Annotated in this window: 44 protein-coding genes (2 of these 44 cut by a window edge); 34 read left to right on the top strand and 10 right to left on the bottom strand. The window is 57.3% G+C overall.

All coding sequences use genetic code 11. The annotated features are described in order from the left end of the window. Positions 1-57, bottom strand: the start of a protein-coding gene (locus FHS18_RS03995) for a CBO0543 family protein (protein WP_183597178.1). It extends 561 nt beyond the left edge of the window; only the first 57 of its 618 coding nucleotides appear in the window; its start codon is at positions 55-57; its stop codon lies beyond the left edge, outside the window. Between the two features lie 640 nt (positions 58-697). Between FHS18_RS03995 and FHS18_RS35085 the strand changes: the two genes are divergently transcribed. Both FHS18_RS35085 and FHS18_RS03985 read left to right on the top strand, forming a co-directional pair. Then, positions 698-2,527 (top strand): histidine kinase, encoded by a 1,830-nt coding sequence (locus FHS18_RS35085; protein WP_183597176.1) that lies wholly within the window; start codon positions 698-700, stop codon positions 2,525-2,527. After that, positions 2,505-4,022 carry a response regulator gene (locus FHS18_RS03985; RefSeq protein WP_183597174.1) on the top strand — a complete coding sequence of 506 codons (1,518 nt, stop codon included), beginning with the start codon at positions 2,505-2,507 and terminating at the stop codon, positions 4,020-4,022. The genes FHS18_RS35085 and FHS18_RS03985 overlap by 23 nt, the downstream gene beginning before the upstream one ends. An 83-nt stretch (positions 4,023-4,105) precedes the next feature. Here FHS18_RS03985 and FHS18_RS03980 read toward each other — a convergent pair whose 3' ends face one another. Further along, positions 4,106-4,762, bottom strand: coding sequence for an SGNH/GDSL hydrolase family protein (locus tag FHS18_RS03980; protein ID WP_183597172.1), 657 nt, complete (start codon positions 4,760-4,762; stop codon positions 4,106-4,108). 238 nt (positions 4,763-5,000) lie between these two features. Here FHS18_RS03980 and FHS18_RS03975 point away from each other — a divergent pair, with 238 nt between their 5' ends. The 5 genes from FHS18_RS03975 (at position 5,001) to FHS18_RS03955 (ending at position 14,633) form a co-directional block, all read left to right on the top strand. After that, positions 5,001-5,936 carry an ABC transporter permease gene (locus FHS18_RS03975; protein ID WP_183597170.1) on the top strand — a complete coding sequence of 312 codons (936 nt, stop codon included), beginning with the start codon at positions 5,001-5,003 and terminating at the stop codon, positions 5,934-5,936. A gap of 24 nt (positions 5,937-5,960) precedes the next feature. Next, complete coding sequence (locus FHS18_RS03970) at positions 5,961-6,839, top strand: carbohydrate ABC transporter permease (protein WP_183597168.1); 879 nt, start codon at positions 5,961-5,963, stop codon at positions 6,837-6,839. 66 nt (positions 6,840-6,905) lie between these two features. Continuing rightward, on the top strand, positions 6,906-8,621 hold the full coding sequence (locus FHS18_RS03965; RefSeq protein ID WP_183597166.1) for an extracellular solute-binding protein: 1,716 nt from the start codon (positions 6,906-6,908) through the stop codon (positions 8,619-8,621). 123 nt (positions 8,622-8,744) lie between these two features. After that, on the top strand, positions 8,745-9,146 hold the full coding sequence (locus FHS18_RS03960) for a GNAT family N-acetyltransferase (protein WP_183597165.1): 402 nt from the start codon (positions 8,745-8,747) through the stop codon (positions 9,144-9,146). Between the two features lie 312 nt (positions 9,147-9,458). Then, complete coding sequence (locus FHS18_RS03955; RefSeq protein WP_183597162.1) at positions 9,459-14,633, top strand: phosphodiester glycosidase family protein; 5,175 nt, start codon at positions 9,459-9,461, stop codon at positions 14,631-14,633. Positions 14,634-14,739: 106 nt separating this feature from the next. On the opposite strand, the gene FHS18_RS03950 is transcribed toward FHS18_RS03955, so the two are convergent. Further along, a complete protein-coding gene (locus tag FHS18_RS03950) occupies positions 14,740-15,516 on the bottom strand; it encodes an NAD-dependent epimerase/dehydratase family protein (RefSeq protein ID WP_183597372.1) in 777 nt (258 codons plus the stop codon). A 244-nt stretch (positions 15,517-15,760) separates the two neighbouring features. Between FHS18_RS03950 and FHS18_RS03945 the strand changes: the two genes are divergently transcribed. The 8 genes from FHS18_RS03945 (at position 15,761) to FHS18_RS03910 (ending at position 26,876) form a co-directional block, all read left to right on the top strand. Next, positions 15,761-17,824, top strand: coding sequence for a methyl-accepting chemotaxis protein (locus FHS18_RS03945; RefSeq protein ID WP_343060384.1), 2,064 nt, complete (start codon positions 15,761-15,763; stop codon positions 17,822-17,824). Positions 17,825-17,975: 151 nt separating this feature from the next. Continuing rightward, positions 17,976-20,030, top strand: coding sequence for a methyl-accepting chemotaxis protein (locus FHS18_RS03940; RefSeq protein WP_183597160.1), 2,055 nt, complete (start codon positions 17,976-17,978; stop codon positions 20,028-20,030). Positions 20,031-20,184: 154 nt separating this feature from the next. Next, positions 20,185-21,219, top strand: coding sequence for a GDP-mannose 4,6-dehydratase (locus tag FHS18_RS03935; RefSeq protein WP_343060383.1), 1,035 nt, complete (start codon positions 20,185-20,187; stop codon positions 21,217-21,219). Next, the gene (locus FHS18_RS03930) at positions 21,216-21,923 is read left to right on the top strand and encodes a glycosyltransferase family 2 protein (protein ID WP_183597156.1); all 708 of its coding nucleotides are present in this window, start codon (positions 21,216-21,218) and stop codon (positions 21,921-21,923) included. The genes FHS18_RS03935 and FHS18_RS03930 overlap by 4 nt, the downstream gene beginning before the upstream one ends. Position 21,924: 1 nt before the next feature. Continuing rightward, positions 21,925-22,245, top strand: a complete 321-nt coding sequence (locus FHS18_RS03925) for a lipid-A-disaccharide synthase N-terminal domain-containing protein (RefSeq protein ID WP_183597154.1) — start codon at positions 21,925-21,927, stop codon at positions 22,243-22,245. 566 nt (positions 22,246-22,811) lie between these two features. Beyond that, positions 22,812-24,668, top strand: a complete 1,857-nt coding sequence (locus FHS18_RS03920; protein ID WP_183597152.1) for an LTA synthase family protein — start codon at positions 22,812-22,814, stop codon at positions 24,666-24,668. Between the two features lie 211 nt (positions 24,669-24,879). Next, positions 24,880-26,496, top strand: a complete 1,617-nt coding sequence (locus tag FHS18_RS03915) for a family 10 glycosylhydrolase (RefSeq protein WP_183597150.1) — start codon at positions 24,880-24,882, stop codon at positions 26,494-26,496. After that, positions 26,493-26,876 carry a ribosomal maturation YjgA family protein gene (locus FHS18_RS03910; protein ID WP_183597148.1) on the top strand — a complete coding sequence of 128 codons (384 nt, stop codon included), beginning with the start codon at positions 26,493-26,495 and terminating at the stop codon, positions 26,874-26,876. Before FHS18_RS03915 ends, FHS18_RS03910 begins: the two co-directional genes overlap by 4 nt. 98 nt (positions 26,877-26,974) lie before the next feature. On the opposite strand, the gene FHS18_RS03905 is transcribed toward FHS18_RS03910, so the two are convergent. Further along, complete coding sequence (locus tag FHS18_RS03905; RefSeq protein WP_183597146.1) at positions 26,975-27,556, bottom strand: NAD(P)H-dependent oxidoreductase; 582 nt, start codon at positions 27,554-27,556, stop codon at positions 26,975-26,977. A 123-nt stretch (positions 27,557-27,679) separates the two neighbouring features. Here FHS18_RS03905 and FHS18_RS03900 point away from each other — a divergent pair, with 123 nt between their 5' ends. Continuing rightward, complete coding sequence (locus FHS18_RS03900; protein ID WP_409348527.1) at positions 27,680-28,702, top strand: AraC family transcriptional regulator; 1,023 nt, start codon at positions 27,680-27,682, stop codon at positions 28,700-28,702. 71 nt (positions 28,703-28,773) lie between these two features. On the opposite strand, the gene FHS18_RS03895 is transcribed toward FHS18_RS03900, so the two are convergent. Next, positions 28,774-29,259, bottom strand: a complete 486-nt coding sequence (locus tag FHS18_RS03895; RefSeq protein ID WP_183597144.1) for an 8-oxo-dGTP diphosphatase — start codon at positions 29,257-29,259, stop codon at positions 28,774-28,776. A gap of 30 nt (positions 29,260-29,289) precedes the next feature. Then, positions 29,290-30,294 (bottom strand): phosphotransferase enzyme family protein, encoded by a 1,005-nt coding sequence (locus tag FHS18_RS03890; protein WP_183597142.1) that lies wholly within the window; start codon positions 30,292-30,294, stop codon positions 29,290-29,292. Between the two features lie 604 nt (positions 30,295-30,898). Between FHS18_RS03890 and FHS18_RS03885 the strand changes: the two genes are divergently transcribed. The 3 genes from FHS18_RS03885 to FHS18_RS03875 all read left to right on the top strand — a co-directional run bounded on the left by FHS18_RS03885 (position 30,899) and on the right by FHS18_RS03875 (position 35,288). Beyond that, positions 30,899-31,864, top strand: a complete 966-nt coding sequence (locus FHS18_RS03885; RefSeq protein WP_183597140.1) for an HD-GYP domain-containing protein — start codon at positions 30,899-30,901, stop codon at positions 31,862-31,864. Then, positions 31,861-33,555: a methyl-accepting chemotaxis protein gene (locus tag FHS18_RS03880; RefSeq protein ID WP_183597138.1), complete on the top strand. Its 1,695-nt coding sequence runs from the start codon at positions 31,861-31,863 to the stop codon at positions 33,553-33,555. Before FHS18_RS03885 ends, FHS18_RS03880 begins: the two co-directional genes overlap by 4 nt. A 401-nt stretch (positions 33,556-33,956) precedes the next feature. Further along, complete coding sequence (locus FHS18_RS03875) at positions 33,957-35,288, top strand: arabinan endo-1,5-alpha-L-arabinosidase (protein WP_183597136.1); 1,332 nt, start codon at positions 33,957-33,959, stop codon at positions 35,286-35,288. A 180-nt stretch (positions 35,289-35,468) separates the two neighbouring features. On the opposite strand, the gene FHS18_RS03870 is transcribed toward FHS18_RS03875, so the two are convergent. Beyond that, on the bottom strand, positions 35,469-36,419 hold the full coding sequence (locus FHS18_RS03870) for an ArsR/SmtB family transcription factor (RefSeq protein WP_183597134.1): 951 nt from the start codon (positions 36,417-36,419) through the stop codon (positions 35,469-35,471). 382 nt (positions 36,420-36,801) lie between these two features. On the opposite strand from FHS18_RS03870, the gene FHS18_RS03865 reads away from it, so the two are divergent. Further along, positions 36,802-37,470 carry a bifunctional 2-keto-4-hydroxyglutarate aldolase/2-keto-3-deoxy-6-phosphogluconate aldolase gene (locus FHS18_RS03865; RefSeq protein WP_183597132.1) on the top strand — a complete coding sequence of 223 codons (669 nt, stop codon included), beginning with the start codon at positions 36,802-36,804 and terminating at the stop codon, positions 37,468-37,470. A gap of 87 nt (positions 37,471-37,557) precedes the next feature. Here the strand turns inward: FHS18_RS03865 and FHS18_RS03860 are convergent, their stop codons facing one another. Beyond that, a complete protein-coding gene (locus FHS18_RS03860; RefSeq protein ID WP_183597130.1) occupies positions 37,558-38,535 on the bottom strand; it encodes an aldo/keto reductase in 978 nt (325 codons plus the stop codon). 184 nt (positions 38,536-38,719) lie between these two features. Beyond that, the gene (locus FHS18_RS03855; RefSeq protein ID WP_183597128.1) at positions 38,720-39,511 is read right to left on the bottom strand and encodes an SDR family NAD(P)-dependent oxidoreductase; all 792 of its coding nucleotides are present in this window, start codon (positions 39,509-39,511) and stop codon (positions 38,720-38,722) included. Between the two features lie 247 nt (positions 39,512-39,758). On the opposite strand from FHS18_RS03855, the gene FHS18_RS03850 reads away from it, so the two are divergent. The 3 genes from FHS18_RS03850 to wsfD are packed head-to-tail and all read left to right on the top strand — an operon-like array spanning position 39,759 to position 42,624. Further along, the gene (locus tag FHS18_RS03850) at positions 39,759-40,742 is read left to right on the top strand and encodes a glycosyltransferase family 2 protein (protein ID WP_183597126.1); all 984 of its coding nucleotides are present in this window, start codon (positions 39,759-39,761) and stop codon (positions 40,740-40,742) included. Then, positions 40,739-41,194, top strand: coding sequence for a GtrA family protein (locus tag FHS18_RS03845; RefSeq protein ID WP_183597124.1), 456 nt, complete (start codon positions 40,739-40,741; stop codon positions 41,192-41,194). Before FHS18_RS03850 ends, FHS18_RS03845 begins: the two co-directional genes overlap by 4 nt. Next, positions 41,191-42,624 carry a glycan biosynthesis hexose transferase WsfD gene (gene wsfD, locus FHS18_RS03840; protein WP_183597122.1) on the top strand — a complete coding sequence of 478 codons (1,434 nt, stop codon included), beginning with the start codon at positions 41,191-41,193 and terminating at the stop codon, positions 42,622-42,624. The genes FHS18_RS03845 and wsfD overlap by 4 nt, the downstream gene beginning before the upstream one ends. 89 nt (positions 42,625-42,713) lie before the next feature. Here the strand turns inward: wsfD and FHS18_RS03835 are convergent, their stop codons facing one another. After that, positions 42,714-43,517: a DUF3800 domain-containing protein gene (locus tag FHS18_RS03835; protein ID WP_183597120.1), complete on the bottom strand. Its 804-nt coding sequence runs from the start codon at positions 43,515-43,517 to the stop codon at positions 42,714-42,716. A gap of 874 nt (positions 43,518-44,391) precedes the next feature. Here FHS18_RS03835 and pelF point away from each other — a divergent pair. The 11 genes from pelF to FHS18_RS03780 all read left to right on the top strand — a co-directional run. Beyond that, the gene (gene pelF, locus FHS18_RS03830) at positions 44,392-46,170 is read left to right on the top strand and encodes a GT4 family glycosyltransferase PelF (RefSeq protein WP_183597118.1); all 1,779 of its coding nucleotides are present in this window, start codon (positions 44,392-44,394) and stop codon (positions 46,168-46,170) included. 4 nt (positions 46,171-46,174) lie between these two features. Then, positions 46,175-46,594 (top strand): hypothetical protein, encoded by a 420-nt coding sequence (locus FHS18_RS03825; RefSeq protein WP_183597116.1) that lies wholly within the window; start codon positions 46,175-46,177, stop codon positions 46,592-46,594. Between the two features lie 2 nt (positions 46,595-46,596). Beyond that, the gene (locus FHS18_RS03820) at positions 46,597-47,976 is read left to right on the top strand and encodes a hypothetical protein (RefSeq protein ID WP_183597114.1); all 1,380 of its coding nucleotides are present in this window, start codon (positions 46,597-46,599) and stop codon (positions 47,974-47,976) included. Next, entirely contained in the window at positions 47,973-49,571 is a 1,599-nt protein-coding gene (locus tag FHS18_RS03815; RefSeq protein WP_183597112.1) for a hypothetical protein, read from the top strand. Before FHS18_RS03820 ends, FHS18_RS03815 begins: the two co-directional genes overlap by 4 nt. A 51-nt stretch (positions 49,572-49,622) precedes the next feature. Next, positions 49,623-51,629: a hypothetical protein gene (locus tag FHS18_RS03810; RefSeq protein WP_183597110.1), complete on the top strand. Its 2,007-nt coding sequence runs from the start codon at positions 49,623-49,625 to the stop codon at positions 51,627-51,629. Then, positions 51,626-52,807 (top strand): carboxylate--amine ligase, encoded by a 1,182-nt coding sequence (locus FHS18_RS03805; RefSeq protein ID WP_183597107.1) that lies wholly within the window; start codon positions 51,626-51,628, stop codon positions 52,805-52,807. The genes FHS18_RS03810 and FHS18_RS03805 overlap by 4 nt, the downstream gene beginning before the upstream one ends. Then, positions 52,714-53,799, top strand: a complete 1,086-nt coding sequence (locus FHS18_RS03800; protein ID WP_183597105.1) for a DUF3473 domain-containing protein — start codon at positions 52,714-52,716, stop codon at positions 53,797-53,799. Before FHS18_RS03805 ends, FHS18_RS03800 begins: the two co-directional genes overlap by 94 nt. Continuing rightward, a complete protein-coding gene (gene murJ, locus FHS18_RS03795) occupies positions 53,796-55,400 on the top strand; it encodes a lipid II flippase MurJ (RefSeq protein WP_183597103.1) in 1,605 nt (534 codons plus the stop codon). Before FHS18_RS03800 ends, murJ begins: the two co-directional genes overlap by 4 nt. After that, positions 55,394-56,119: a glycosyltransferase family 2 protein gene (locus FHS18_RS03790; protein ID WP_183597101.1), complete on the top strand. Its 726-nt coding sequence runs from the start codon at positions 55,394-55,396 to the stop codon at positions 56,117-56,119. The genes murJ and FHS18_RS03790 overlap by 7 nt, the downstream gene beginning before the upstream one ends. 7 nt (positions 56,120-56,126) lie before the next feature. Then, positions 56,127-56,567, top strand: a complete 441-nt coding sequence (locus tag FHS18_RS03785; RefSeq protein ID WP_183597099.1) for a DUF2304 domain-containing protein — start codon at positions 56,127-56,129, stop codon at positions 56,565-56,567. 61 nt (positions 56,568-56,628) lie between these two features. Next, positions 56,629-57,671, top strand: partial view of an HD-GYP domain-containing protein gene (locus FHS18_RS03780; protein WP_183597097.1) — the 5' portion only. It continues 634 nt past the right edge of the window; 1,043 of the gene's 1,677 nt are visible here — the first part of the coding sequence; its start codon is at positions 56,629-56,631; its stop codon lies beyond the right edge, outside the window.

Raw genomic sequence — 57,671 nt, 5'->3', positions numbered from 1 at the left:
ATCCACGATTTGCTCATTAGCCTTGCTGACCTTTTGCAGGCCTTCTTCAAAGTTCATGTTCATCTTCTCCCCAATGGTTCGGCTCAGGTCTAGTTCAAATACAAGACTATATAAGGGTCTCGCCTCACAAAGGCATCTTGTATTTCTCCGGAATGAAACGCGCTTCGCCTTTAAAGACGGCGTTAGCCGTTTCACCTTGCCTTTATTGTTTTATTATGGATGGAGATGAACCGATTCATGATGTCTAATTGTTTCCAATGATGACTAGCACGACGATAGATGAAGCCACGGTGTTTTACCTTGCCGCTGCGATTGCGGCGCGCAAGAGCTGCAGAACCCGACCGCGTGCTGGACGCTGCCGACGCAGACCCACCCGGTGGTCAGGATTAGCTCCCCATGACGGCGAGGTTGAACAGTTTTGCAGAGTATGCAGAAAAAAGAATCGGTATTCAATTGCAATGATTTCACCACTTTACCGGAATTTGTTAACAGGAACTATACCATATTCGACACGCGATGGGATGGGGCTAGATTTAGAAGTGTGGTAGGGAAAATCAAGATGTTGCCCAAGCCGCAAAAGCTAGGCCGTTACGCCGCTTTAAGCCAAGCCAGATCACTGTTTATGCCATGAGAAATGCGCTAAACTGCCTGCTGTTACCGATTCGGGTCCCCGTGTTATGATAGAAGGAAAACGCTTGTGAAAGGCGCGGATAGCACGATGCGGTTCATTCGAATGACCAATGGCATGAGCGTGACGACGAAGTTTGTCGCGATCTATCTGTCGATTCTTACGTTGTCGTTGGCGGTGACCGGCTGCATGCTATATGTCCAGGCTTCGCGCTCGACGATCGAGCAAGCCCAGGCCGTCATGGAACAAAATTTGCTGCAAACGAAGGACAGCATCGAGGAAAAGGTGAAGCTGGTCGAGAATCTCTCGCAGATCATCGCTTTCGATACCCGTATTCAAACGTTTCTTGGTAGCGTTTTCATTAATGAACCGTTCCAACTGGAGGATTACCGTTCCACGATCTTCCCGATCCTGGAGAACGTCATGCGCCAGAATGCGTATATCCATTCCTCCCGGATCTATATGGCCAACGAGACGATTCCCGAACTGTACGACGGGTTCTATCATCTCGCTCGCATTCGGGATGACGACTACTACAAGGACTTCATCGGCGACCGCAAAGTGCAGACGGCGTGGAGCGGGCTTCAAGCGGAGAAGACGATGACGAACAGATTCGGCATTGCGGACAATGACGAAGAGGTATTCGCGTATGACCGCAAAATTTTTTCGTCCCGATACGTCAATATGGCGGGTCTGCTGGAGATCGAGGTGAAACGGGACGTGCTGTTCGAAGCGCTGGAGGAGCCGGTCTCCGCCGGGCTCGGCCGCGTGTTGGTCATCGATCGGGATGGGATGGTCATCTCGAATAACGATGCCGCCCTCTATAAGAAAAAGCTGCCTGAGCTCGGGCTTGGCGAGCTGCCGCAGGGCAGCAAGCTGAGCGAAATCCGCAAGATCGACGGCGAGCGCGCGATTCTGATCTCGCTGCCGCTGGAAGGCGCGGACCTGCGGCTTGTCGGCGTCTATCCGATCCGCCACTTCAACGATAAGGTGACGTCCTCGCTCAAAATGATGGCGCTCATTCTGCTCGGCGCTTTACTGCTGCTGAGCCTGCTCGTCTACTTCGTGACGACGAAGCTGCTGGCCCGCATGAAGCTGCTGCTCCGCGCGATGAAGAAGGTGAGGGAAGGCTCGCTCGATGTCTCCGTTCCGGTGACCTCGAACGATGAGTTCTCGCAGATGGCGCTCAGCTTCAATCATATGACCGGCCGCATCCATGAGCTTGTCGAGAAGGTGTACAAGATCGAGATTATGGAGAAGGAAGCGGAGCTGCGCGCGCTGGAATCGCAGATCAACCCGCATTTTCTATACAATACGCTCGCGACGATCTCGTGGGCGGCGAGGAAGGCGGATGCGCCGGAGATTACGCAAATCTCGAATGCCCTGGCGAAGTTTTACCGGTTGGTGCTCAACAAGGGAAGCTCGGAATCGACCATCGGCGGGGAGATCGAGATGGTGAAGGCGTATCTGCAAATTCAGAAGTTCCGGTTCGAGGAGCGATTCGATGTCGTCTATGAGCTGGATGAGCGGACGTTCGATTGCGTAGCCGCCAAGAATATCGTGCAGCCGCTGGTCGAGAATGCGCTCGCGCACGGCATTGAACCGAAGCGGTCCCACGGCACACTCATTATTAAGACGGCCATGGATGAACGCAATCTGATCATCCAGGTGATCGACGACGGTGTCGGAATCAGCGAGGAGCGGCTGCGGGCGATCAACGCGGGCACATTCGAATCAAGCGGAAGCGGGTATGCGATTCGCAATATTCGAGAACGCCTTGCGGCGTATTATGGGAGTCGGCACCGGTTCGAGCTGTATAGCCGTCCGGGGATCGGTACGGCGGTCACCGTCTGTTTGCCAAAAGGAGGAGAGGACAATGCTGCGTCTATTGATCGTTGAGGATGAACGCTGGGAGCGGGAAGGGCTGGTCGAATTCTGGGATTGGCAGCAATTCGGCATCACCCGGATCGATACGGCCGTCGACGGCATCGACGGATTGGAGAAAGCGCTAGCGGTCTCGCCGGACATTATCATCACGGATATCCGCATGCCGGGCATGGACGGAATCGAGATGTCGAAGCAGATTCGCGAGCAGCTGCCGGACGTGCGCATTATTGTCTTAACCGGGTACGATGACTTTCGCTTCGCCCGTGAGGCGATCCGGTTCAACGCCGCGGATTATGTGCTGAAGCCGGTCGAGGATGAGGAGTTGAGGCGCACGATCGCCAAAGTCGCTGCGGAATGCAAAGTGCTGCTCGAGCAGCGAAGTGCGTCGCCGGAGGCAGCGAACAAACGAAGAGAGGCCGAAGATATGCTGACAGACCTGCTGCAAGGCACCGGCGACCCGGATAGCATCTGGCAAGAGTTAGCGACCGTCTTCGGGGATAACGCCGCGTATCTGGCTGCCGTGATCCTCCCGCTGCTTCCTGTAGATCCAGAGCTGCCGTCCACGATCCATCGATCTGCCTACGTGCTCCCGTGCAAGGAACTGGAGGAAGCAGGCGTATTCATAGCTCCGCTGCAGCAAGAGGAGAACGTCGAGGTGCTCGAACAGCGGCTGCGGGTTACGCTAGCCGAGTCCGCCATCTTGGTCAGCAGCGGTCAAGCAACGCTTGCCGAGCTGCCGGACCGTTACCGGGAAGCGGTCGGCACGGCCCGCCATGCGCGTTTCTACGGGAGAAGCGGTATGATCGACGCCGCGGAGGAGGCGCTGGCCAAGCACGCTTTTGCCCCTCGCGCCGCAGAGGTGACGCGCAGCTGCCAAGAACTTGTTCGCGAGATTCGGGTTCAGGGCGCGGCGGGGAAGCCGGATAAAGTAACGCAGCTGCTCGATGAACTGTTCGCCAAGTTCCGGTCGGAGCCCGGTGCTGGCCAAGCGTTCCCGGCAACGATGCTGAACGTGCTCTTGACGGAGCTGACGCTGTTGTCGGGCGAGCATGAGCTGCCGGAGGCGGTACGGTCGAACAGACTGCTCGCCTATGACAGCTTGAAGCAGCTGGAGGAAGCCGTCCGCCGGTATATGAGCGAATGGATGGCCCGGCTGGAGGAGAAGCGGACGAATAAGGACGAGTCGGTCATTCGCAAAGTGACCCAGATCGTCGAAGCGCAGTATGGCTCGAACGAGCTCAGTCTGACGATGCTGGCAGAAGCGGTGTTCCTGTCCGTGAACCATTTGGGCGTCGTGTTCAAGAAAGCGATGGGGAAAACCGTGCACGAATACATTACGGCGGTGCGAATGGCGAAGGCGGAGGAGCAATTGCGGATGAGCAAGCGCAAGGTGGCCGCGATCGCGTCGGAGGTAGGGATTCCGAACACGTCGTACTTCTGTTCGCTGTTCAAGCAGGCATACGGCATGACGCCGGGCGAATATCAAGAGATGATGCAGCGGAGATGAGCCTATGCGTGGCGGGTGCGAATGTCCATCGAGGGCAAAAGAAGAAGGAGACGCAGCTGCGTTCTCCTTCTTTGGCATGCGGCCTATTCAGTTCGCGCTATCGCCTCGGCCACCTGCTTCATCCACTCTCTTGCGAGCAAGCCGTGACCGGCCGGCGTTGGATGAAAGCCGTCCCACAGCCAATATTCCGGCGGCGCCAGCTCGGCGGCTGCATCGAATGACGCTTGGAGGCGGACGAAGATACTGCCGGTCTGTTCGGCAAGCTGCTGCACGAGCTGCTGACGCTCGCGAATGCCGCTATGCCAAGCATCCCAGTTCGCGGAGACTTGCCCGACCGGCAAAATGAACGGCTCGCATAGGACAATGGTGACGTCAGGCAGCGCGGCCTTCGACTCTTCGATGAGCATCCGGTAGACGCGCTCATAACGATCGGCGGGAACGCCCGACCCGTTCGCGAATTCGCGATGCAGATCGTTGACGCCGACAAGGATGCTGATGACGTCCGGCTGCAGGTTAAGCGCATCTTCTCGCCACCGTGCGTACAGATCGACGACGCGGTCGCCGCTGTTGCCGCGATTGAGGAACTGGATCCGGCGCTCGGGATATTGGTCGCCGACCAGACTTGCAATGGCGAAGGCGTAGCCGTGGCCCATGTCATGATTGGGATCGCCGTCGCGCCCCCGATTGCCGTCCGTAATGGAATCGCCTTGGAACAAGACGGTTGCGTGATGTGGAAACATCTCGATTGTCTCCTCTCTCATAATAAGGTAGAGCTTGCTTGCTGCTACCTTATCAACAGTTGCGAGCGCTGTCAAAGCGATTCCGATACCTCATGCAAACATCGTGGGATTGTGGCATTGGCGTGGAATTTTTGCATATCGGCGAGGCGGAGCGGTCTTCTATAATAAGCCTATACCCAATATGAAAGCGCATTCTTCACTTGAAAAGACAGCGCTTACGACAAAGGAGGTGCTTACGATGCGTGCTGGGCAAGCGTCCCACGGGCGATCTTTCGCCAAGCGATTCTGGCTGCAGCGGTACTTGATGATCCTGACGCTGCCGGCTGTGCTCTGGATGATTGTCTTCAACTATATCCCGATGTACGGCATCGTGATCGCATTTCAGGAATATACCCCGTTCCAAGGATTCCTGCACAGTCCATGGATCGGGCTTGCGAACTTCCGCGAGCTGTTCAATGATCCGACCTTCACGGAATCGCTGACCAATACGTTCAAGATCAGCATCGCCAAGCTGCTGTTCGGATTCCCGGCGCCGATCGTGCTCGCGCTGCTGCTCAACGAGCTCGTCTACAAACGGTTCAAGCGTATCGTGCAATCGCTGACGTATTTGCCGCACTTCGTATCCTGGGTGCTGGTCGTCGGGTTCATGTACACGCTGCTCGATCCGGAGAACGGCGTCATCAGCAAGATGCTCGAGAGCCTTGGCCTGATCGGACCGGACACGATGCTCATGGGCGATCCGGATGCCTTCCTGCCGCTGGTGGTGTTCACCGAGGTGTGGAAGAATATCGGCTGGAACTCGATCATCTATCTGGCGGCGATCGCGGGCATCGACCCGCAGCTGTACGAGGCGGGCGTCATGGATGGCGCGAACCGGTTCCAGCGCATCTGGCACATTACGCTGCCGGCGCTGAAGCCCACGATCGTCATTCTGCTGATCCTCTCGATCGGCGGGCTGGTTAACTCGAACTTTGACCAGATGTATCTGATGCAGAACTCCATGACGCAGGATGCCGCGAATGTATTATCCGTCTACTCGTACAAAATGGGTCTCGTGCTCGGCAGATTCTCCTACGGTACGGCGGTCGGCGTGTTCCAGTCCGTGGTCGCCTTCATCCTGATGTATGCCGCGAACTACGGCTCGCGCAAGCTCACCAAAGAGAGTCTGTTCTAGAAGGAAAGGAGGCTTAAGAACGCCATGTTTACGCATTCGCGCAGCTTCGGCGAACGGAGCTTCGATTGGCTGAACGCCTTGCTCATGCTCGGCCTATGTATCATTACGCTCTATCCGTTCTATAACATCGTCATCACATCGTTCAATGATCCGACCGACGCCGCCCGTGGAGGCATTACGTTATGGCCCCGCCAGTTCTCGATCGAGAACTACCGGATGGTGTTCCAAGACGACAACATCATTCGGGCCTTCATCGTCACGATCGGGCGGACCGTCATCGGCACGGCAACGGCCGTCGTATTCACAGCGGCCTTCGCCTACGGCGTGTCCAAGAACGAACTGATGGGACGCCGCGTGTTCCTCTTGATGGCGATCTTCACGATGTATTTCAGCGGCGGCATCATTCCATACTACTTGCTCGTCGCCAAATATTTGCATCTCAAAGGAACGTTTCTCGCTTACATCATCCCGAATTTGTTCAGCGTCTTTAATGCCATCATCATGCTGACGTTCTTCAAAGGGCTCCCGAAGGAAATCGAGGAGTCGGCCAAAATCGACGGCGCCAACGAGCTGCGCATTTTCTTCCAGCTCATCCTGCCGGTCTCGAAGCCCGTGCTTGCCACCGTCGCGCTCTACAATGCGGTGTTCCATTGGAACTCCTGGTACGATGCGATGTTGTTCGGCAGCGAGCAGCTGGTGACGCTGCAGCAGATTCTGATGCAGATCATTAGCTCCAACAGCAATGTCAGCCTGGCCGCGAGCAATCTGGGGCTCGGTAACGTCACCGCGGCTTCGCTCAAGCTGGCGACGATGGTAATCACCACGGTGCCGATCGTGCTGACGTATCCGTTCGTGCAGAAGTATTTTGTCCAAGGGGTGATGATCGGCTCTGTGAAGGGATAGGCCTGATAAGGCGGATTCACACATCGGATTGAATAAGGCGTCGATATCCAAGGGGAGGTAATAGATATGATCAGCAAACGGTTCAAAGCAGGGGCTAGCCTAGCGATCGCGCTCGCCGTTCTGGCGGGCTGCAGCTCGAATGCCAATACGCCGCAGACCGAGGCGAATAACGGCAACAAAGGCAACAACAACGCGGCAACGAACACGGCAGAAGGGAACGCGCAGACGAATACCGCTGCGGGTCCTGCCTGGAAGCAAGATACGTCGCCATTCACATTCACGCAGTATTTCTACGGCAACTGGGCGTCCAACTACCTGTGGAAAGATCAATTCGCGATGAAGCTGATCACCGAGAAGACGGGCGTTACGATCGACCGGAAGCTCGCAACGGGCAGCGACGACGATTACCTGAATACGATGATCGCGTCGGGCGATCTGCCGGATACGATCATGCTGGACTGGAACAATCCGGCCGTCTCCAAGCTGATCAAGAACGGCATGGTCTATTCCATCGACGAGCTGATCGAGAAATACGCGCCCGACCTGAAGGATATGCTTGATCCGGAGATGGTGAAGTACCACTCGGTTGACGGCAAGCTGTGGTATCTCCCGAACTATTTTGAGACGAAGGACCGTCTGACGAGCGGCGTGCCGATTACGCCGATCCGGCCATGGTTCATCCGCAAGGACATCTACGAAGCGATCGGCAGTCCGAAGATCGAGTCGACCGACGATCTGCTCGCGGCGCTGAAACAGGCGAAGGCCAAGTTCCCGGACATTAACCCCGTCGGCGTCGAGTTCTTCGACGTGGCGAAGAACGGCTTCGAGGGCAGCTTGTCCATGGACTATCTGATCTATTCGTTCTCGCCGAACCTGTTGGAGGAGCGGATCAAGGACAACGAGAAGCTGGTCGAGTACCCGATGCGCAACAAAGGCTTCATCGACGCGTTCAAATATCTCAACACGCTGAGCCGCGAAGGGTTGTTCGATCCGCAGCTGCTCATCTATAAGCAGGAGCAATACGAGGAGAAATTGTATGGCGCGCAGTATGCCGTGGCGTCGCAATTCATGGACGGCATGTATACCCGCTACAATCCGAAGATCGAGAGCACGCTCGGCGCGGATAAGGAGTACGTGGTGCTCGATGGCATCAAGGCCAACGGCCAGACGCCGCGCTACCCGGCTTCCCGCCTGATGGGCTGGCAGGGCTTCTTCGTCACGAAGAAGGCCAAAGATCCGGAGCGGATTATCCGGTTCGCCGAATACGCTTGGTCGGACGAAGGGCAGCTCGACTTCCTCTACGGCAAGGAAGGCGAGACGTACGAGATGGTCGACGGTCTCCCGCAATACAAGCCGGAAGTACGCGATCTGATGCTCACGGACAACAATGCTTGGTATGCCAAATACGGCCTCACCGCTTCCACGCTGCTGTGGCGTTCCGGCACGGTGATCGACAAGGCGGCTACGCGTGACTTCATGAAGGATCAGCCGGAGCAGTTCGAAGCGAAGAAGCTGCTCGAGAAATACAACTATGACGTGTATCCGCTCGGCATGGAGAATCTCGAGCCGGAAGGCTCCACGGCCGAAGGCGTCATTAACGTGAAGGTCAAAGACCTATGGAACAAAACGATTCCGAAGCTGGTTCTGGCGAAGTCGGATGACGAGTTCAACAGCGTCTACGAAGAGTTTATCTCGCAGATGGATAAGGTCGGTGCGAAGGATGTCGAGAAAGTGATGTATGAGCGCCACCTGGAAGATTTGAAGAAGAAAGGCATTCAATAAATTGCGATAAGAGAACCTGCGGCCGATTGAGGCTGCAGGTTTTTTGTGTGGATCCAGAAATTCAGGGTTGTACGGTAGCGAGAATATCCTTATAATATCTGACAAAAAGTGGATGTGATGCGCATGGAAAGACAAGTTGGCGCTTATGTAATTAGTGATGACAAGGCTCGGCTGGACCTCGATCGGATCGGCCAGCTCCTCTCGACCAGCTACTGGGCGAAGCAGCGAGCGGCGGATGTGATCGCCCAATCGATTGCGAATTCCGTGTGCTATGGCATCTATGAGGGGGAGCGCCAAGTCGGCTTTGCGCGAGTCGTTACCGATTACGCTACCGTTTTTTATTTATGCGATGTCATTATCGACGAGGCCCATCGGGGCAACGGACTCGGGAAGCAGCTTATGGCATGCATCATCGAGCAATATGGCGGGCTGCATGGGCTGTTGGGCACGTTAGACGCGCACGGCTTGTATGAACAATACGGTTTCCGGCAGAATGAGCGGCTCATGAATCGTCGCGGGAGCTAAGCACACGAGGATGAGGGAGATATGCGAGTCTCGTTGTCCTTCCATTCAGTAGAGTCTTGACGAGAGTTTTCGTCAGGGCTCTTTTTTATATCCAATGATACAAGGAGTAACGAATTTACGAACATTTCAACGATTTCGAACATGATCCGAACATTGAAGCTACATGATGGAGCCAGTGCGTCGTAAGTTTCAATTTCGACTAGGCAGGGGGTATCGACAGGGGCTCGGGCAACACACGCAAGATTGGGAGATTCAACCCATTTCTAATAGTATACGGCGCGCATTCCTAGCATACCGGAGGGTTAGAACCAAATGAAATGGAATCGGCAATTCAAAGGCTTGGCGGCGATGCTGGTGCTCGCTTCGGCGATTAGCCCGGCTGGACAAGCCTTCGCTGCGCTCGAGGCGCAGCCTTACGGCACAATCATAGATTCCCGTACGATGGAGCTGGCGCCGGGCGCGGCGTACAGCTGGTATGATATGCAGATCGGCCGCGGCGCGGAGAAGATGCATGTCGTGGAATTCGACCCCAAGAACCCGAACCTTGCGCTGCGGGCAGGCACGAAGAGCGGCAAAGTGTACGGGATGCAGGGCGTTACGCAGATGGCGAACTACGCGGACAAGCCGGGCAACCGGGTTATTGCCGGCATCAACGGCGACTTCTACGATATCTCCGGCTACGCGACCGGCGTGCCGGACGGTCTCTTCATGGACGAGGGGCGCATTCTGAACAGTTCCACCAGCAGCTTCGCGTTCGGCCTGACCGCTGACGGGCAATCGTTGTACGGATCGCCGAAGCTGACCAAGACGGTGACGATCGGCGGGAAGACATCGAATTTGACGCACATTAACCGCTACCGGGATAACAACCAGCTCGTTCTCTTCACGGCCGATTACAATGCGTCCACGAAGACGGCGAATACCGGCGACGAAGTCGTGCTCGCGGTTGAATCGGGAGCGGTCAAGAACGGCGAGACGATGCAGTTGAAGGTCGTTGAGGTGCGCAAAGGGCTTGGCGATTCGCCACTGACGGATGGAAGGGTCGTCCTGTCCGCAGCAGGGACAGCCCGTGATGTGCTTGTTGGACTTCAGATCGGCGACACGGTGACGGCCAGCTTCGCGCTGGCTGGCGAATGGGCGGAAGCGGAGTTGGCGATCGGCGGCCAGGGCCCGTTGATCAAAGACGGCGACATTCAGACGAACGTGGGCCCGACCGGCGTGCACCCGCGTACGGCAATCGGCACGAAGGCAGACGGATCGATCGTCCTGTTCGAAATCGACGGGCGAGCGCCGGGCTTCAGCGAAGGGGTCGAGACGGAAGAGCTGGGCGAGCTAATGGAAGATCTTGGCGTCGTCGATGCGATGAATCTCGATGGCGGCGGGTCTTCGACGTTCGTGACCAAGATGCCTGGCGAGACGGCCCGCAAGATGCTTAACCGCGGCTCCGACGGCGGCGAGCGCCAGACGGGCAACGGGCTGCTGCTCATTAACACGGCGCCTGAAGGCGAGGCGGCGAAGCTGGCCGTCCAGCCGGCGATGGAGCGCGTGCTCACCGGCGCTACGATCTCGTTGAAGGCGGCAGGCATTGATGCGAACGGCCATCCAGCAACGGTAGCGGATGCAATAGCGTGGACGGCCGACCCGGCTATCGGCACCGCTCACGCAGATGGCAGCTTCACGGCCGGCAGCGAGGCAGGGACGGGGCAGGTGCAAGCAAGCGCAGGGGAGCTTACGGGCAGCAGCACGATCGAGGTCGTCGACCAACTGACAGCGCTTGCGTTCCCGGATGCGGTGAAATCCTTCACGTCCGGTCAGCAGAGCGCGCTGTCCGTGAAGGCGCTGCGCGATGGCCAAGTCATTCAGGCCAGCAACGACAGCTTCACTTGGCGCGTGGAGGGCGAGATCGGAACGATCGATGCCAATGGCGTCTTCCAAGCGGTCGATGCCAATGACAGGCAAGGCAAGATCATCGTCAGCTACGGCGACGTGCAGACTTCGATGGAGGTGAGCATCGGCGTTCCGCCGGTCGTGCTGGAGGATTTTGAAGGCGGACTCGGGAACTACAACGCCAGCGGCGCGGCCTATAACACCGTGAAGATCGATCAGGAGACGAATGAGGATTTCGTCCGCACCGGGGCAAGCTCGCTGAAGCTGAGCTATGACTTCGTCGGCAAGACGGGAACTTCCGGCGCCTACTTGAGCGCGAAGTCTACTGCCCAGCGCATCCAGGTGACCGGCTATCCGGAGAAGATCGGCATGTGGGTGTACGGCGACGGCCAGAAGCATTGGCTCCGCGGACAAATGCGCGACGGCAATAACGCCGCGTTCGCGATCGATTTCACCGATCAGACGAGCGGCGTCAACTGGACAGGGTGGAAGTATGTCGAAGCAACGGTGCCGAAGGGCAAAGCCGTTCCGCTCACGATGGATCTGCCGGTCCGTTATATGGAAACGAGCAATACCAACAAAACGAGCGGCGCGATCTACATCGATGGGATCCGTGCCGTGTACGGCCCGCTCAGCGAGGATCGGACGCCTCCGCTGATCAAGCAGCCGGCTCCGGCCAATGGCGCGGTCGTCAATACGGGTACGCCTGAGATCCGCTTCATCGGCGAGGATGACGGCTACGATCCGGTGACCAGCCCGGGAACGACGCTGATCGATCCGGCGAAAATCCGTCTGTACGTCGACGGTCAGCAGGTGCAGTACGGCTTCTATCCGCCGCAGGGACGCGTCTCGTACAAGCCTTCGGCCGCCCTTGACGACGGCATTCATACGGTGAAGGCTGCTATTCGCGATCTGGCCGGGAACCAGACGATTCAGGAATGGAGCTTCACGGTGGAGACCGGCGCGGCGAAGCTGGCTTATACGACGCCGATGAAGGTATTCGCAGGGCATTCGTATAGCGTGGACATCACCGGCATGCAGGCAGCGAAGCTGAAGAGCGGCCATCTGGAATTCGCCTTCGATCTGTCGAAGACGGCTGAGCTTCAGGTCGTTCGCGGCGCTATGATTCCGGAGGACAGCCTGGAGACCCAGTTGGATGCAAGTACGGGCATCGCTCGCATAACTTTCAGCGATCTGGACTCGCTCGGTCTGACAGACGCCGACACGTTGGCTCAGATCAAGTATCGAGTTAAAGGCGACGCGGCGGGAACGAATGCCGTCACGTTCCGTTCCGGATCTGCGCTCCTTGCTGGCGAAGGCCAGACCGTCAAGACATTCAACGGACCTTCCCTGCAATCGGTGATCCAGCAGGAGCTCCAGCTGACATGGGACGACAACATCGGCCAAGGCTTCGCGACCACTTTCAAGGTAACGGATGCTGCAGGAGAACCGGTTGCAGCTGCAAGCTTGCTGGCGGATGGCGTAGATGTTGGAAACGGCACGTTGGTAACGGACGAAGACGGGAAGCTGCAGACATCCGCGCTAACCGAAGTGATTAAGGAGTATAAGGTACAGGCGGTGAAGGGCGAGCAGTATAGTCCGGTCGTAAGCTTCAAGCCGTCGAAGCTGGCAGGCTCGGCGGAGCCTTATAACATCGGCGTCTCGATGGGCGCGGATCCTGCGAAGTCAAGAGGGTTCAACTGGCATACTCACCCGAGCACGGACAAGACGGTCGTGGAGCTGGTCCGGCAGGCGGATTTCGCGGGCTTCGATCAGCCGAACGTGACGCGCATCGAAGGTACCAGCTATTTGTACAATACGCTCGATCTGGGCACGATCCGGGTGCATAAGGCAGTAGCCGAAGGATTGGCGCCAGGCACGGCCTACGTGTATCGCGTAGGCAATGGCGAAGGGCTGTACAGTGCGCAAGGTACGTTCGAGACGGCGAAGACCGAAGATGGGAAGACATCCTTCCTGGTGCTCGGGGATTCGCAGGCTTCCGATGAAGCGGGTTTCAAACTGTGGGGCGACACGCTGAAGACGGCGCTTACCGACCGGCCGGATTCCGAATTCATTGTGCACCTGGGCGATATCGTCGATAACGGGTTCAAGGAGCAGGAGTGGAACTGGTGGTTCGCGAAGGCGCAGGAGCAGCTGATGAGCACGACGACCGTATCGCTCGTCGGCAACCATGAGGTGACCGGCACGAAGTTGAACGGGGATTTCCTCGCGCACTTCAACCATCCGCAGAACGGGGTGGACAGCCAGAAGGGAACGAACTATTCGTTCGATTACGAGAATGTCCATATCGCCGTTCTCAACAGCGAGTACGAGTTGGATAAGCAGAAGGAATGGCTGCGGACCGACCTTGGGTCAACGTCGAAGAAGTGGAAAATGGTGTTCTTCCACCGCGGTCCGTACGGCAGCATCTACGACTCCGCGAACGTGCGCGAAGCGTGGACGCCGATATTGGACGAGTATGGCGTAGACGTCGTGATGAACGGCCATGATCATATTTATCTGCGTACGTACCCGATGAAAGGCGGTTCGCCGGTTGCGGAAGGTCAAGGCACAACGTATATCATTCCGGGCGCGACCGGTCCGAAATTCTACGAGCAGACGGAGCGCCCATGGCAGCAAATTATCGACGACGAGAACACGCAGATGTATGCGTCGGTCGATATTACCCAAGGCAGCTTGACGGTCACGACCAAGACGATCGGCGGCCGCGTCGTCGACACATTCGAACTGGCCAAGGAAGATCCCGAGCCGTTCGTAAGTCCGCACTTCACCGATCAAGCTGGACCGGTGCAAGCCGGGGAATCGTTCGACCTGACCTATGGCATTCTCGGCCTGAAGGGACAGGTCATCGCGCAGGATATTACGGTGAACTACGATCCGGAGCGCGCCGAATTTACCGGCTTCGGGGATGTGCTGAAGGAAGGCGTGCAAGTGGTGGAGCATGAGGAAGAGCCAGGCCAAGTCAGGTTCGTAGCCGTTGACTTGAGCGGCGAGGCCAATGGATCCAACGAACGTCTGCTTCAGCTGGGCTTCAAAGCCCGCGGCTTGCAGGGCGAGACTTATATCTCGATCAGCAACGCCGTCATCGGACTTGAGGATGGGCAAGAGCGGGTCATCGGCGGGGCTGCTCACCTGATCACCGTAGACGTCGCGGACCGTACCGCGCTCGTTGCCGCGATCGCCGAAGCGCAGGCGTTGCATGATGCGTCGGTAGAAGGCAAAGCCGTCGGCCAATACCCGGCTGGTAGCAAAGCCGCGCTGCAAGCCGCGATCGACGCGGCAAGCACAGTGGCCGATAACGCATATGCAACCGACGAGCAGATCGCGTCTGCTTCTGCGGCATTAGCGGGAGCGGAGGGTCATTTCCGCAGCCTGATCATTAAGAAGTCGCCAAGCGACGTGAACGGCAACGGCCAAGTGAGCATCGGCGACCTGGCCATCGTCGCAGCCGCGTATGGCAAGGACAGCACATCGGCGGATTGGAGTGAAGTGAAGGAATTCGACTTCAACGAGGACGGTTCAATCGGTATTGAAGATCTGGTTTATCTGGCGCGCAAGATTCTGGATAACGTTCAGTAACAAGGGGAAAAAGCCGGCCAATTGTCCAATTGGCCGGCTTTTTACTACGCGAAGGAGCGTATCGAACCATCAGCAGCAAGCGCTGCCGTGCTGACTCGGCGCAAGATTACTTCGTCACGCCGCCCTGATAGGCCGTCTCGTCGTGCTTGATCGGCTGATGCCGACGCTCGGCCTCATCCATCAGCCGCGCAGCGTCGTCTTGCGGATCGTAGCCGATCAGCTCCTTCAGGTAGCCGATATCATAGTAGTTATCGGTGTTCGCCGAAGTTCCGTAGAGGCATAGGAACGGGATATTCTCGTCCGCCTCGATGCAGCGTTCGGCCAACTGCACCATGTCGCGGGCCGAGATCCAAATATGGGCGGCCCGGTCGGAATGCGGGCGGTCGTCTCCGGGGAAGTTGCCAATACGGATATTGATCGACGAGATCCCGTGCTTGTCCGCATAGAGCTGTCCGAGCAGCTCGATATAGCATTTGCTCAGGCCATAGAAGCTGTCGGGGCGATACGGATCGGTCGCTTCGATCTTCTCGCCGACCTTGTAGAAGCCGGTGGCATGGTTGGAGCTGGCGAAGATGATTCGCTTCACCCCGTTCCGGCGGGCAGCCTCGTAGAGATGGTAGGCGCCGGTCACGTTGATCGGGAGCACTTTGCCAAGAAAGTCATCCTGGTCCTTGGCCCATGCAAAATGCAGCACCGTATCTACGCCTGTCGTTAACTCCTCCATTCTCTGCGCATCGGTTACGTCGAGCGAGGCGATGCCCCGGGCTTCATCCGGACGCACATCGGCTGCGGTAATGTCATAGCGCTCTAGCGTGCGGAGTCCGGCCGTCACGGCGCCCCCGATCACGCCGGCAGCACCGGTAATGAGCAGCTTTCGTTTCATAACCATCACAAGTCCCTCCTCTTACATCCTGTTACTTGTAATATACCCAGGAAGGAAGAAATAATGGCGTGGCGCTAATCGCTCTTCGGCGTTAGCGTTAGCTCGCTATACATCTGGTTTACCTATCATTTCCTCCTCGATCGACAAAATTATTTAATATATTACATCTTTCGACATTAATCTACAATTGTGCCACTAATCTACCGATATCTTAGCTATTAATGATGGTAGAGGGGCGTACAACGTGTTCAAGAAGAGGAAGAGTCAAGAGAAAAAGAAGAAAGGCAGCCTCTCGCTACGCGTGCGACTTCCGCTAATGATCGGCATCCTGGTGCTGATCGTGCTGCTCGGTACGGGTATCGCGACGTATCAATTCGGCTCGGATCTGCTGTTGCAGAAGAGCAAGGATGAGATGACCGCGAATGCGAACCGGATCGGCGAAGAAATGTGGACGACCGTTAACCTGCAGCAGCAGACGGTCCATATGGTGTCGATCCATAACACGTTCGAGGAACTAATTGAGGCACACGATGCGAAGACGATGGAGGATTCGGTTTTCTTCTCGGATGCCAATCCGTTGTTCGCGAAAGCCAATGATATTCTGACGGAAAGCCTGGCCGGGGCGAAGAGCGTCAACAACTTCATGGTCGTCGACCAAGCAGGCACGATCTTGGCTAACAGCAATCCGGACAGCATCGGCGAATCGCGCGCCGACCGCGAATACTTCCAGAAGGCGATCGCCGGCGAGAGCTTCGTCAGCGATGCGATCGTGTCCAAATCGACCGGGGGGCTGCTCATCGCGATCTCCGAGCCGATCAAAGCGAATGACGGCAGCATTGTAGGCGCGTTCGTCGCTACCTTCGGCGCGGATTTCTTCACTGAGAAGCTGAAAGATATTCGGATTAACGCCGAAGGGGTCATCAGCATCTACAGCCGCTCCGGCATTACGATGTACAACTCTGCTCATCCGGAACAGGCGGGACAGCAGTTGGAAGGCGAAGGCGTCGAAGCATTCTTGGCGCAGAAGGCGGAGGACACGGTCATCCAGGACGGGTTCGACATGGGCGGCAGCTATATGCGCTTTACGAAAATCCCGGAAGCGGACTGGAATGTGTTCGTCACGGACAGTTACGAGGATATTAATCGTCCGCTCGGCCGTCTGTTGAACCAGATCGCGCTCGTCGTTGCCATTGCGCTCGTACTGGCCGTTGGCGTAGGCATCGTGCTGTCGATGCTCATTACGACGCCGATCATTCGACTGACCGGATTGTTCAAGCGACTGGCGGAGGGCGACTTGACGGTGAAGGCCGAAGGAACGTACCGCGGCGAATTCGAGCAGCTGGCATCCAGTTTCAACACGATGGCGGATAACAACCGGGAGTTGATCGCGAACATGAACGGATCGATCGAGGTCCTGACCTCCAGCACGCTGCAGCTGGAAGCCTCCTCGAAGCAGACGGCCCGTTCGATTAGCGAGACGTCTTCGACAACGATGGAGATCGCGACGGCCATCGAATCGCAATCGTTCGATACCGAGCATATCGTGGACAGCTTCTCGGGCTTCGGCGACCGCGTCAATACGGTTAGCGGAATGGCGCAATCCGTGCGCGACCGCGCCGACCGGATCGTCGACGTGTTCCACACGAGCAAAGCGGTCGTGGACCATCTGATCGATATCAACAGCCAGAACGAGAGCGAAGTTCGCAAAATCTCCGGCATTACGGAGCAACTCGAACAAAGCGCGAGCCAGATCGGGACGATCACGGCCGCGATCACGACGCTGGCCAGCCAGACGAATCTGCTGGCGCTGAACGCGTCGATCGAAGCGGCGCGCGCCGGCGAGCATGGCCGCGGCTTCGCGGTCGTCGCGCAGGAAATCCGCAAACTGGCCGAGCAGAGCGCGAAGCAGTCGAGCGAGATTCAAACGATTATCGGCCAGACGCTCGGATTCGTGTCCGACAACAACCAGAGCGTCCGCGGCATCCGGGATATCGCGGCGCAACAGGACCAATACGTCGGCCAGACGAAGGAAGCGTTCCAGTCGATCTTGGACAATGTGATGGATATCGTCGAGCAGATCAAAGGCATGGCCGGCGAGCTTGAGCGCATGGAGAAGGACAAGGATGTCGTGCTTGTATCGGCCCAGCAGCTGTCTGCTTCGGGCGAAGAAATCTCCGCTTCGGTCGAACAGGTAACGGCTACGGTGCAGGAGCAGTCGGGCATGGTGAAGCAGCTGGCTCTCATGGTCGAGACGATCGACGAACTGACCAAGGAACTGGCGGTCAACGCGGCGAAGTTCAAACTATAAGCTTAACGAAGCAAGCACGCGGATGCATGAATCCGGCGTGCTTGTTTTTTTGCGCTGCATCCTAATCGCATGTTTTGTTAGGGAGACGGTCACAATAAAATGTCAACTTTGTTATATACCGGCCAATAGAGACACGTTAAGGAGGAGCGGCATGGGGTTTAGGAGCATTAATTCGCGCATGTTGGCTACGCTGCTGCCGATCGTTCTGCTGACATTGATCGGGCTTGCCTGGTACATCAGCCATGAGCAGCAGGCTACGCTCTATGAAGAGACGAAGAAGAGCATGGACAACGGGACCAACCGCGTCATCAACCAGATGATGATCGATATCAATGCGCATAACAAGCTGGTTGAATCGATGGCCCGTGAGCTTGAGAATAATCCATACCGTTCGAAAGACGAGCTGCAGAACATGGTGAAGGCCGTCTTGCCGGTGAATGGGGACTCGTTCGGGCTTGGCTTCTTCTATATTCCTTATGCGTACGATCCGGAGAAAAAACTCTACTCGGTTTATGGCTATAAAGCAGATTCCGACATTACGTTCACGGAGGCTTACAATGAACCGGCTAACGATTATACGAATTTGGAACTGTACAAGGAAGCGATGTCCACGGACAAAACGGTCGTGATCAGCGACCCTTACTTTGACGAACCGACCCAATCCACGCTCGTCACCTTCAGCGCCCCGTTCTTCGATGAGTCCAAGAAACGGATAGGGGCCGCGATGGGCGATATCAATCTCAACAATCTGCAGGCTTACGTCAGCCAGATCACCGTCGGCGATTCAGGCTGGGCATTCCTGATCGATTCGAAGGGCGACTATCTGGGACATCCGAACACGGACAAAATGATGAAGGTGAAAGTCACGGAAGAAGAGCGGGCTGACCTTGCCGAGCTCGGGAAATCGATGCTGGCCTCCGAACAAGGCACGGGCCGGTTCACCGATGAGAAAGGGCTCAATCAGGTCTTCTATCAGAAGATACCGGAGCTCGGCTGGACCCTTGCGCTCGTGGTGCCGGATGCAGAGTGGACGAAACCGGTCACGGATCTGCGCAATACGATGCTGATCCTTAGCGCAGTCGTCTTGCTCATTCTGGCCACGGCCATTGTGCTCTTCGGCCGCAGCGTTGCCAAACAGGCGCGGAACATTAACCGCTTGTCCCGGTCGCTCGCCGAAGGCGACCTCTCGTACCGTCTCCAAGAGAAAGGTCGAGACGAGTTCGGCCAGATCGCGCGTAATTTCAATACGACGATGGATTCGCTGGAACGAACGCTCGGGCGGGTTATTCAGAACTCCCATACCGTCGCCGCGACCTCGCAGCAGCTTAGCGCCAGTGCCGATCAGACGAGCAGGGCAACCGAGCAGATCGCCGAATCGATCGCGGAGATCGCCGAAGGCTCTGCGCAGCAAGTGGAGCAGACGACGCACGGCGCGGAGATTGCCGCTATTGTCTCGGCAACGGTGAGCGAGGTGGCAAGCAATGTCGACGAGGTTACGCAAGCTTCCGTCCAGACGAAGGAGGAGGCGCTGAGCGGCAGCGGCGTTGTCCATGCCGCGGTCGATCAGATGAACGTCATCGAACAGCGAATTCAGGCGATGTCCCGGATTATCGATACGCTCGGCAGCAAATCGAAACAAATCGACGGGATCGTCACGATTATTACGGATATCTCGGGCCAGACGCATCTGCTTGCGCTCAACGCCGCGATCGAAGCGGCGCGCGCCGGCGACTACGGCCGGGAATTCGCCGTCGTCGCGGACGAAGTCCGCAAGCTGGCGGATGAATCCACGGAAGCCGCCGAGCAGATCCGCAAGATCATTACCGACATCCAGTCCGACACGAAGCGTGCCGTCAGCGCGGTCTCGGAAGGCAACGCGGCGCTGACCGACGGAATCTCGAAGGTCCATCAGACCGGCGAAGCGTTCGAAGGCATCCGCGGATCGATTGAGCAGCTTACGGACCAGACCCAACAAGCTCAGGAACGCATCCTGCACGTCCACAGTCAGATGCACGAACTGGTCGACGCGATTAACGGAATCGCCAAGATCGCGCGGGAATCGGCAGACAGCACGAATACGGTCGCCTCATCCGCCGAGCAGCAGAATGCGTCCATGGAAGAGGTTGCTTCCGCTTCGGCTATGCTGACGAAGATGGCGGAGGATCTGATCGAATCGGTCGGCGCCTTCAAGCTCTCGGGAACATAAGCGGCTAGGACGGCTTGACCGCAAGCGAATATCGAATCGATACCCGGCGATCTTCATGGATCTGCCGGGTATTTGCGTATATTTTTCATGAAGGGCAAGTAAACGTATAGTACGGCGATAAAGAAGATTCCAATGGCGAGAGGGGAAGATGGGCGTGGCGACCTATTTGATCACGGGCGGAGCAGGATTCATCGGCTCCCATCTCAGTTATGCCCTTCTGCAGCAAGGCCATCGTGTCATTAATGTTGACGTCTTTACCGATCTGTACGATTACCGGGCCAAGATTCGCAATGTGCTGGCCGCGACCGGCTGCAAGTCTGTGTTCGACTTTCGGTATAAGGAGGCGGATCTGCGCCGGCTGTCCGAGCTCGTCCGCTCGGCCGACTATCGGCTGGAAGTGGCGGATATCCGGGACCGTGAGGCGCTTGCGCGTATTTGCGCGCAGGAGCGAATTGAGGCTGTCGTTCATTTGGCTGCGCTGCCTGGCGTTCGCGCGTCGGGGCTGCAGCCGCTTTTGTTTCAGGAAGTCAATGTGGACGGGACGCTGCAGATCCTTGAAACCATGAGAGACCATGGGATCGGCAAATGGGTGTGCGCTTCTTCTTCATCCGTGTACGGGAATAGCAGCAAGGCGCCCTTCAATGAGTCGGCTCCGGTGGATGCGCCGATCTCGGTCTATGCCGCGACGAAGAAGAGCTGCGAGTTGCTCGGGTATACGTACCACCATCTGTATGGCATCGATACGGTCATGCTGCGGTTCTTCACCGTATTCGGCGAGCGGCAGAGGCCAGACCTGGCCATTCACAAGTTCGTGCGGTTGATGGAGCAGGATGAGCCGATCCCGTTCTTCGGCGATGGAGAGACGATGCGGGACTACACGTATATCGGGGACATTATCGACGGGACGCTCCGCGCGCTGAACTACGTGGAAGGCAGAAGCGGGGTCTATGAGATCATTAACCTGGGCGGCAGTGCGCCAATCACCCTTCGCCGCATGGTCGAGCTGCTGGAGGAGAAGCTCGGCAGGAAGGCCGTGCTCGATCGGCTGCCGAAGCAGCCTGGGGATGTCGAGCGGACCGATGCGGATATCGCCAAGGCGGAGAAGCTGCTTGGCTATGCGCCGAAGACTTCGTTCGAGTCGGGCCTTGAGCGATTCATTGCATGGTACAAAGGAGGTCAGGTCCAATGATCGAGCTGACGGTTGTGGCCCCGGTGTATAACGAAAGGGATAATATCGACCGGCTGCATGCGGCGGTAACCGAAGCGGTGCAGGCTCAGGTGGACGATTATGAGCTGGTGCTGGTGGACGACGGGAGCTCGGACGGGAGCGGGCCGCTGCTCGATGAACTCGCGGCGAAGGATCCGCATGTGACCGTCATCCATTTTGAACGCAACTGCGGGCAGACCTCGGCGATCTATGCCGGCATCAAGCGGGCCTCCGGCCAATTTATCGCGCTCATTGACGCCGATCTGCAGACCGATCCGCGGGATATTTTCACGCTGATGCCTTATATGAAGGCCTATGACTTCGCGAACGGGACGCGGACGAAACGGCAGGACAGTCTGGTGAAGAAGGTCTCCTCGCGAATCGGCAACGGGGTGCGCAATTGGATTACGGGGGACGCGATTACCGATACCGGCTGCCCGATGAAGCTGTTCAAGAAAGAAGTGGCCGTCAGCTATTATTTGTACGAAGGATTCCATCGGTTCCTGCCTACGCTGGCCCGCATGAATGGCTTCTCCGTCGTCGAGGTGCCTGTAGATCATCGCGAACGGGAATTCGGAACGAGCAAATACGGGGTGCTGAATCGCGCCTTCGTCGGGCTGATGGATGCGATCGTCATCGGCTGGCTCCGCAAACGTGTCATCCGGTATACGATTCGAGGCGATTAAGATGTGGGGACTACGTACTGGCGAGCTGCTCTGGATCGTCTTCGGCATGATCGGGCAGCTGATGTTTACCGGCCGTTTCGTCGTGCAGTGGATTGCCAGCGAGAAGGCCAAGCGCAGCATCGTGACCAAATCGTTCTGGACGTTCAGCATACTGGGCAGCGCCATGCTGTCGATCTATGCGATCTACCGCAGGGATCCGGTGTTCATTGTCGGCCAGGTGCCGGGCATCCTTATTTATTGCCGCAATCTGGTCATCATGCGCAATAACGAGAAGAGCCAGGCGCTGCAGGGCGAGCAGCAGGAAGAAGGCGTCGTTCAGTAAGCTCACGTTTCGCGGTAACGGATAGTAACATCTAAATGGAAGTTCTCCGGTTGCTTGGGCAATGCCGGGGAACTTTTTTTGTCACCTGCAGGGAAGGTTTGAGTTGCACGCTTATAAAGCGTCTTGTATGTCTCCGGAATGAACCGCGCTGCGTCGCCAGAGGATGGCGACATCTTGGGAAAAGCCGTCGACAATTGGAAGTTAATTACTAATTATTGGGAGGTAATGTTATCGTCTTGACATTCAAATGTAACGGGAGTAAGGTTGATTTTATGTTGTTTGTATGATTGTACTTTATTTCACGTTCGCTTGGATGGAACCTGTTCGAGGGTAAGTGAGTATAAGGGGAGATGGGCATTAAGCGGGCGGGCGGATCTCGATCGACAGCCTGCAGCAGCAAGCATCAAAGGTTCATTATAAGGCGTAAGACAGGGCATCTCTTGCTGGGCTGCCTTATTTGAAATAGGATGAATTTCTTCTATTTCTACGGAATGAATCGCGCTCTCGCCATTATAGACGGCGTTAGCCCTTTCACTTGCGCCATGACAGAAAGGATGAAAAACACCATGTCACTGGTCATGAAGCTTGGTAATCGGCGGATATTGCTATTCACGCTGATTCTCGTGCTTAAGGGCGCACTCGCTTGGTTCGTCGTATTCGAGGATGGCCCCTCTTGGCTGACGCTGTGGACAGAAATTCCGTTCTTCTGGGTTGTATTCTGTCTGATTGAATGGTTCGCGAAGAAACGGAAGATGCTCTACTACACCCTAGTCAATTTATTGTTCACGTTGCTCTATTTCACCGTACTCATGTATTACAAATATTATGGCATTATCGTGACCTATCATGCGATTACGCAAGCTGGCAAGGTTACCCAGGTCGGGGACAGCACGTACTCGCTCATGGACCCTTATTATTTGCTTATTTTCGTCGATATTATCGTCATTGCAGCCGTATTGATCTGGGTTCGCCGCAAGTCGACGAAGCTGAATCGCCCGCTGCAGGTGGCGCCGATCGCGAAGCCGGTCATCGGCGTTATGTTCGTGCTCTCGATTGCGCTCTGCATCTTTAACATTTGGCCGAACCGCGCCAGCATGAATGAGAAGAAGCAAGCCGAAGAGATGGGGATTCTCAATTACGAGGTCTTTACGATTTTTGCCGATACGACCGATGATGAAGATCCTGCGCCGGCGGGCGAGATAACGCAAGCCAACATCGATCAGCTTAAAGGGCTGTCGGCGACGCAGACGCCAGCGAACTTCGGGGCGGCCAAAGGCAAGAACGTCATCATCATCCAGATGGAATCGTTCCAGAACTTCCTGATCGACTTGAAGATCGACGGCAAGGAGATTACGCCGAACATCAACAAGCTCGCCAAGGAAGAGTTCCACTACAACAACTTCTATACGATGGTCGGCCAAGGCACGACATCCGACGCTGAATATGTGGTCAATACGTCGCTCTATATTCCGAAGCATGGCGCGGCGACCGAGAAATATGTGGAGAAGGCGCTGCCGAGCTTGCCGAAAATGATGAAGGCCAATGGCTATGACACGGCTACGTTCCATACGAACGACGTGTCTTTCTGGAACCGGACCGAGCTGTATGACGCGCTCGGTTGGGATCGTTATTACGACAAGAGCTTCTACGGCGACGAGGACCATATCGCCTTCGGCGCATCCGATGAAGTGCTCTTCCCTAAGACGATCGAGAAGCTGACGGAGATGGATCAGGCCGACAAGCCGTTCTATTCGATGGTGATCTCGATGAGCGCGCACCATCCGTTCCATCTGCCAGAGGCGAAATATAAGATGGAGCTGCCGGAGCGCTTCGAAGACACGCTGGTCGGCAACTATATCCGCGCCCAGAACTATGCGGATTGGGCGATCGGCCAGTTCATTGAAGACTTGAAAACAAGCGGTCTATGGGAGGACAGCATCGTGCTGTTCTACGGCGACCATCAAGGCGTCTCGCTCTATGCGCTCGACGATCATGAGAAGGAACTGATGAACGAGGTCATGGACCGCGAGTACGGCTATACCGACATGTTCAACATTCCGCTCATTATGCACGCGCCAGGGGTTACCTACCCGGCGAAGCTGGAACAAGCGGGCGGTCAGATCGACATCCTGCCGACGGTTGCGAATTTGGTGGGCATTTCCTTGGATAACCAAATTCACTTTGGCCAGGATCTGCTGAATGCCACATCGAATATCCTGCCCATGCGCCACTTCCTGCCAACCGGGTCATTCGTGAATGACAGCGTGATGTTCCTTCCGGGCATCTCGTTCGAGGATGGCACCAATTATAGCGTCGAAGACAATGCGGTTGAAGCGGACGGTGCAACCGAGGATGAATCGGAGCGCGCGCTCGAGCTGCTCCATCTGTCGGACAGCTACGTCGAGCACTTGCCTTACAAATAGCCATTATACGTTTGATAATCGAACCATAGCCTCGATTCCGGTATCGCCTATTGCGAGCCTGGGATCGGGGCTTTTTTACTTCGCTTGGATAATAGAGAGGAGCAGGCATGAGGGAGAAAAGAGCCTGGCGCGCAACAAACACCCGCTATGGAGCGTCTAAAGGTGCTAGGAAGCAATAACTGGAAAGTGAAAGTGGGAGGAACGAGGAGCAATGAAGTTCAAGGGAACACGCCAATGGCTCATGCTGATGCTTATCTCTTGCATTGGGATTGTCGCAGGACTTGGGGGAGCTGCCGGGCAGGCAAGAGCAGCGGCAGAGATTCGCATTTATTTGGACGGGGTACTGGTGGAGGCAGATGTCGCCCCTTATGTCGTGCCGAAGCTGAACGTGACGATGGTGCCGCTTCGGTTCATCAGCGAAGGGATCGGTGCGGGCATCGCCTGGGATCAGCAATCGAAGACTGTCACGATTATCGATGGCAGCTCGACCATTACGATGACGAGCGGAGCGGGTACGGCGAGCGTCAATGGCCGCGCGATAGCGCTCGATGCGACCGTCCAGTCACGGGCAGGACGGATTATGGTGCCGCTGCGCTTCGTCAGCGAGCAGCTGGGTCTGACGGTGCTGTGGAATCAGAAGGATCAGATCATTACCTTGCTGAGCCCGACAGGGCCATCGCCCGTGCCGGTCGAACCAGACGCGGGAACGGGCGGCGGGACGCAGCCGGAGGAGCTGCGGGGGGCCTGGGTATCGACGGTCTACAGCCTGGATTGGCCGTCGACGAGCTCATACGGGAAGTCGGAGCAGCAGAAGGCGGAGTACATCGCTTTGCTGGATGATCTGCAGGGGATGGGGCTCAATGCGGTATTCGTCCAGTTGCGGCCTTCAGGCGATGCCCTGTACCCCTCGGCGCTCGTGCCGTGGTCGAAATATTTGACGGGCACCCAAGGGAAAGCGCCGGATTACGACCCGCTCGCCTTCATGATTGAGGAGACCCATAAGCGGGGGATGACCTTCCATGCCTGGTTCAATCCGTTCCGCGCGACTGTCGACCAGAAGGTCGACGCGCTTGATCCGCTGCATGTGGCCAACACGCATCCCGAGTGGATCGTGGAATCCGGCGGCAAGCTGTATATTAACCCTGGAATCCCGGCCGCGCGTCAGCACATCATCGACACCGTGATGGAGGTCGTGAATGGCTATGCGGTCGATGGCGTGCATCTGGACGATTACTTCTACCCTTCGAGCGGCACGTTCCCGGATGATGCGACATTCGCCATGTATAATGCGAGCGGCATGCTAAGCAAAGGGGATTGGCGCCGGAACAACATCAATACGTTCGTGCGCGAGCTCGGCGAGGCGGTGCATCAGGCGAAGCCGGACGTGCAATACGGCATCAGTCCGTTCGGCGTATGGCGCAACAAATCCGTTGATGCGACAGGGTCCGATACGAAGGCCGGCGTGACCGCCTACGATAACATGTACGCGGATGTCCGTACGTGGATTAAGCAGGAGTATATCGATTATGTCGCCCCGCAAATTTACTGGAGCCTCTCCTTCAGCGCCGCTCGCTACGATACGCTCGTCGATTGGTGGGCAAGGGAGGTTCGCGGCACGGACGTAGATCTCTATATCGGCCACTCGCCGTATAAGGTCGGCACGACGGAAGCGGGCTGGCAGAGCGCGCAGGAGATCATTAGCCAGCTGCGGTACAACGAGCAGGTCGATGAGGTAGCGGGCGACATCTTCTTCAGCGCCAAAGATCTCCGCCGCAATCCGCTGGGCTTAATCGCTGCGCTCCGGCAATATTACGGAGCGGCTTCATGACTCAACGGTTCGGCTATGCTTGCGCGGTCTGCGTGCTTATCGGCTTGGGGCTAGCTGTCCGAGCCATGGGCGGGCAGCTGCCGGCATTCATAGCGAGCCATGCCGGCGACGCGCTGTGGGCCGCGATGGTGTATGCCGGATTCCGGATGCTGCTCGCTCATCGCCCCATTCTGGCTAGCGTGATTTGGAGCAGCGTTTTCTCCGCGGCGATCGAATGCAGCCAGCTTTATCAAGCGGACTGGATGAATGCGATCCGGGCCACCACGCCAGGCGCGCTCGTGCTCGGTCACGGATTTCTCCCTGTTGACCTGCTGCGGTATGCGGCGGGCATCGGAATCGCCGCCGGAGGAGATTGCTTATGGCATCGGAGGCGAATGTAACGGAATAGGGTATCTCAGAGCCGTCTCGATGGCCTGGGATACCCTTTTGTTGCGGCATGGCCCGCAAAAGAGATAGCAACACGAATGGGCATGCCGTCCTACGCCAGCTTCTCGCCGAGTTTTCTCACCTGCGCCAGCCAGCTGGCGCGCGGGCTCTCCGCGGATTTGGTGACCGGACTGAAGTACGTGATGCGCACCGGAGTGATCCCGCAGAATTGCAGAATGTGCTGCTTGATGACCCGAATGCCGGCTTGCTTGTAGAAGAGACGGTTGACCCAGGAGGGCGTGTCGCTCGTGACGATGACGCGGGCGCTCTTCCCGCCCAGCAGCTTCTCGGGCAACATGCCGTTATCTTTGTAACGGAAAGCGAACCCCGGCAGCAAGGTGCGGTCGAAGAATCCTTTGAGCACGGCCGGCAAAGTGCCCCACCAGGTCGGGTAGACGATCACGATATGGTCGGCCCACCGGATCCATTCCTGCGCGCGCAGCAGATCCGGCTCGAGCTCGGTCCGCTGCCTGAAGCCGTGCTTCAGATTGATCTCGAAGGCAAGTTCGCCGACGGCGAGCGTGCGGACTTCGGCGTTCGTGGTGCGTGCCCCTTCGGCGTAAGCCGCTGACAGCGCCGCGCAGAAGCTAAGCGCGTCGGGATGGCCGTTAAGGATTAGAATTTTCGATTTCATGCGTTCTCTCCTCCATCTGATGGTGATATGCTGTATTTAGCATAACGGACGGCAGCGCAGCGCGAAGTGATGGATGGCGCAAGAATCGTGAGCAAATGCGCAAATAGGGAGAGGGGAGGGACGATCGTGGAACAGGAAGTGGCCATATCGATGATCTATCCGATCGTGAAAACGATCGTTCATAAGGGGCTCGAGGTCGAGGCGTTCTTCGACTATGCCGGTTTCGATTCCGGCCTGCTGCAGGACCCGGAAGCACGCATATCCGGACGGGAGCTTGAACGGCTGACGATCGCCGCAGCGGCCTATACCGGCGACGAGTGTTTCGGCCTTCATCAAGGGCAGCTGATGGACATCGCGGATATGGGCATTCTCGGGTATGTCATGATGCACTCCCAGCAGGTGAAGGACGCGCTGGCGGCTTATCGGAGATACAATGTGATTTTGGTGAACGGTTTTAACTTGGAGTGGGCGGAGCATGGGGAAGCGGTGCGGATCCGGCTGTACGCGAGCAATTCGGCGATCCGATTGTCGCGCCACTGTATCGAAGATATGGCAGCGTCGCTGTATCGGCTGATGGGGAAGCTCAGCAACCGGCGCATCGCGCTGCATGAGGTGCAGTTCATGCACGAGGCGCCTGCCGCGATAGAGCCCTACAGGGCGGCATTCGGAGTCACGCCTCGTTTCGGCTGCGGCGATAATGTGCTCGTTCTTGGCAAGGAGGTGCTGGAGTATCCGATTCTGTACGCCGATCCGAAGCTGCTCGTACTGTTCGAACAGCTGGCGGACGAAACCAAGGAGAGGCTGATCCACGGGAATGCGCTGTCCGATCAGGTGTTCCAATGGATGATGCGGTGCATGCCGGCCTCGTTCCCGACGCTGCAGGAGACGGCCGTGAATTTCAACATGAGCACGAGGACGCTGCAGAGCAAGCTGAGCGAGGAGCAGACCTCCTACAACGATTTGTCCGCGCGCGTCCGCAAGGAGCTGGCGGTCAGCTATCTGGGTAGGAACGCCCATTCCGTGAGCGAGATCGCGTACTTGCTCCATTTCTCCGAACCGAGCGCTTTCCAGAACGCATTCAAAAAATGGACGGGACTCACTCCCGGCCAGTATCGGAGCCGCGAGATAGAGCTGAAGGGCTCGTAGGCCGAGCGCGTGAAACGACAAAGGGCTGATATCCGCTGGGGATATCAGCCCTTTAGCGTAGCTTGAAACGGCTAGCCCAGCCTTCTCAGCTTGTCTTCAATCGCGCAATCGCGTTCCTCGTCCCATACGACCGATATTTCGAAGGTCCCTTCCTCGAAAAAGAGCGGCAGTCTGCGCTTGAACCATGGCTGCATCGGCAAGTCCATCGCCTCGCCGACCGTGACCCAATGCAACTCGCCTTCCGGAGGATCGGTAAGCAATTCCCCCTCGAATGAGGGGACGAGATAATTAAAGACCATATAGCGGTAATTCGTTGCCGGCACGACATATTCGTCGATGCCTTTGAAGACGAGGTCCTCCGGTTCAGCGATTAATCCGGTTTCTTCCCGCAGCTCGCGTACGGCCCCTTCGGTTATGCTTTCGGGAAAGTCGACTTTCCCGCCCGGACCGATATAGCCGGGAAAGCCCCGTTCGTCGGGGCGGTTGAGCAATAAGATCCGGTCCCCGTCTTGTGCGATGCACATCGTGTATAAGCCGCAATCATTTTTAGCCGGCATTTCTTTCCTCCTATGTCCGTGAACAATTCCTTATGAAGTGGTTCCGTTTAACCCGTCTATCAATGAAATTCCGCTCGTAATCCGCATGCGGCAATCTCGCAGAAAGTCGCTGGTCCAATCATCGGGCTGGCTTAAATCCCAGCTTCGGTGCATCCCGACGTACACGATCATATCGCGCAGCCGCAGGAAGAGCGGGAGCTGAGCTAACCAACCATCAGGCAACTGGCGGCCCTCCTCGGTATAGCCTTTTTCAAAATGGTCCTTGAACAGTTCGTACTGCACCAGCCGCTCGGCCTTCGAATCTTCCCCGAATACATATAACAAATAATAGAGCTGGACGGCGATGTCTTCGGCATACCAGCTATACTGGCATTCGTCAAAGTCGAAGAGCGTCAGCTCGCCTGATTCATCCACCGTGAAATTCCCCACATTGATATCGCCGTGAATAAGGCCGAAAGCAAAATCCGTCACAGGCAAGCAAGCCACCTCGGCTAGAAGTTCATCAAGGGCCAGCAAAACGTCCTCCTGCTCAGCCGGGATATAAGCTCTTGCCTGCAAGAGGTAGGCATTGTGCTCCCAGGTATGTCTACGTGCTCGAGGCTGGTAGCCCTTGGACAGTTCATGGAGCCGACCGGTCATGCGCCCGCATTGTTCATACAGGCTGGAGTTCCCCAGGCATTCCGGGTATCCGATTTTACGACCGGGGGCGTAAGTAAAGGAGGTCGCGTAGAAGTCGATCCCTACGCCTTGGATTCGTTCGATATCCTCCTCGCCTACCGACGGCACGGGCACCGAGACCGACAACCCATGTTCTGCCACATAACGAATCCATTCGAGCTCAGCCGCAATCCCTTCTAAAGTGCGAAGCGTGCTCGGAGTAAAACGAAGCATATACTTCAGCCCGTCCCGCATGTAGGCATAAATAAAGTTCTGAAAGCCGCCAATAAACGTCAGGTCGGCGGGACTGATCCCGAATCGAGCAGCGCCTGCCGCGGCATGGTGGTCTAGAAAGTTTGATTTTGTGGTGGGGTCCATGGGGCCTCCTTATCTATCGTTCTGAGCTGTGTTGAAAAAAGTCACCTCAATCTCTATAGCTATCTTAGTGACCCAAGTTTTGACAGTCAATGAAAAAGAGCAAACCGATCAAGGAGTGAAACGACGGTTTTGTTACTTGGTTACGTAAAGCGTGTCCCCGCAGGGGACGTCAAGCGAAGCCCAGCACGCAGCTAGGCTGTCCGCACCACGTTGAGGTCACCTCCACGAGGCATCAAAGCCGCGAACGAAGCTCGAACCAAGAGCTTTGTCCAAGCGGCAGGTGGCATGCATCATAAGCATGCCACCTGCCAGGACAAAAGCGGGCTACCATCTAAAGGACACATCGAAGACGGCCGCGTAACGAGCGACGCTGATTATGGGTGTCCAGAGGGTGATAACCCTCGGAACCCCCTCGGAGGAGGGGGCTTGGGGGAGGCGAAATAAAGGGGTGTCCAGAGGGCGAAGCCCTTGGTTCCCTCCAAAGGGAGGGGCTCGGGGAGAAATTTACCCGCCGCTCACTTTCATTTCAGGTTCATTTCAGATTCAGCCTTTATGCTTGGTTCAACGGAACTAGGGAAATGACAGCGTGAGGGGCGTAAGGCGGATGAATTTATCGTCGATCGGCATTGCCAAATGGGTCGATCATCCTGTGTTGATGAGAGTGTTGACTTGTGGATTTTTCGTGATTCATATGAGTTTGAGTATCATGCAAGCGGAGCAGCTGGTGCTGTATCTGCTTTATACCTTAACGATCGTGGCGGCGGGCATTACGTTCTATCGCCAGCCGGCTTGGGTAGCGGGCGCGATCGTGCTGCTGACGGTGGCCATCCACCATGGATTCCGGGAGCACGGGATGCCGCTCTTCGCATTCCTGACGATGGAGCTGCCGCTGAGCTTCCTGCTCATGACCGTCTCCCGGGGGCAAGCGAAGAATTACATCCACGCCAGGCAAAATACGCTCGATATCGTTCTGGCGATGTCGAAGTCGCTCGACTCGCGAGACCCGTATACCGCCAGCCACTCGGACCATGTCGCCAGGCTGGCGACCGAGATTGCGCGCGAGATGGGATTGCCGAAGAAGCAGCTCGAGTCGATCTATATCGGCGGGCTGCTGCACGATATCGGCAAGATCGGCATACCGGAGGCCGTGCTCCAGAAGCCTTCGCGACTGACCGATCTGGAGTACCAGACGATTAAATCGCACAGCGCCAAAGGCTACGACATTCTGAAGCATATCCCGCAGCTGAAGGATAACGGGATTCTGGATATGGTCCTGCACCATCATGAGCGCTACGATGGCGGCGGGTACCCCAAGGGGCTTTCGGGCGAGCAGATCCCGCTGACGGCGCGAATCATGGCCGTCGCCGATTCGTTCGATGCGATGGTCTCGAAGCGGGTCTACCGCGAGCGCAGCTTCGGGCTCGAGCAGGCCATCCACGAGATCGAGAAGGGCAAAGGCACGCAGTTCGATCCGGCAATCGCCGATGTATTCATCGGCATGCTCCGCAGCGGCAAAGGGCTGGAGGAGCTTCGCATACCATACCGGCAGGAAGAGGAGGAAGCATCATGACACAACGATTGCGTTCGATACGAGGAAAAATCATTAGCGGCTTCCTAGGCGTGACGCTGCTATTCGTGGCCGCCATTGCAGGCAGCAGCCTGGTGCAAACGAAAGTAACGATGACGACAGATGAAGTGAATCGTCAGCTGGACCAGCTGTCGAGCTTCCAATACATGACCAATCTCGTCCGTCAGGTCGATGACCACGCGGTGCGGTATTTGCTCACCGGGGGCGAAGAGGAGCGGGCGACGTACGACAGCAGCGTGGAGAGAATGAGCAGCTTCTTCGATATGTATAAGAGCGATGAAAGCCTGACAACGTCCGAGCTGGCTGCCGTCGAGGAGCTGGAACAAAACTGGCAGACGTATCTGGACCAGCTGACGGCCGCGATCGACAGCTACAGCGCAAGCGGCGAGGCATCCGCAGAGACGCTGCTTGCCCAAATGTCAGCCGACGACGTGCTTGCAAGCTTGGATGAGCTGCAAGGTACGCTCAAAACGGAGATCGATACGAAGCAAGCCAATATCGAGACGTACCGGAGCTTCACGATGATCGCCAGTCTGAGCATTACGGCAGCCGCGATCGTCGCGGCGATTATCATTGCGTTCGGTTTGACCAAGCGCATCACGAAGCCGATTCAGCTCGTGGGCCGACAGCTGAAGCAGATTGCCGAGGGCGATGCCGATCTGTCGCAGCGTCTAAGCGTCAAATCGAAGGATGAGGTCGGCGAGATGGCGCAGCATTTCAATCAGATGCTCGAGAAACTTGGGGGCATGATTACGAGCATCAGCGTAACATCGGAGCAGATTACGGATTCCTCCGGCCGATTGAAGGAAAGCGCCAAGACGACCCGCGAAGCATCCGAGTCGATTACAGGCACGATGCGCGAGGTTGCGATCGGGACGGACAAGCAGGTCGAAGACTTGAGCCGTAATGTGCAGGCAGTGGCCGAGATTGCGCTAGGCATTGGGCATATCGCCCAAAACATGGAGGCCGTAACCGGCCACTCGATCCAATCCGCGAACTTGGCCGGTGACGGCAAAGCGAACGTGGAAGCGGTCGTCCGCCAGATGACGACCATTCACGAGTCGATCCAGGCGTTGTCGGGCGTCATCAACGGCTTCGTCGACCGTTCGAAGGATATTAGGCAGATTATGAATGAGATGTCCGAGATTGCAACGCAGACGAATTTGCTCGCGCTTAATGCCTCCATCGAGGCGGCTCGCGCCGGCGATCAAGGCCGCGGCTTCGCCGTCGTGGCCGGCGAAGTGAAGAAGCTCGCCGAGCGCTCCACGCAGTCGGCCGAGCGTGTGCAAGAACGTGTCATGGCCATGCAGTCCGAGGCTGCCCATGCCTCCTCCGTTATGGATGCGAGCTGGCAGCAGGTAGAGCAGGGGATGACGATCGCCAAGGATGCGGGGCACTCCTTCACGAACATCCAGCAGGCGATCGACGAGGTATCCGGCCAGATTCAGCAGGTATCCGCGGCGATCGAAGAGATTACGGCAAGCACGGAGGAAATCTCCGATTCGATGAAAATGGTCGCTTCGATTTCGTCGCAGACGGCATCGGGAGCGGAATTCGTCTCGGATGCGGCCGTGAAGCAAAAGCAATCGGTCGTCGATTTTGAAGCCTCGGCGGACGACCTGGCGGTTATGGCCGCCGAACTCCAGCGTGCATTAGGCCAGCTGCGTACGTAAGCGGCCTCCGACTTGCGGCATGGCGGCTATGCCGATCCGACTGCCTGTGGCAATAAGTAAGTCACGACTATAAGACTCGCATCGCATAATGATCCCCCTGCTCTTGTCGCATTAGAGCAGGGGGATTATGCGTTTAGCTAGATTTTTCCCCTGCTTGGCAAGCTTCGCCTGACGTCTTTGAAGAGGATCTCTTCGGGGCCGCAGGCGAGGCTTGTTTGTCTTTTGCGAGTGGGCGGTACGGGTGGCAATTCATGCGGGAGCAGGGAACTTTTTACAAACGGGAGTTGATGAAACCCCTTTCTTAGGTATATAATAAATTTACTAAGCGAATAACATAATTATTAATTATCCACTGAGAAAGCTTGTTGGTCTGATTATGCTGCGGGGGGATTGATCTTATAATGGAAGCGCTTAACTATAAGCGGCTGCTGGCTGATACTTCGCTTGATCTCGAGGAGCGTAATTGGGGCATCTATAATACGCATGACCCGTCGATCTTCAAGGATGGCGATTTGTATTATGTGTTCTCGACGGACACGGTGGCTGGCGACATGCAGGGGTTCACGTTTCGCGGTGGGATCCAGGTGCGGCGCTCTTCCGATCTTATCCATTGGGATTGGGTCGGCTATGCGATGGACGGCGTACCGGCCGATGCCAAATCATGGACAGGCGCAGTCGGCATGTGGGCACCCGAAGTATGCAAGATCGGCGATCTGTATTATCTGTATTATTGCGCCTCGCAGTTCGGCAAGAACCAATCCTTCATCGGCGTGGCGGTGAGCTCATCGATCGAAGGCCCTTGGACGGATCTGGGCGAGGTCGTCAAGACGAGTCCGGCCGACGCGCCCAATGCGATCGATCCGAACCTTGTGGACGACCGGGAAGGCCGATTGTGGCTTGTCTACGGTTCCTTCTTCGGGGGCATCTACGCGGCGGAGCTGAACCGGGCAACCGGCAAGCTGCTGCTGCCGGGCTTCGGGACGCTCATCGCCCGCAGGGATAAAACCCGCGAGGGAGCGGTGGAAGGACCCTACGTCATCTACCATCCGGAGCATGACTATTACTATTTGTTCGTCTCCTATGATTCCTTATTCTCGAATTACAATGTGCGCGTAGGCCGCTCCAAGCAGATTACCGGCCCTTACGTCGATTATAACGGCCACGAGCTGACCGATATTGACCGCTTGCCTCCGCATGAGATCGGAACAAAGCTGATGGGCGGCTACCGCTTCCGGGGGGAGGCCGGCGTGCTCGCACCCGGCCACAACTCCATTCTGCGCGAGGGCAGCCGCTACTATATCGTACATCATGAGCGTTCCGAGCAGTCGCCGAAACATTTCGCGATGCAGGTGCGCGAGATCCATTGGACGCTTGAGGGTTGGCCGGTCGTATCGCCTGAGCGTTATTCCGGCGTGTACCGGCGTTCGGTACGATCGTCCGAGCTTCCTGGCGCCTGGGAGTTCCTCGTTCATCTACGGCAGTCGGATGGATTGGCAGCCTCGGAGATGATCCGGCTCCTGCCGGGCGGCAGCCTCGCGAACGGGCATGGCCGTTACGAATGGCGCGATACGGAGCTGACCGTGCGTTGGAACAAAGTGTACGAACTGAGCGGAGAGCCGATCATCGTCAAAGGAGCGGTGTTCCGCGGCTACGACTGGAGCCAGCGCTGCGAGACGCTGCTATTCTCGGGACTCGATCAGCGCGGTACGGCGGTATGGGGCAAGCGCAAGTAGCCTTAAGCAGATCGATAGACAAGAGAAGCCTCCGGGGCTGCCATACGGCAGCGCCCGGAGGCTTCTGGCTTACTTAGAGAGTCAGCGGTCGATATAACTAGCCTCTCTTGATGGAGAGGATGGCTAGGGCGCAATAGGCGCTTGCGCTCATCGCCCTAGCCGTTTGTTTGTCCGAACAATCTAGCTCTCGACTGCTGCGGCTTCGCCGCGCGGAGTGGTGTCCTTCTTGTAATACAGCTTGAATTGAATATCCTGATTGTAGTTGCCGTAGCCGGATCCGAAGAGGGTCAGGCCCCCTACATTCGCCGCATCCTCGAGGACGGACATCCGGAACGTCCACTGCTTGCGCTTGATGTCCAGCTGCTCTAACGTCACGTCGGACATCTGCTGTCCGTCGATGAACGTTCCTTTGTCGTTGATCTTCAGCACCTTGAGCAAGCCGTATTGGTTGATCTCGTCCCACCACCATTCCGGGGTGTACTTGCCACGGTTGCCGCCGCCGAAGTCGCCGGGGCTTGTCCATGTGCCAACATGAAAGCCGTTGAGCATGAAGTGAATGTCCGACGGCCAGTTCTCGTTCGCATAAGGCGCCTCGGACGAAATCTCCATCGATACTTCAAGCTCCATCGGATCCTCGTTCTTGAGCAGGAAGTTCGGCACGCGATATTCCACATAGCCTTGCCCGAACCATAGAATCTTAGCGTTGACCCGCTCAGGATCGAGGAAGTAGCGGGGCTCGTCGAAGATCCCGATTACTTTCTCCGTCGTCGCAAGGCCGCAGGTCGGCTCAACGTTGAAATCGGTGTAATGGCCGACCGATACTTCCGTCAAATGGTACTCGCGAGGTACTGCCTCATCGCGGGTCGGGAAATCGATTTCAATGAAATCGGTAATAAGCGTACAAACCTTCTTCGCGCCGCCCTTGCCCGATACCATCGTTGTGCGGATCAGTCCGGCTTTCTCGAGTTTCTTGACATGCATGGTCATAATGGCGCTGCTCAAGCTGAGAGCTTGCGCCAGTTCTTTAATATTCATATTCTGCTTGGCGAGCAGTTGTATCATTTCGATCCGAACGTTACTGGCCAGTGCTTCGTACACGGGCAGCCATTTCTGCGTGACATCTATTCGCATGAGCCCTCCGAAAGAAATTCGTATATTTACAAATCAATCATACAAATATTAATAGGTTCCTTCAAGGACAAATAAACGCGTTTTCTTATATTTTTATTGAAAAAGCGATAATCGCTCTGAAAACGATTGGATACGATGGGAAATCGCGTCAATCCGGCCATCGTAAGATCGTCGCGAATGCGGGCAAATGAACGGAATGAGCATGTTCCGGCTGTGAGATGTTCATTTGGAAGGGCAGGAAATCGCTTCCCCGCTGACGAAGAAGTAGGAGGATGATCTAAGCAGATCGGCAAGTGCAAGGTGAGCACGACTGATGCAGGACCAGATGAATGGCAGCGAGCTTGCCATCTGAACTTATCGGTAAAGGGGACTTACACGAGCAATGAAGAAACTGAAGCTGCTTCAACAAGTATCGCAAGAAGGCGTCGTAGCCGTATTACGCGGCGAATCGCCTGAAGATGTATTCGAGATGGCGACCCAATGTATCGAGGGCGGTATCAAAGTCATCGAAGTGACGATGACCGTACCTTTCGCGCTGCAAGCGATCGAGCGTCTGGCCAAGACGTATTCGAGCGACACGCAGGACCCGTCCAAATATGCGATTATCGGCGTCGGCACCGCATTGGATCCCGAGACGGCGCGCGCAGCGATTCTCAGCGGCGCGGAATTCGTCGTCGGCCCATCGCTGAACCCGGCCACCGTCGCGCTGTGCAACCGCTACCGCGTGCCGATTATGCCAGGGGTCATGACCATTAAGGAAATTCAAGAAGCGCTGGAGCTCGGCGTCGACATCGTCAAGCTGTTCCCAGGCAATCTCTACTCGCCGTCGATGATCAAGGCGATCAAAGGCCCGTTGCCGCAGGCGAACATTATGCCAACCGGCGGCGTGACCCTCGACAACCTTGGCGAATGGATTAAGGCGGGAGCGGTAGCCGTAGGTATCGGCTCCGACCTGACGACCGAAGCGGTCAAGCAGCGCAATTATAATCTGATCGCGCAGCGTTCGGCGCAATACGTCGCAGCCTATCGCGCCGCGAAAAGCTTGAACTAATCGCATACGCCGCGTGAATAACAAACAAGCCGATTCTCTCCTTGCTGGAGGGGATCGGCTTGTTTTTTTGCCTATAGAATTGGTTGCTTACGGCATATTCTTGCCGCGTTGGCTGATAAGCAGCCTGTACCATTCCGCGCGCGACAGCTCGATCGAGGAGGCATCCTTGCAAGCGCGGATGCGGTCCGGATTGATCGAGCCGATGACCGGCTGGATGCCCGCTGGATGGCGCATGAGCCAGGCGAGCACGATCGCTTCGGCCGTCGTATTCTTCTCCTCCGCCAGCTGCTGGACGAGCTTGGCGGTGCGGACAATATTCTCCGGCTTGCCCTCCAGATCGCGTCCGGAGTAGATTCCTTGGGCGAGCGGACCCCACGATTGCAGCTGAATTTTGTTCAGGCGGCAGAACTCAATGGTTCCCTCTGGGAAAATCGTCTCCTTGGCCGCTTCCTGATTCAGATGGATGCCGGCTTCGACAAAGCTGTTTTTGAGCAAACTCAATTCCAGCTGGTTAACGATGAACGGCTCGTCCGTGTAAGCCTGCAGCAGCTTGATCTGCCCCTCGCTCATGTTGGAGACGCCGAAGTGCCGCACCTTGCCGGATGACTTCAGCCGCTCAATCGCGCTTGCGACTTCTTCTGGGTCTACTAGCGGATCAGGACGGTGAAGGAGCAGAATGTCGATGTACTCGGTGCCCAGCCGCTCGAGAATGCCGTCAACGCTGGATAGAATATGCCGCTCGGAGAAATCGAACTGATGCGGGTTTTCGTCGCTTTCGTGCAAGCGGATGCCGACTTTGGACTGGATAACGATCTGTTCGCGCAGCCCCGGCCGATCTTTCAGAATCTGGCCGAAGACGCGCTCCGCTTTGCCGCGGGTATAGATGTCGGCATGGTCGAACATCTGGATGCCGATCTCCAGCGCCGCGTCGACTGCGGCATGTCCTTCCCGGTAGTGTTCGTCGGTGAGAGGAGTTGCGGCGTCCCAGTTGCCGCCGAAGCGCATGCAACCGAGCACAAGCCGGCTGTTCGTTATATCGCGTTGCTCAAGAGGGATCGGTTTCATAAGGACAAGACCTCCGGAATGGCGTAATAGTTTGGACTGCATTTCCATTATAGTCCAGTAGGCATCGGGACTAACAGTACTGAAATGTTTATCACGTAATGTATCCGCGCATACCAACTTCCCTGCAGTATAGTAGCTATCCGCCAATCCTTTTCCCTCGATTTGCCGCATACGAGGTTGTTTGTTATCGTTTCATGCCTTCCTCCATATCGAGCGCGCCATCCGGATCGTCCATGTACGCGACTTCCTCGTCATCGAATAGATTCTCCAGATAGATTTGGCCTAAATGATCCATGATGTTCACGTTGAACAACATGCCGCTGCTGCTGCCTGCCGGGAGCGAAGCCAGCTTGCCGAGCATCGGGAGAATGGTCTCCGGCTCTTCCCCGTAGAACGGATTCAGTTCGGTGCGGATCGCGCCGGGGTTCAGAATATTGATCAGAATGCCGTGCTCGCGTTCGGAAGCTGCGGCCACCTGGGTCATTTTGTGCAGACTCGACTGGGCGACGGCATAGGCCGGGAAGCCATTCTCGCCGACGTGGATAACCCCGGGCATGATGTGCACGACCCGGCCGGACTTCCGCTCCCGCATGTACGGAAGGACAGACGCGGTTACCAGCGACACGCTCGTCACGAGATCCTCGAAGAACTGCGTGTAATACTCGAATGCCCGCTCCTTCTCCGCGCGCCGGACATGGTTGGTCGTATTGTTCACCAGCACGTCGATCACGCCGTATTCCTCGATCACCTGCTGCACCATCGCGCTTACCTCCAGCGGCTGCGTCACATCGGTGAAGAAGATCGTCGCTTGCTTGCCTGCCCGAAAAATCTCGTTCGTAATCTCCTGCAGCGTCTCCGACTCCTGATCGCATAGAATGACGATCGCGTCCTCCATGGCGAACATCTTCGCGGCCGCGCGTCCGACCTCGCAGCCGGCTCCGTTAATGAGCACAATCTGCTGCTGTTGCTCTGTCATGCATTCGTCCACCTTTCCAAGCTCGCCTAGGTTTGCCAACATGCCCTTAGTATGCGTTGAAGCGAGATGAACCATGTTTCTAACGCAACTACTTTCGGGACAACATCGTCTTCTTTACTAGCAGCGTTCGAGGATATGAATTTTTTGTAGCGTTTCGGGGCACGAACTTGATCGAATGTGGAAAAATAGGGTAAAACTAGTAAAGTAAATAGGTGCGTGAGCAATGAGGAAAGGAAGTGAACGTGCAATGAAGGAACGTCCAGTGCTCGGGATCGTTGTTCCGTGCTATAACGAGGAGGCGGTGCTGGGAGAGACGATCGCCCAGCTTGACGCGGTGCTGTCCGCCTTGATCGCCGAGGAGCTGATCTCGGGGCGCAGCTTCATGCTGTTCGTGGACGACGGTAGCAAGGACCGCACCTGGGAGCTGATCGCCGAGCATCGCGCGTTTCATCCGCATGTGGCGGGCCTGAAGCTGGCGGGGAACGTCGGGCATCAGAGCGCCTTGCTTGCCGGGCTGATGGAGGCGAGGGTGCTTGCGGACTGCGTCATCTCGATCGACGCGGATCTGCAGGACGACGTGCGCGTGATCCGGGATTTTGTCCTCAAATATATCGAAGGCTTCGAGATCGTCTACGGCGTGCGGCGCAGCCGGGACACCGATACCTGGTTCAAGCGGACGACGGCGCTTGGCTTCTACCGGTTCATGGATCGGATGGGCGTGAAGGTCGTGAACAACCACGCCGATTACCGCCTCATGAGCCGAAGGGCGCTCGATGAGCTCGAGCGGTTCAAGGAAGTGAATCTGTTCCTGCGGGGACTCGTCCCGATGATCGGATTCCGCAGCACGAGCGTGTATTACGACCGGTTGGAACGGTTCGCCGGGGAGTCCAAATATCCGCTGCGGCGGATGATCGCTTTTGCGCTGGAAGGGATTACGTCGCTCAGCATCCGCCCGATCCGGCTCGTGACGGCGGCGGGGTTCATCATGTTCGGCGTCAGTCTGCTGGCTGCGCTCTATGCGATCATCGCGAAGTTGACGGGGGAAGCCGTCTCCGGCTGGACGTCGCTGATCGTCTCGATCTGGTTCATCGGGGGCGTGCAGCTCGTGTCGCTCGGGCTGATCGGGGAATACGTCGGCAAAATCTACCGGGAAGTGAAGCGCCGTCCGCTCTATACGGTCGAGACGGAGCTGTTGCCCGAATCGCTGCAGCATAGCAGGGTTGCGCCATGAAGCTGCTGCAGCACAGCTTCGTCCGGTTCGTGCTGGTCGGCATTATGAATACGTTGATCGGCCTGACGCTCATCTACATCTGCCTCAACTGGCTGGGGTTCGGCTATTGGGCGTCGACCTTCATCGGCAACACGCTCGGAGCGGTGAACAGTTTCTTCATGAACCGGAGCTTCACGTTCCGCTCCGGGAGCGGTATCGCGAGCACGGCTTGGCGATTCGCGTTGCTGACCCTCGGCTGCTGGCTTCTTGCTTACGGCTTGGCGGACAAGGGGGCGGAGGTGCTGGCCAGGCAGCTGCTGCCCGGACTGCAGATGGAGATGACGGAGCGGACGATACATAATATCGCGGCCTTGGCCGGAAGCGGGCTCTACACGATTCTGGGGTATATCGGCTCAAGATGGCTCGTGTTCCGCAAGGCCAAAGAAAAGATAGAGTGGGAGAGCGTGAGATGAGAAAGTTGGCTTCACTTGCAGCTATTACGGCTGCGGCCGCTGCTGTGTTGATGATCGTGCTGCTGCTGGTCCGGCCATTCGTCGGCGTAGCGGACAATGGCGATTTTTTGCGCGTCATGGGTACGGTAGGGCTCAATTACGGCGATCCATCGGCTTCATACGACGATCAGTTTTTCAAATACGCCCATGCGCAGTTCAGCTACGATTCCTTCTTCCGGGGCGCATACGTGTCGACCCAGATCATTCTGGTGCTGGCCGCGCGAGTGATCGGGGCGGTGTTCCATCCCTCGGCTTTTGACGTGCGCATTCTCGGCGCGTTCTACATCGTGCTTATGACGGCAGCGATCTACTGCCTCGTCCGGTACGGGAGCAAGCTGTCGCGCTGGACGGGGATTGCCGTTGCGTTATGCGCTTTCGTCATGTTGTGCGATATCGGGTATTTGGCCTATTTCAATTCCTTCTTCGGGGAGCCGGTCTCCTACGTCTTCATGCTGCTGACCATCGGGCTTGGGCTGCTGCTGACCCGCCAAGAGCGGCCGTCGCGGAAGCTGCTCGTGCTGTTCTTCCTCTCGACGCTGTTCCTGGCCTGTTCGAAGATTCAGAATGCCCCGATCGGGGGCGCGTTCGCCATCATCGGCTTGCGATTCGCCGGACTCGGCCGGGACATCCGCTGGCGGAAGCTGGCGTACGGCTGGTCGGCGGCCCTTTTCTTGATCGCCGTGATCATGTATGTCGCGGCGCCGAAGGATCTGAAGCATATCAATCTGTACCAGACGGTCTTCTTCGGCGTGATGAACGGTTCGCCCGACGTCGAAGGGGATCTGGAGGAGCTGGGGCTGCCACCGAGATTATCGGTGCTGGCTGGCACGAATTATTTTCAGACGGATACCGCCATTAAGCAAAATGACCCTTCACTCAAGCCGGATTTCTACGACCGGATCTCGCATAAGGATATCCTGCTGTTCTACCTGAAGCATCCGGGGCGGCTCATCGACAAGATGGAATACGCCGCCGAGAATGGGATGACGATCCGTCCCTATTACCTCGGGAACTACGAGAAGGAAGCGGGCAAGCCGCCGGGAGCGGTCACGTCTGTGTACAGCGTCTGGAGCGAATTCAAGCTGCACCAGCTGCCGAACAAGCTATGGTTCATCGCGCTGGTCTATCTGCTCTACTACGCCGCCGCGGCGTACGAATACTTGCGCCGTCCGCAAGTCCGCAGCCGAAGGGCAGTGGAGCTGTTCATGCTAATCGGCTTGGTGGGCATCTTCTCCTTCCTGATCCCGATCCTCGGCGACGGTCAGGCGGACATGGCCAAGCATCTGTTCTTGTTCAACGTTTGTTTCGATATGATGATCGTTACCGCGATCGCCTACGCGGCATTCTACGCCGAGAAGTTGGTTCGTGGCAGAAGGGCATCTTATAACTAATGAACAAGGCCTCCCAGACTAGGGAGGCTTCTTTAATTGCGTCTGGAGTTGAACGAGGGCACGACGTGCATGATCTTCTTAAGGAGTAATTATTGCATTAAATATTGATCGTAGTTGTTGGCAATAAATAATTGGAGATAATCGCTAAAGTTCACTTCCGTTAGTTCTCTTGAGTGAGTCCATTCAAAGAAACGAATATTCTCTAGGAATGAATAGAATTTATCGTTCTTGATAAGGTCGATGACTAGTTCATTCTTGAACCTAACTGTGTTCGAAAAACTGCTTGGTTTATTTAATATTACCGTCCTCATTAATCCCAAAAGGAGGTCCGTCAACTCAATGCCAATCTCCTCTCTTTTGGGAATAAGCTCACTCTCTTTAATGATGAACTGTTCTCCACGATAAATAGATTGGATGTTGAGCTGCTCTTTCATGACTTCGTTAAGTTTAAAGTCTTCGTACTCTCGGGACTTTTCGACTTTGATGTCAGCTTCAATGTATAGATTCTTACCGTATCTTCTCAATAGTCCGTAAATGATCCGTTCCGGGAACTTTGTGTATATCATCTGCTCGGCCATAAAAGAAGCAAACCCTTTTTTCTCGATAAGGGAAAAGTCATAATTAATTACAGTGCATTTAATGAATTTTCCGTGATTTGTTATCAGCGAAATGGCATCCCTAATGTTTTCCCGCGTAGTTGCGTGGCCTGAATATTCTTTCCAGTGCAAATTGATCTCGCCATCACGTAATTTTTGGGACATTTTTGAAAAGTGTGCTGTATTGTACAAAACAGCAGGTATAGACATTCCGCCCATTAACGTAGGTTTGTCTTTTCGTTTTCCGCTCTCATCAAAGAAAATATTCAATTTTTCAGTTTTAATTTCTTCGGCCATTTTCCTCACCTACGTTTGACAAGTGTATGTTTTTTGTTTAATATATCAATACAACGTTACGTCTCATTCACGGATGCGATGGTACGTACATAGAACTGTGAGTAGCTCGGTCCCAGAGGCCGCGCAAAAGCATTCGAACAACCCTAACTACCTACAAGGTGGTTTTTTTGTTTTTATACCCCTTTTTCGAAACGCCTCTTCTTGAACAAGCTCCGTACTTCATTTCATTATATTCCTTTTTTATGATTTTATCTTTAACATATTTCTTGCTGATATCACATATTGCTTGAATTCCCCCACTATCTTACGAACCCCTCTCACGAATAATCATGCCAGTTTGTTTGAGCCCAATACAGTAAGCGTGTCCACGTAGTGGACGTCAAGCGAGAGTCAGCTCGAATGAAGCCACAAACGCCGAACAATCAGGTCACCACCACAAGGCATAAAAGCCGCGAACGAAGCTCGAAGTCAGAGCTTTGTCCATAGCAGATTGCATAACTACTGCAATCCGCAAGGACAAAAGCGTCTCCACGCTCGAAAGGACAGATCGAAGACGGCCGCGTCACGAATCTAGCCCCTTACGGGCGTCCAGAGGGCAGTTGCCCTCTGGTTCCTCTCCAATGGAGGGGGAAGGGGCGAGGGAGAAAGGTAGTGAAGGGGCGAGGATAAAAAAAGAGGTTCAAAAGGGCGCAGCCCTAAAACAATATTAGCGGGTCGCAAGGGCGGCAGCCCTAGCTACGCAACAAGGCGGGTCACAAGGGCGGCAGCCCTAGCTCGCGGGCTCCAAGGGCAGCAGCCCTTGGTTTCCCGGCTAAAATTAGCCGCACCTGCTCATCCTAAACACAACTGGGAATAAAGGGGGGGGCGAAGACCAATGGAGGGCAAACTAAAGGTGATGCTCACGACCGAAGGGACCTATCCGTTCCATCAAGGAGGGGTCAGCACGTGGTGCGACATTCTGGTCAACAGGCTGAGCGCCGTGGAATTCATCGTCTACAGCATCACGATGAACCCGTTCGTGACGCAGAAATTCCGCCTGCCGGCAGACAGCACGCTGTACGCGGTGCCGCTGTGGGGAACCGAGGAGCCGAGCGAGCACCTAAGCGTCCCTTTCCCGCACACCTATCAGCAGAAGCTAGAGACGGGCGACCAACCGGTCCGCGAGCATTTTCTGCCGCTGTTCACGGCGATGATCGAAGAGTTGATCGCGGAGGTGAAGAACCCGTACCGGTTCGCGGACATTCTGCTCGGCCTGTATCTCTACTTCGAGCGCTACGAATATAAGGCGACGTTCAAAAACGAGCAGGTGTGGGCGCACTACAAAAAAATGATCCTGAAGGCCGCCTCCGACAAACGAACCGGACTGAGCCAGCCGGATATATACGGCCTGGTGCAGAGCCTCGGCTGGGTGTACCGGTTCTTCAACATCGTCAATACGCCGATCCCGCCGGTCCATGTGGCGCATTCCTCGGCGGCGGCTTTTTGCGGCATTCCGTGCATCTTGGCCAAAAAGCTGAACCAGACGCCTTACATGCTGACCGAGCACGGCATCTACCTGCGGGAGCAGTATTTGTCGCTGTCGAACCGGGGGTATTCCACCTTCATGAGCAAATTCCTCATTCGGATGATCCATTCGATCACGAGCGTCAATTACGCGTTCGCCGACCAGGTGTCGCCGGTCTGCCAATACAATATGCGCTGGGAGCATCAGTTCGGCGTGTCCAAAAGGCGAATCGACGTCATCTACAACGGCATCGACACCGAGGTGTTCAAGGAAGCGCCGCCGCGCAGGCCCGGGGCGCCGGTCATGGTCATGGTCGCCCGCGTGGACCCGATCAAGGATATCAAGACATTCATGGAAGCGGCGCGGATCGTGCTCGACTTGCAGCCCGACGCCAAGTTCATCGTCTACGGTTCGGTGAGCGTCCCGGCCTATTACGAGGAATGCGTCGAGCTGCAGAAGCAGCTGAAGCTCGGCAATGCTTTCATCTTCGCAGGTCATGCGACGCAGATGGCCGCCGCTTACCAGAGCGGAGATATTATCGTGCTCTCGAGCATATCCGAAGCGTTCCCGTATTCGGTCGTCGAGGCGATGATGACCGGCAAGCCGGTCGTGGCGACCGATGTAGGCGGCATCTCCGAGGCACTCGGCGACGCGGGCATTCTGGTGGAGCCGCGCAACCCGCAAGCGCTGGCGGAAGGCATGCTCGCCTATATCGGCAATCCGGAGCTGCGGGCGGAGATCGGCCGGGAGGGGCGCGAGCGGGCGCTCGGGTATTTTACGCTCGACCGGGTATTGGAGCTGCATCTGAAAAGCTACATCAAGCTGGCCACCCGCGCGGAGGAGCGCGTTCTTTCCACGACAGCCGGGGCAAAAGAAACGCAGCCTGCCCGGGAAGAGGCGGCCCCGCGCCTCATGCAAGAAGAGGCGATTCGGGAAGCTGAACGCCACGGCAAGAGCGGCAGCCTGCGCGAAGCGATCGCGATGTACCGGCAGGCGCTCGCGGCGATGCCGGATTCCCCGCAGGCACCGTATATCCTGACGGAGCTGGCGATGCTGCATAACCGGCTTGGCGAATACGACGAGGCGCTTGCGGAGCTGACGCGCTGCGAGATTATGCTGGCACTCACGGCAGATCGGAGGATCGGATAGCGCGATGAAAGTACCACGCAAATCGTTACGCGGCTACGAGGCCAAAGCGGTGAAGGAGTCCTATCAGCAGCTGCAGCTGCTGCACGAGAGACGAATGGCCGGCTTGAACGAGGAGCTGCTGATGCTGCAGGAGGACAACGAGCGGCTTCATGTGGAGGTGGAGCTGCTGACCGCGAAGCTCACGCCAAGCGAGACGATCCATTCGGACAAGCCCAGCTATGTGGAGGCGGCCGAGGATGCGATGATGGCGGCGCATCATGAGCAGACGAAACGAATCGGCCAATTGATGGCGCAATTGGAGGCGCTGCAGGAGGAGCAGCGGCAACAGCTCGCGGAGAAGGAAGCGCAGCGGACCGAAGTGCTGGCGCGGATTCAGGAGCGGTTGGCGCACGCGTTCGAGCAGTTTCAGGCGAAGGAGGGATAGCCTTGAGCAAGAAGGTGCGGGATTTGCCGAAGGTATGGTTCGGCTGCCACCGCAGGGAGACGGAGCGGCTCTTCCGCAAGCTGGACGCCTTGCAGAACCGGGTGGCCGACGAGCTGGAGGAGCGCGTGAAGAAAGAGCGCATTCGCCATGAGCAGCTGCGCCTGAGGCTCGCTGAGCTCTCTCCGGCGCAAGCAGGCCAGGCGGGCGGCATCGAGGCGTCCGAGGAAGCGTTCGCCCATCTGCTGCAGGACCGGTTAGGACGATCCGTCGAGGCGATTACCCGGCAGGGAGAAGCGGAGGCGAATGCGCTCGAGCAGCTGATGATTCGGCAAAAAGCGGAGCATAAGGCACAGTTGCAGGCGATCGACAAGCAGCTGGCCGAATACGAAGCGGTCATCGAGCGGCTGCTGGAGGAAGCGGATGCGGTCATCGAATCGCTCCGGTCCGCCAAGGCCGAAGGAATCGCGATGCCGATAACCGATACGATCACGCGAATGTTGGCCGCTGCATCCGCTCAGTTGGAGAGCACGCTGCCGGAGCCGCTTCATGCGGAACCGGATTCGAGCGTGCAGTCTAACCCGGAGGCTGCGCAAATGAACGAATCGGTAGCGCAGACGGTGAAGAACGCGAAGGTGATCGAGCTGCGGCTAAGATCGATGCTCAAGACGATGGAGGAGGCAAAGTCCGGCGGTTTCCATGGCACGGTGACCGCGGACGACACTTCCGCCACGAGCAGCGCCTCCGCAGCGGCCGGCCGATGGACGGAGAAGGTGTCTCGGGCAGCCGTCAAGCGGCCGTCATCCGAGCGTTGGGGCGAGATCGACCTCTTCCTTACCGAGGTCGACGATCCCGAGCTGCTTGCTTATTGGAAAGACGATCCGGCGCTGCAGAAGAAGCCGTCTTCGCTCGTCCAGCTGGACTGGCCAGACCCAGAGCCGATGCTTGCGGAGACGCATCCTGCCCTTTCGGGCTCTGCAAGCGCAGCAGCCGAAACCGGTGCCCATGGCATGCTGCATCTAGCAACATCTCAGGCTACCGCAGAGGGGGCCGAAACCTATTCGCGCTCTGCTATCGTATCCGCTGCCGACTCATCCCGCTCCACTGCATCGTCTGTCCCGGCATCCGCACACACGCTCACGAATCGGCCTGCCCAAGCCGAGTTGGCGAGCCCGGCGCTTACAGACGAGATTAAGCAGATACAATTGCGCTATATCGTCGGCAAAATTGCCGGCGAGTCGGTCTATGCGCAAGACGGCAGCCTGATCGCCGCCAAAAGCGAGCCGATTACGCTGGAGGCGGTGCAGGCCGCGGAGCGTGCCGGCAAGCTGTCCGAGCTGATCGTTCATATGATCATCCCCTCCTTGGGAGGAGGGGGACGATGAGCATGCAGCTAGGAGCGACCGACCGCGAGACCCGCTTCGCGCATCTCATCGAAGCGATCATGAACAAGAACATGCTGCCGGAGGATCGCCATGAGATCGCGGCGCTGCTCGAATCGATGGGCTGGAACGACGGCCGGGCGCAGGAAGCGTTCGGCGTGGCGGATATTTTCGAGCTGGCCGCGGAGATCTGGGAGACGATCAAGCGGCGCGTCGTCACGACGGCATTCGCCGTCAATGAGCAGACCGGCGTAGCCGCGACGACGATGCAGCTCGTCAAGAGCTTCCTGCGCGGCGTTATCTTCGCCTTGCCGATGGCGTTGTCGGTCATCTCGATGCTGACGCTGCGCTTCTCGCTCTGGTCGTACCAGAACTTGTCCGTGGAGCTCGCGACCTGCATCGCGATCGGCACGATCGCCAGCTTCATCGTGGTCGGCGGGTACACGCAGGCGATCGCCCGCAGAGGGTTCTTCTATATCTCGCAGAGCTATTACAACATGGCGCGCAAAGTGACGTTCCAATTCATTCGCTTCGGGTATGTGACCGCCGGCGTCTGCGGGCTGCTGCTCCTGGTGGCCAACGTCGTGTTTAACCTTTTCCCGATGGCGATGTTCCTGTACATCATCCTGTACTTCTTCTTCCTGACGTCGATCTGGCTGTCGGTGACGGTCATGTACATCTTAAGGCGCGAACTGACGTTCACCGGGCTGATCGTGATCGGGATCGGGATCGTATACGTGTTGTTCCAGGTGGCAGGGTGGGACATCATCTTCTCGCAGCTCGTCGCGATTCTCGTCGTCTCGGTCGCGGGCATGGGGCTCGTGCTCTATTACTTCAACCAGGCGGAGAAAAAGGAAGAGAAGGGCATTGCCCCGAAGCTGACGCGCTTGCCCATCGCGGTCTATGCAATCATGCCGTATTTCATCTACGGCTTCTTATATTTCACCTTCCTGTTCGTGGACCGGGTGATGGCTTGGTCGGCGAATGAGTCGTATATGCCGTACTTCATCTGGTTCCGGGGCGAGTACGAGCTGGGGCTGGATTTCGCGCTGCTGTCGCTCATGATCCCGCTTGGCGTCTGCGAGGTCATGGTGAACAAAATGATGCTCGAGGTCGAAGCCAGCTACAAACGCTACTGGGGCTTCGAGGCGGGACTGATGAACGAGCGGTTCCAGCAGATCTACGTCCGAATGCTCGTCATCGTGACGGCGGTGTCCGCGGCGAGCGCCGCGCTCATCTTCTACCTCATGCTCATCTTCGACCGCATGTATCTGGCCAGCCGCGGGGAGCATCTGATCGCCAGCAACACGACGATGTTCGTCTTCGTCATCGGGTTGCTCTCCTATGTCATCCTGGCGATCGGGCTGATGAATTCCGTCACGTTATTCGCGATCTCCCAGCCTGAGCTCATCAACAAGGCCATCGTACGGGCGCTGCTCGTCAACATGGTCACCGGTTTCCTGCTCAGCCGTTGGATCGGCTACGAATGGGCGGTATTCGGCGTGCTGGCCGGTTCGGTCGTGTTCACGCTGCTGTCTTACCGTTCGATGCGGCAGGTACTAGGCAAGCTGGATTACTATTTGTACGTCATGTCTTAACGCACGATGGGCACCGTGCGGACGGATGGCGTTCTTACAAGGAGGGGCGGCATGAACTACGCATCGCTATCGAATCAGCTGTATGCAATGGCACACTATCTGTTCGCGTTCGCGGTGCTGTATCTCGTGCTGCCCCGATTCTTCCTGAAGGGCGCGGAGGGCGGCAGAGAAGACCGGTTCGTCAACGTGACGGCGCGTCTGTGCAAGGCGGCGACGATCTATATCGTGCTCGTTTACCTGCTGACGCTGCTGCAGCTGTACGAATTCATGGCTTTCACAGCCGTCCTGCTGCTCATCGCGACGTGGCAGCTCTGGAAGCGGGGATCGCAAAGGGCAAGGGCAGAAGCGGCCCATGCGCTGAATTTGCGGTTCTACGCCCTGCTGGAGAAGCCGGCGTGGATGCAAGGGCCGTATTGGCCGCGGCTTACCCGCAAGTGGCGGCCGAAGCAATGGAGGTCGTCCATCAAGCAGGCGCGGGGAGCGTGGGCGGCGGCTTTGCTGCTGGCCGCGGTTATTCTCATCAGCGCCTACATGCGGTTCTACGATGCCTTCCATTCCGCCGCGCCGGCCATGTCGGACGGGGCGGTAACGCTGGCTTGGATGAAGTACATCAATGCCCGCATCCTGTTCCACGACGGCATCTATCCGCAAGGGTATTACATCACGTTGTCGCTCTTGAGCAAATTCGCCGCGATCGACCCGCTGTATATTCTCAAATACAACGGCCCGCTGTCCAGCACGCTTACCCTCGTCGGACTGTACTTGATCCTCTCCCGGATGACCGGCAGCCAAATAGCGGGAATCGCGGGCGCGGCCGTGTACGGCTTCGGAGGCGAAGCGGTGTTCGGCGGGGATTGGGAGCGCCAGGCGGCGAGCAACTCGCAGGAATACGCGTACATCTACCTGTACCCGTCGCTCCTGTTCATGCTTCGCTATCTGCAGCGGGGCAGCAGACTGGAGCTGTGGGCGGCCGCGGGAGCGCTGACGACGGCGGGGCTTATCCATTCGCTGGCTTTTGCCTATGCGGGCATGGGGCTTGGCGTTGCGCTCATCTCCGCTGCATTGACGCCCGAGGTCCGTTCCTGGCGGCGGATCGGGCTGCTAGCCGTGGTCGGCATCGGCACGGTGATCGTCTCTTATGCGCCGGTTCAGCTTGCGCTCTGGTCCGGTGTGGGGCTGAACGAGAGCGCAGCGGATTTTCTGATCAGCCGGACGGAGGCCGCGCTGCCGGAACTGCATCTGATGGACCATATCGCCCTGGCCGGCATCGCGGTTACGATCATCAGCGGACTGATCAACTGGCGCCGCCGGGAGTATCGCCTTATGGAGTGGTTCGCGATCGGCTTCGGCACGGCGTCGTTCTTGCTCTACTACATCGTCCCGTACATCACGAAGAGTACCGTGCTCGCGGCCCGCACGCAGTCGCTCTGGTCGCTCGGCCTGTGCTTTACGACCGGTTTCGCCTGGTGGTCGCTGTGGCGGCTGCTGTCCCGCATACGCTGGCGTTCTTTCGTCGAGTTCCCGGTTGCGATTGCGGCCTTCGCCGCGCTCGCTCTGTATGCGCAGCTGTCGCCGATCGTGGCTTACAAGATGGACTGGGAGAGCGTGTTCCGGCAATATTTGCGCATCGCGTCGCTGCATCCGGCCAAGACATGGACGATTTTCTCGCAGGAGGAAGGCTATTCGCTCGTCTACGGGATGGGCTGGCATCAATACGTCCGCAATCTGGTGACCGAATACGATCCGGCGAAGACGCCGCTGACCCGTTACGGACAGAGCGAGTACGATGCGGACGCGACGCCCCATATTTATATTTTCGATGAGAAAGAAGTGTTTCGCGTCTCCAAGGCGTCCAGCATCTACGAGAGCCTGGAGCAGAACCGATACATCAAGCACGAAGAGGACATCGTCCTGCTCGCCAAATGGCTGGCCGCCTACAAGACGGCCCATGGCTTGCCCGAGCTGTTCTACGAGGACGAGCACCTGCGGATCTGGCATATCGAGCAGCCGCAGCCCGAGGATGAGGAGAATCGCCGCATCTGGGGGACGCCGTCATGAAGCCTCATATGCCTGGCGTACTCGTCACGGACGCGCTGCTGCGCAAATCGCTTGCCGCCGTCCGTTCGCTAGGCCGCAGCGGTTATCCAGTGACAGTCGCGGAGTCGACGCGGTTCACTCCGGCGGGATTCTCGCGTTATTGCGGGGAACGGTGGATCAGCCCTTCACCCGTCGACTCGCCTGACGATTACGCGGAATGGCTGATCGGCAGAGCGAAGAAACAGCCAGGCCTCGTGCTGATGCCGATGGATGAAGCGAGCGTGCGCATCGTGCTGGAGCAGGAGAGGGAGCTCGCGCCGTTTAGCTGGATGCTGCAGCCGTCGCTCGCTTCATTTCGGCTGGCGGCGGATAAATACGAGACGGCGCGGGCCGCCGAGTCGCTCGGCATGGCGTGTCCGAAGACGGTTCGTCCGTCGGCGGAAGCGGAGTTGCTTACTTTTGCCAAGGATAACGGCTTCCCGCTCGTCGTTAAACCGCTGCATAGCTCGGGATCCCGGGGAATCCGCATCGTGGAGAATGAGGCGGCGCTGCGTGCCGCTTATGCCCAAGTGACTGCCGATTTCGGCGAGCCGCCGATGATCCAGCAGTATATCCCGCCCGGAGAGCGGCTGGATGCGGCGCTGCTCATAGATAGCGAAGGCAGGACGGCCGCCAGCTTCGTGCAGCGGGAGGTGCGGCATTACCCGGTGAAGATTGGGCCGAGCACCGTGCAGGAGAGTATCGAGGCACCTGAGCTGGTCGAGCAAGCGGAGACATTGCTGCGCAAGCTGGGTTGGCGCGGCATCGCCGAGGTCGAGTGGATGCGCGATCCGCGGGACGGGGAACTTAAGCTGATGGAGATTAACCCCCGTTACTGGAACTCGCTCCATCTGGCGATCCAGTCCGGCGTCGATTTTCCGCTGCTGCACGTGCGGCTCGCGCTTGGTGAACGGGTAGAGCCGGTTCGCCGTTATCGAATCGGCCAGATGACGCGCAATCTGCTGCCGGGCGATCTTCTCCATGCGCTGTCCGTCCGCAAGGTTCGGGGGCTACAGCCGCCGCTCTTCGGCTCGCGGGGACTTCCGGTCGAGGACGATATTCTGTCGTGGCGCGATCCGATGGCAGCGGCGGGGTTCATGATGAGCTGCGCCCGTTATGCGCTGGATGCCGGCATGTGGCGGTCGCTGCTGAAGCGATGACCGCTCAGGCGGGGGCTTCAAGGACGGTTTGCGAGATGTGTTGCAGCCGAGAGGTCGCAGCCGCATATGTAACGATACGAACGAACGAGAACTTCCCGCAGAAGGAGGAACGCAGGATGGATAACGCGCTGACGGTGGACGTGGAGGACTACTATATGACCAATGGACTCGCAATTCCGCCTGCACAGTGGAGCCGCTACGAAGACCGGATCGTCGGGAGCACGATGGGACTGCTCGATCTATTCGCGGAATATCGGGTGCGGGGCACGTTCTTCGTCCTGGGATGCGTCGCCGAGCGGCATCCGGAGTTAGTGCGAGAGATTGCCCGGCGCGGCCATGAGATCGGCTCCCACGGTACGTGGCATCAGCTGGTGAACGAACAGTCGCTGGAGGAGTTCCGTGCCGACATTCGCGCGTCCAAAAGCATACTCGAAACGATCACCGGCATGAGCGTTCGGCTCTATCGCGCCCCGTCATGGTCGATCGGGCCGGGCCGCTACGAAGCCTTGCGCATTCTGGCCGAGGAAGGCTTCAGCTGCGATTCGAGCATCCAGCCTTTCCATACGCCGCTGTCCGGGGTTGCGGGGGCGCCGGTCGCGCCTTTCCGCCCTGTCGTGGATGGCTTGCCCGCAGATCTGGTCGAGTTCCCTCCCTCGGTAACTAAGGTAGGGGGCGTGACGGTGCCGTTCTCGGGCGGATTTTACTTGCGCGCGACGCCTTATTCGTTCGTGAAGTGGGCGCTGAAGCGGGTGAACAAGGCAAGGCCGGGCATGATCTACGTCCATCCGTGGGAGATCGATGCCAGCCAGCCGCGCCTGCCGGCCAATCCGCTAATCCGTTTCGTGCAATACTACGGCCTCGGGGATACGAAGAAGAAGCTGCGACGCTTGCTCGAAGATTTCTCGTTCCGGCCGCTCGGGGAGATTCTGCAAGGGCAGCATTATAAGCCGGAGCTGCTGCATACGGCTTCTCCCGCCAAGGGGATGTCGTGAACGGGAGCAAGAGCAGGCGCGGGTCTGCGGGTGCGGCTGGATCATCGAGGCTTAGCGCAAAAGGCGATCGTGTCCGGCGTCCTTCGTCCGGCCTGTTCGTAATTGGCGGCGTAACGCTCATTAATCTCCTGATCGCAGGCGTCTCATTCTTGAAGGATTTGTCGTTCGCGGCGTATTTCGGCACTTCGTCCGCTGCCGATGTCGTCAACACCGCGTATCTGCTGCCGGAAACGCTCGGATATAACTTAATCGCGGCGGTCATTGCGGTCGCGACAGTGCCTTCTTTCACGCGGCTATGGACCGGCGGCAATGTGGAGGGGTTCCGCACCATGGTGAAGCGCCTTGCCCTGCATACCGCATTGGCAATGGCGGCGATCGGGTGTGTGCTGCTCCTTCTGCGTCCCGTAATTGCGCCCCTATTCGGCTATTCGCCTGCAGATCCGGCGCTGCCGGTCTTTAAGCCGCTCTATGCGCTGCTCCTGATCACCTTGCCGTTGTTCCCCCTCTATGCGACATTCGCGGGCGCGCTGCAAGCCTCGGGCGCTTTCTATGCCGCGGCGATCGGCCCGCTGCTGCTGAACGCCTTCATGCTGGTTGCGGTCATTGCGAGTCTCGCCTTCGGACTGGCTCCGGCTTCGGGCGCTTATGTATTCGCCGGCTCGATTGCCGCGGGCACTGCTGCCATGGCTGCCTTGACCGCGATTGCGATCCGCAGGAAGCTTGCACCGAGCAGAAGCGGCAACATGCGAACGAATTCGTCGAAGCTAGCGGCGGCGGTGTTATCGTTGGAAGCAGGCGGGCTGCCCGTTCAAGGGGCGATGTCACCGGCGGTATGGCAAGAGTCGACGGACGAGGGGCGGCCAGAGCGGGCTGCGCACAGCGGCCGTGCCGAGTGGGAGGCTCGAGCGGCTACCCCGGGACGCAAGGCTGCCGAATCGGCGCGGGACGAGAGCATGAGGGGCATTTACCGGCTGTTCGTGCCTTTTTTCCTGCTGACGCTGTGCACGCAGGTCGTCTATGCCTTGGAGCGGGTCATGGCCTCTCAGCTGCATACGGGGACGATCACTGCGTTAACCTATGCGTACCGGATCGCTCAATTCCCGAACTGGGTGTTCGTGGCTGCCGTCACCGCGGTGCTGCTGCCTTCCTTATCTCGCGTATCGCATACGAGAGAAGAGCGGCGGCAGCAGATATTGCGCGCGATAAAGGGCACACTAATGCTGCTATTGCCAGTCGCTCTCGTCTTATTCTTGTGCCGCAGGCCCATCATCGCGCTGCTGCTGGGCAGAGGCGCATTCGATGCGGCTGCGGTCGAGCAGACGGCTGAACTGCTAGCCGGTTATGCGCTCAGCGTACCCGGCCTGGCGATCTCGGCTATCGGGGTTCGTTATTATTTGGCCGTAGGCCGTGTCTATAAGCCTGCCGCAATCTATGCGCTTGCGGCGGGAGGCAATCTGTTATTCGACTACTTGCTGCTCGATCAGCTCGGGGCGAGCGCGCTCGGGTATGGAGCATGCGCCGGCTGGACGTTAAATGCCGTCTTGATGATCTGGCTCATCTCCCGCGAATCCGATTCTACCAGGAGGGAACCGGCATGTTGAATCGATATTTGGTCGTCATTCCCGCATTCAATGAAGAACAGAATATTGGCCGTGTGCTGGAGGGTCTCATCGCCGCCAAGCTGCCGCTCGATATATTGGTCATTAACGACGGCTCGCGCGACCGGACTTGCCAGGAGGCATCCCGTTACCGGGAGGTGACCGTCATCTCGCATCCGTGCAATCTCGGATACGGCGCCGCGCTGCAGACCGGGTACAAGTATGCGATGAAAAAAGGCTACCCCTACATCATTCAGTTCGACTCCGACGGCCAGCACAGCGTGGAGGACTTGCCCGCGATCATGCACGAGCTCGAACATAGCGGCGCGGACATCGTCATGGGCTCGCGTTTCATCAGCCGCGAAGGGTTCGAGACCGGCGTGGTCAAAGGCGTCGGCATCGGGTTCTTCCGGATGCTCATCCGTCGGCTGACCGGGAAGAAGATCACGGATCCGACTTCCGGGCTGCGCGGCGTCTCGCAGCGCGTGTTCAACTATTATTCCGTGCGGGACCGGTTCCCGGCGGACTTCCCGGATGCGGATATTCTGATCCAGCAGATCCTGATGAAATTCACGATCCACGAGGTGCCGGCGCACATGAAGCAGCGGGAGGCCGGCGTGTCCATGCATGCGGGACTGAAGCCGATCTTCTACATGATGCAGATTCTGATGAGCATCGTTATCGTGCTCATCCGGCACAAGCTTAGCAGGAAGGTGGCTTGAAGCGGAGATGCAGGACGTCTTGCGATGGTTTATTCTGTTATGCGGCATTGTATTCTCCTACATCATTATCCGACTGCTCCTGAAGCACAAAATCAACGCGCGCAACTCCGTCGCCTGGCTGCTCAGCGTTGTCGCCGTCCTCTTGCTAGCCGCCTTTCCTGGGGGGCTCGATCGACTGGCGAATGTCGTCGGGGTCCAGTATCCGCCGACGCTTATGTTCTTGTTCTCGACGCTCGTGCTGCTGCTGATCGTGCTCTATCAGTCGATGCAGATTTCGACCGTGAACGAGAAGATTCGCCAGCTGAGCCAGCATGTCGCGCTCCACGATCTCGACAATGATCTGTTGGCCCGCGAGGTGCGCGGAGCGGGAGCTTCGGCAGTCGGCAAACCGCCGCAGAAGAGCGTCAATCCGCCGACGCCAGCGCCTTCGCAGGAATGGCTGCAATAAGCAGGCGAGTAAAGGGAAGGGACAACGTGGACGCCCGAATTCGAGAGAGGAGGCCGCCGTATTGGAGACGATAACATCAGCAATCGACGATCTGCCCGCCTATGCGGTCCTTCTCGCCGTAGGCGTGTTGCTGATCCTTCTGCTCATCGTGCTCGGCATGCTGCAGCGTTATCGGGCACAACTAAGGCAAGCCGCGTATTTGGAGCGAATGGTGAAGTTAATTCAGCCGGACGCCGGTTTGGAAAATAACTTAAATCTGCTGCTCGAGACCATCAGCCCGATCGTCGACGCGCATGGCTACGCCTTCTATATCCGAGACTCGGAAGAAGGCGACTTCATGCTGAAGGCGGTCCGTCACCGCGGGCAGGATCCGGTGCAGATCGGCCCTTCGTACAGCGGGCTTTTGCCGTATCAGAAGGAGGTCTATCTCCCGCCGCTCCATATCAAAGCCGATCAATCCTCGCAGACGCTCGGCGTCATTCATGCCGGGGACGTCCCGCTCTACAATATGCCGGTCGGCAAGCGGGGGTTGGTGCGAATCGGTCCGATCCCGAGGCTGTCACGAGGACAGCGGGAGCGGCTTGCCGCGATCAGTTCGCTGCTGCCTCAATTGGTCGACGTCTTGGCCGAGTCCGAACGGCTGCAGCTGAAAGCGGATGTCGTAGAGACGTCGCGCGCGGCGCTTCAGGCGATCAGCAGCATGGTCATGGACCAAGAGGCAGTGGTGAGCAAAGCGTTCATGATGTCGCAGGCCGCCCTTGGCGTCTCCGGCGGATGCTTGTTCGTCTCCGACCATGGCACCGTGTCGATGCCGGTCTTCTTCGGTTGGTCCCAGCAGATTGCCGATCGTCTGGCGGATCCCAGCCAGCTCTCCATGCTGATTCAGCTGATGAGCCCGCATGAGCTGGTGCTGTGGGATAAGGACGATGAGGAATTCGACCAGGTCGTGTCCCTCCTCGGCGGGATCGGCGATGGTCTGCTTGCTTCGGGCACGCTGCCGCTGCCCGGCAAGAAGGCGTGGTTCATCTGCGGTCTGCCGCTGCATGCCGCCTCGGACATGACCCGCGAGCAGGTGACGACGACGCTGACGATGATGGCCCGCGA

It is taken from the genome of Paenibacillus phyllosphaerae (assembly GCF_014192105.1).
In the GTDB taxonomy this organism is placed as follows: Bacteria; Bacillota; Bacilli; order Paenibacillales; family Paenibacillaceae; genus Paenibacillus_Z; species Paenibacillus_Z phyllosphaerae.
Note: the sequence above shows the minus strand (reverse complement) of the source record. Positions and strands in the feature narration are given on the sequence as shown.

Excerpts from the sequence above, each read along its gene's own strand:
- FHS18_RS03785 (WP_183597099.1), top strand. The coding sequence starts at position 56,127 with ATGCAGGACGTCTTGCGATGGTTTATTCTGTTATGCGGCATTGTATTC.
- FHS18_RS03895 (WP_183597144.1), bottom strand. The coding sequence starts at position 29,259 with ATGCCGGCTAAAAATGATTGCGGCTTATACACGATGTGCATCGCACAA.
- FHS18_RS03985 (WP_183597174.1), top strand. The coding sequence starts at position 2,505 with ATGCTGCGTCTATTGATCGTTGAGGATGAACGCTGGGAGCGGGAAGGG.
- FHS18_RS03950 (WP_183597372.1), bottom strand. The coding sequence starts at position 15,516 with ATGAAACGAAAGCTGCTCATTACCGGTGCTGCCGGCGTGATCGGGGGC.
- FHS18_RS03815 (WP_183597112.1), top strand. The coding sequence starts at position 47,973 with ATGAGCATGCAGCTAGGAGCGACCGACCGCGAGACCCGCTTCGCGCAT.
- FHS18_RS03870 (WP_183597134.1), bottom strand. The coding sequence starts at position 36,419 with ATGCGAATAGATGTCACGCAGAAATGGCTGCCCGTGTACGAAGCACTG.
- FHS18_RS03865 (WP_183597132.1), top strand. The coding sequence starts at position 36,802 with ATGAAGAAACTGAAGCTGCTTCAACAAGTATCGCAAGAAGGCGTCGTA.
- FHS18_RS03855 (WP_183597128.1), bottom strand. The coding sequence starts at position 39,511 with ATGACAGAGCAACAGCAGCAGATTGTGCTCATTAACGGAGCCGGCTGC.
- FHS18_RS03885 (WP_183597140.1), top strand. The coding sequence starts at position 30,899 with ATGAATTTATCGTCGATCGGCATTGCCAAATGGGTCGATCATCCTGTG.
- FHS18_RS03805 (WP_183597107.1), top strand. The coding sequence starts at position 51,626 with ATGAAGCCTCATATGCCTGGCGTACTCGTCACGGACGCGCTGCTGCGC.
- FHS18_RS03980 (WP_183597172.1), bottom strand. The coding sequence starts at position 4,762 with ATGTTTCCACATCACGCAACCGTCTTGTTCCAAGGCGATTCCATTACG.
- FHS18_RS03970 (WP_183597168.1), top strand. The coding sequence starts at position 5,961 with ATGTTTACGCATTCGCGCAGCTTCGGCGAACGGAGCTTCGATTGGCTG.
- FHS18_RS03880 (WP_183597138.1), top strand. The coding sequence starts at position 31,861 with ATGACACAACGATTGCGTTCGATACGAGGAAAAATCATTAGCGGCTTC.
- FHS18_RS03875 (WP_183597136.1), top strand. The coding sequence starts at position 33,957 with ATGGAAGCGCTTAACTATAAGCGGCTGCTGGCTGATACTTCGCTTGAT.
- FHS18_RS03790 (WP_183597101.1), top strand. The coding sequence starts at position 55,394 with ATGTTGAATCGATATTTGGTCGTCATTCCCGCATTCAATGAAGAACAG.
- FHS18_RS03925 (WP_183597154.1), top strand. The coding sequence starts at position 21,925 with ATGTGGGGACTACGTACTGGCGAGCTGCTCTGGATCGTCTTCGGCATG.
- FHS18_RS03975 (WP_183597170.1), top strand. The coding sequence starts at position 5,001 with ATGCGTGCTGGGCAAGCGTCCCACGGGCGATCTTTCGCCAAGCGATTC.
- FHS18_RS03910 (WP_183597148.1), top strand. The coding sequence starts at position 26,493 with ATGACTCAACGGTTCGGCTATGCTTGCGCGGTCTGCGTGCTTATCGGC.
- FHS18_RS03860 (WP_183597130.1), bottom strand. The coding sequence starts at position 38,535 with ATGAAACCGATCCCTCTTGAGCAACGCGATATAACGAACAGCCGGCTT.
- FHS18_RS03960 (WP_183597165.1), top strand. The coding sequence starts at position 8,745 with ATGGAAAGACAAGTTGGCGCTTATGTAATTAGTGATGACAAGGCTCGG.
- pelF (WP_183597118.1), top strand. The coding sequence starts at position 44,392 with ATGGAGGGCAAACTAAAGGTGATGCTCACGACCGAAGGGACCTATCCG.
- FHS18_RS03915 (WP_183597150.1), top strand. The coding sequence starts at position 24,880 with ATGAAGTTCAAGGGAACACGCCAATGGCTCATGCTGATGCTTATCTCT.
- wsfD (WP_183597122.1), top strand. The coding sequence starts at position 41,191 with ATGAGAAAGTTGGCTTCACTTGCAGCTATTACGGCTGCGGCCGCTGCT.
- FHS18_RS03930 (WP_183597156.1), top strand. The coding sequence starts at position 21,216 with ATGATCGAGCTGACGGTTGTGGCCCCGGTGTATAACGAAAGGGATAAT.
- FHS18_RS03850 (WP_183597126.1), top strand. The coding sequence starts at position 39,759 with ATGAAGGAACGTCCAGTGCTCGGGATCGTTGTTCCGTGCTATAACGAG.
- FHS18_RS03920 (WP_183597152.1), top strand. The coding sequence starts at position 22,812 with ATGTCACTGGTCATGAAGCTTGGTAATCGGCGGATATTGCTATTCACG.
- FHS18_RS03940 (WP_183597160.1), top strand. The coding sequence starts at position 17,976 with ATGGGGTTTAGGAGCATTAATTCGCGCATGTTGGCTACGCTGCTGCCG.
- FHS18_RS03825 (WP_183597116.1), top strand. The coding sequence starts at position 46,175 with ATGAAAGTACCACGCAAATCGTTACGCGGCTACGAGGCCAAAGCGGTG.
- FHS18_RS03845 (WP_183597124.1), top strand. The coding sequence starts at position 40,739 with ATGAAGCTGCTGCAGCACAGCTTCGTCCGGTTCGTGCTGGTCGGCATT.
- FHS18_RS03965 (WP_183597166.1), top strand. The coding sequence starts at position 6,906 with ATGATCAGCAAACGGTTCAAAGCAGGGGCTAGCCTAGCGATCGCGCTC.
- FHS18_RS03890 (WP_183597142.1), bottom strand. The coding sequence starts at position 30,294 with ATGGACCCCACCACAAAATCAAACTTTCTAGACCACCATGCCGCGGCA.
- FHS18_RS03905 (WP_183597146.1), bottom strand. The coding sequence starts at position 27,556 with ATGAAATCGAAAATTCTAATCCTTAACGGCCATCCCGACGCGCTTAGC.
- FHS18_RS03955 (WP_183597162.1), top strand. The coding sequence starts at position 9,459 with ATGAAATGGAATCGGCAATTCAAAGGCTTGGCGGCGATGCTGGTGCTC.
- FHS18_RS03810 (WP_183597110.1), top strand. The coding sequence starts at position 49,623 with ATGAACTACGCATCGCTATCGAATCAGCTGTATGCAATGGCACACTAT.
- FHS18_RS03835 (WP_183597120.1), bottom strand. The coding sequence starts at position 43,517 with ATGGCCGAAGAAATTAAAACTGAAAAATTGAATATTTTCTTTGATGAG.